Origin of the sequence: Paraburkholderia tuberum STM678 (genome assembly GCF_902833905.1) — a bacterium.
Taxonomy (GTDB): domain Bacteria; phylum Pseudomonadota; class Gammaproteobacteria; order Burkholderiales; family Burkholderiaceae; genus Paraburkholderia; species Paraburkholderia tuberum.
On sequence record NZ_CADFGP010000007.1, the window covers coordinates 172231 to 227932 of the forward strand.

Genomic DNA, 55702 nt, shown 5'->3' on the forward strand with positions numbered 1-55702 from the left:
CTTGCGCGGCGACGTACGGCAGCCGCAGCCGCAACCGGGCGACGACGATCGCCGCGACGAATGCGACGAGGTACATCAAGCCATACCAGCGCACGGCGAGCGGCCCCAGATGGATGGCGACAGGGTCGAAATTGGGGTGAATGAGCATCGTGTAGTTATGGGCAGTTCAGGTTCGAAAGCAGTTTTTACAGGGAATCAGAAGCGGGATCTAGACACGCGACGCGACGCTCGCCGCATGCGCGCGCACGATGTCAATGAAGCCCGCCAGCACCGGGCTGACCTCGTCGCTGCGCCAGACGAGGCCCGTCTCGATCGCGGGCACCGACTCGGACAGCGGCCGGTACACGACGCCCGTGCGCCGCAGGTTACGCAACGATTGCGGCACCAGCGCGACGCCCATGCCGGCCGACACGAGACTCACGATGGTCTGCATCTGGATCGCCTCCTGGCCGATCCGTGGCGCGAGGCCCGCAACGCCGTAGCAATCCATAATGATGTCATAAAAGCCTGGCGCGAGACGCCTTGGGAAGATCACGAGCGGCGCGTCGGCGACATCGCGCAGGCTGACGGGCATGTCGAGCCATTCGGCGGCGGGGTCTTCGGCGGCGCTGCCCTTGCCGTTTGCGTTCACGCTGCCCCGCAAGCCTTGCGCCATCTCCGTCGACATCGCGATCACGAGCGGCTCGCGCGCGATCGGCAGCCACGACAGCTGCGCCGCATGCCGCGACGGCAGCGGCGCGATCACCAGACCCGCGTCGATACGCCCGGCCACCAGTTCCTCGACCTGCACGTCGCTGGTCGCCTCGGTCAGTTCGAGCCGCACGCGCGGATGCCGCGCGCCGAAATCGCGCAGCAGCAGCGGCAGTAGGCCGTAATCCGCAGTCGACACGAACGCGAGCGACAGCACGCCCGCCTCGCCGCGCGCGAGGCTCTGCGCGAGCGGCCTGAGCCCTTCCGCGGCCGCGAGCAGCCGCTGCACCTCCGGCAACAGATCGGCGCCGACCGCCGTCAACTCGACCGAGCGCTTGGTACGCGCGAACAGCTCGACGCCGAGCGTCTCCTCGAGCGCGCGGATCGCCTGCGACAGCGGCGGCTGCGTCATCGACAGACGCGCGGCCGCGCGCCCGAAGTGCTTTTCCTCGGCGACGGTGACGAAATAGCGCAACTGGCGCAGGTCGGGGATCGTCGGCAGCATGATTGATATATTTTACGACCTGAACAACCGCGAATAATACACACGACGCGTGTCACGCAAAACCGCCGGTTTGCACGGTCTGGCGGAACTACACTGAACGGATGCGCGCGCGCACGCCGCCGCGCGCTTTCATCAGAACAGCCAGACTGGAGCTCCCCATGGCCTACAACCGTCGTTCGAAGAACATCACGCAAGGCATCGCGCGTTCACCGAATCGCTCGATGTACTACGCGCTCGGCTACCAGAAGGAGGATTTCGACAAACCGATGATCGGCGTCGCCAACGGCCACTCGACGATTACGCCGTGCAACGCCGGCCTGCAGCGTCTCGCCGACGCGGCCGTCACCGCGATCAGGCGCGCCGACGCGAACCCGCAGACCTTCGGCACGCCGACGATCTCGGACGGCATGTCGATGGGCACCGAGGGCATGAAGTACTCGCTCGTGTCGCGCGAGGTGATCGCCGATTGCATCGAGACCTGCGTGCAAGGGCAATGGATGGACGGCGTGGTCGTGATCGGCGGCTGCGACAAGAACATGCCGGGCGGCATGATCGGCCTCGCGCGCATGAACGTGCCGGGCATCTACGTGTACGGCGGCACGATCCGGCCGGGCAACTGGAAAGGCACCGATCTGACGATCGTGTCGTCGTTCGAGGCGGTCGGCGAATTCACGGCGGGCCGCATGTCGCAGGAGGATTTCGAGGGCATCGAGAAAAATGCGTGTCCGTCGACCGGTTCGTGCGGCGGCATGTACACGGCCAATACGATGAGCTCGTCGTTCGAGGCGCTCGGCATGTCGCTCATGTATTCGTCGACGATGGCGAATCCCGACCAGGAGAAGGTCGACTCGGCCGCCGAATCGGCGCGTGTGCTCGTCGAAGCCGTCAAGAAGGATCTGAAGCCGCGCGACATCATCACGAAGCAGTCGATCGAAAACGCGGTTGCCTTGATCATGGCGACCGGCGGCTCGACCAACGCGGTGCTGCACTACCTGGCGATCGCGCACGCGGCCGAGATCGAATGGACGATCGAGGACTTCGAGCGCATGCGCAAAAAAGTGCCGGTGATCTGCAACCTGAAGCCGTCGGGGCAGTACGTCGCCACCGATCTGCACAAGGCGGGCGGCATTCCGCAGGTGCTGAAGATCCTGCTCGACGCCGGGCTTCTGCACGGCGATTGCATGACGATCACCGGCAAAACGATCGCCGAGGAGTTGAAGGACGTACCAGCCAAGCCGCGCAGCGATCAGCAGGTGATCTTCCCGATCGACAAGGCGCTCTACGCCGAAGGCCATCTCGCGATCCTGAAGGGCAATCTGGCCGAAGACGGCGCGGTCGCCAAGATCACCGGGCTCAAGAACCCCGTCATCACGGGCCCGGCGCGCGTGTTCGACGACGAGCAGAGCGCGCTCGAAGCGATCCTCGCCGACAGGATCGTCGCCGGCGACGTCGTCGTGCTGCGCTATCTTGGCCCGAAGGGCGGCCCCGGCATGCCGGAAATGCTCGCGCCGACCTCGGCGATCATCGGCAAGGGGCTCGGCGAATCGGTCGGGCTCATCACCGACGGCCGCTTCTCGGGCGGCACCTGGGGCATGGTGGTTGGGCACGTCGCGCCGGAGGCGTTCGTCGGCGGCACGATCGCGCTCGTGCAGGAAGGCGATTCGATCACGATCGACGCGCACCAGCTGCTGCTGCAACTGAACATCGACGATGCCGAGCTGCAGCGCCGCCGCGCCGCATGGCAGGCGCCGAAGCCGCGCTACACACGCGGCGTGATGGCCAAGTATTTCGCGCTCGCGCAGCCGGCGAATCGAGGGGCAGTGACGGGGTAATGACCACGGCCGGCGTGGCCCGCCCCGACAGGGATAACCCGCCGCCACGTTACGCGAAAACGCAAGGGGCGCACGAAAATCCGTGCGCCCCTTTGCTCTTATAATGCGTGCACCACGAGCCGGGCATCTGCACTGGCGGAGACCATAATGAAATCGATGTCGTACGCGGCCGTGGCAGCCACTGTTGCGCTCGCCGCCGCATTGAGCGCCGCCAGTCCCGCAGCCCGTGCCGAAACAGCCGGGCTCGCGCTCGCCCAGCAGAAGAACTGCATGAGCTGCCACTCGGTCACTCGCCCGTTCATGGGGCCGGCGCTGCACGACGTTGCTATCCGTTATGCGGGACGCGAAGACGCCGCGACCTATCTGAAGCGCAAGATCCTCGATGGCGGCACCGGCGTATGGGGAACCGTGCCGATGCCCGCGAACACGCAACTGACGCCCGATCAGGCGGCCACGCTGGCGGCTTGGGTGCTGACGCTCAAATAACGGCGCTCTCAGGTCACCGCGGCGTCAACGCGAGCGCCGCGCGATTTCTTCTTCCACCGCTTCACGTACCCAATCGGTCATCTCGGCTTCGAGCGTCTGCGCGACCTCGCGCGTGATCTGACTCACGAGCAGACTCGTTTGCTGCTGCACTGCATCACGGCAGCGCGCCTCGATGATGCCGCGCCCCTCGCCCGTCAGAAAACGCTGGAAGCGTCCGTGCAAACGTGCGGCGAGCGCGTCGGCATCGAGCGTGGGCTGAGCGGGAGCGCCTTCGTGCGCGCCTTCATGGTCGATATCCGGCGGCACGGTCGCGCCGGCTTCGAGCGGTATGAAGGGCTCGGTACGATCGAACACGCCGGGCGACACCTCCACGTCCTCACGCAAGTCATCATGCAAGTCGTCATGCCCATGTCGCACATGAATGCCGTGATGCGGCCGTGCGTGTTTTCTCGGGTGCGTGTGATCAGCCACGTGCGGCTGATGAAGCTCGGTCTGCGCGAGAGGCTCATGCTCCGCCGCATGCGGGGCTTCTCGCGTCGGCATCGGCTCCGGCACGAGCACGGGCTCCGGCGAACTCAGTTGCTCGGGCGTGGGCACCGGTTGGGGCGCGAGTACCGGCTCGGGCGCCAGCGTCGGGTCGGCTCGATGCGCGGGCGGTGGCACGAACGCGGGCTCCGTGCGGGAAGCGGCCTCGGGCACCGCCGCCGGTTGCGCGACCGCTGGGCTTGCGGGCTCGGCGCCCGGCTGGGATGCAGGCGCGGCGGCATCGGTCGACGCCTCGCGCGTCTCGCGCGCGCGGCCCGGCACGAGGACCTCGTTCAGGACCGGAATCGAATTGTCGTGGGGATCGGACACGTGCGCTCTCCGTGTTTGAGTCGAAGCCAGGGCAGGCGGTCCGCATGCCGCGTTCCTCGCGGCCATGACGCGCAGCGCAACGAACTAGCCGCCCTGCTTGTAGTTGTTCAAAGCATAGCCGCGATCGCGATAGAAGCGATAGCGCTCGCGGCCCGCAGCGAGTTCCTCGTGTGCGTTACCGACCACTTCGAGCAATCTTTCGAAGCGCGCGAACTGCGCCGGAACCGTTGCGCCCAGATTGAGCAGCACCTGATGATGCGGCACGTCGTCGAGATTCGTGGCCAGCACGACGGGCGTGTCGGCGGCAAGCGGCGTGCCTGCCATGCAGTGCGGCACGAAGTCGAGCGGCGAGAAGGTCCACAGCATTTCGTCGAAGGCGCGCAGGCGCGCGGGCTCGGCCAGCACGACGAGCGGCTGGCCCGCCAGATACGCCTTGCGCACGAGGCGACACGCGTACAGCAGCGAATCGCCGACGTTCGAGTGAAAGTCGATTCTCGTCATCGGCCGCTCCGCCCCGCTTGCCGCGCGCCGTGCGCGCGCTTACCGCACCGCGTCATTGGCCGGCGCGGTCGATCAGGAACTGCGCGAGCAGCGGCACCGGACGGCCCGTCGCGCCCTTCGCGGTGCCGCTCTTCCACGCGGTGCCGGCGATGTCGAGATGCGCCCACGGGTACGAATCCGTGAAACGCGACAGGAAGCACGCGGCCGTCACGCTGCCCGCCGGACGCCCGCCGATATTCGCGACGTCCGCGAAGTTCGACTTCAGCTGGTCCTGGTACTCGTCGTCGAGCGGCAGGCGCCATGCCGGGTCGGCCGCTTCGCGCGACGCGTCGAGCAGTTCGCCCGCGAGCGCGTCGTCCTTCGAGAACAGGCCGCTGTTGTGATGGCCGAGCGCGATGATGCAGGCGCCCGTCAGCGTCGCGATGTCGATGACCGCGGCCGGCTTGAAGCGCTCCGCGTAGGTGAGCGCGTCGCACAGAATCAGGCGGCCCTCGGCGTCGGTGTTCAGCACCTCGATCGTGAGGCCCTTCATGCTGGTGACGATGTCGCCCGGCTTGGTGGCCGTGCCCGACGGCATGTTCTCGACGGCCGGAATGATGCCGACCACGTTGATCTTCAGGCCCATCTCGGCGACCGCGCGCAGCGTGCCGAGCACCGAGCCCGCGCCGCACATGTCGTACTTCATCTCGTCCATGTCCTCGCCCGGCTTCAGCGAGATGCCGCCCGTGTCGAACGTGACGCCCTTGCCGACCAGCACGACCGGCGCGGCCTTCGCGGCGGCGCCCTGGTACTGCAGCACGATGAACTGCGCCGGCTCGACCGCGCCCGCGGTGACCGACAGGAACGAGCCCATCTTCAGCGCTTCACACTGTTTCTCGCCGAGCACCTCGACCTTCAGCTTCCAGTCTTTCGCGAGCTTCTTCGCGGTGTTCGCCAGATAGGTCGGCGTGCAGACGTTGCTCGGCAGATTGCCGAGCTCGCGCGTCAGGTCCATGCCGTTGGCGAGCGCGGCGCCCTGCCTGGCGGCGAGCTTGGCGGCCTTCTCGTCACCGGTGTTGACGCTGAACACGATGCGCTTCAACGCGCGCGGCGTGTTCTCCGGCTTGCTCTTCATTTGCGTGAAGCGGTAGGTCAGCTCGCGCAGCGCGAGGATCGCGGCGCGCACGCACCAGTCGGCCGTGCGTTCGAGCACCGGCAGTTGCGCGAGCGTGAACGTGACCTGCACGATCTTCGTGCCGAGCAGCGCGCGCCATGCGGCGCGGACCGCCTCGCCGTAGGCTTTCTGACTGAAAGCGTCCTGTTTGCCGAGCCCGACGAGCAGCACGCGCGACGCGCCGATGCCCGACACCTCGTGCAGGAACAGCGTGGTGCCCGCCTTGCCGTCCATGTCGCCTGCCTTGATGACGCGCGTGAGCAGGCCCTTGGTGGCCGCGTCGATCTCCAGCGCGGCGCCCGACAGCGTTTGCGACTCGAACACACCGATCACGATGCAATCGGATTTCCCCGTCAGGAAACCGTTCGTCGAGCCTTTGGTCCAATCACAGGCTTTTATGCTAAAGTCCATCGCGCTTGTCCTCGGATAAAATCTGGGCTTAAGATGAAAGCCGCAATTATCCGCTATTTTTCCCGCGGCGGCTGCACCGGAGGCGTGACGGGAACGAACACCCGCGCGTCGCCGTGAGCGCCCCCTCTCGTCATCAACAATGATCTTTGAACGCTCCCTCCAGCGCGAGCTCGCGTACACGGCTGGCGCCGTGTTCATGGTTCTCCTCACGCTCGTGCTGACGACGATGATGATCCGCATCGTCGGCTTCGCGGCCTCGGGCGAGGTCGACCCGCGCGACGTGCTGGTCCTGATCGGCCTCACCGTGATCGGCTATCTGGCCATCATGCTCGTCGCGACGCTGTTCGTGTCGATCCTGTTCGTGCTCACGCGCTGGTACAAGGACTCCGAGATGGTCGTGTGGCTGTCCTCGGGCGTCAGTCTCACGCAATTCATCAAGCCGATCGGCATTTTCGCCACGCCGATCATCATCCTGATCATGTTCTTCGTGTTCGTCGGCTGGCCGTGGTCGAACCAGCAGAGCAAGCTGATCCGGGCGCGCTTCCAGCAGCGCGACGAAGTCTCGCTGCTCGCGCCGGGGCAGTTCCGCGAATCGCCGACCACGCATCGCGTGTTCTTCATCGAGAAGATGTCGCCCGACCAGGGGCATGTGGAAAACGTGTTCGTGACGAGCACCGAGGGCGGCAAGGTCAACGTCGTGGTGTCGAAGAACGGCCACATCGAGACGCACAAGAACGGCGACCGCTTCGTCGTGCTGGAAAACGGCCGCCGCTACGACGGCGAACCGGGCCACCCCGATTTCCGCATCATGGAGTTCGAGCGCTACGGCGTGAAGATCCAGAGCCAGCCGGTCGTCAATACGCCGACCACCACCGGCTTGCCGACGCTCACGCTGCTGCGCAATCCCACTAAAGAGAACCTCGCCGAATTCGCGTGGCGCGCGGGTCTTCCGTTGATCGCGATCAACCTGATGCTGCTCGCCATTCCGCTCGCGCACCAGAACCCGCGGCGCAGCCGCACGATCAACCTCGTGATGGCCGTGTTGATCTACCTCACTTATTCGAATCTGCTGAACGTCGTGCAGGCGTGGATCGAGCAGGGCAAGATGTCGTTCGGCGTCGGGCTCGTGATCCTGCACGTGATCGTGCTCGGGATCGTCGCGTTCATCTTCTGGATGCGGGTGCGCAACCGGCCGCTATTTACGCGCGCCATGTTCAGCCGTTCGCAGGGAGCCTGAGCGATGCGCATTTATGAAAGGTATTTCGCGCGTCAGATCTATCTCACGTTCGTGTTCATCCTGTTTGCATTTTCAGGTCTGTTCTTCTTCTTCGACCTGATCAACGAACTGAACTCGGTCGGCCACGGCAACTACAAGTTTCAGTACGCGGTGCTGCGCGTCGCGCTGCAAACGCCGTCGCGTTTCTACGAAATCATTCCGGTCGCGGCGCTGATCAGCGCGATCTACGTGTTCGCGCAGATGGCGGCGAACTCCGAATACACGATCTTCCGCGTATCAGGCCTCGCGACGAATCAGGCGCTGCGCTCGCTGCTGAAGATCGGCATTCCGCTCGTGATCGTCACCTATCTGATCGGCGAAGTGGTCGGCCCGTATACGGATCAGCTCTCCGAGCGCGTGCGGCTCGAGGCGCTCGGCTCGTCGGTGTCGAGCAACTTCCAGTCGGGAGTGTGGGTCAAGGACACGCTGACCGAGCGCGCCGACGGCGAGCAGGTCACGCGCTTCGTCAACGTCGGCGAACTGAAGCCCGACGCGACGATCAGCAACGTGCGCATCTACGAATTCGATTCGAAGTTCCGCCTGACGAACATTCGCATCGCGAAGAGCGGCCGCTATCAGCCGCCGGGCCACTGGCTGCTGACCGGCGTGACCGATACGCAACTGCTCGACGTGGCCCCCGCTCCGGGTACGCCGGCAGATGCGCTCAATCCGGTCTATCGCGCGAAACAGGTCACGCTGCCCGAGTATTCGCTGCGCTCGGAGCTGACGCCGCAGATCCTGTCGGTGCTGCTGGTGTCGCCGGACCGGATGTCGATGTTCAATCTGTTCCGCTATATCCAGCATCTGACCGAAAACCATCAGGACACGCAGCGCTATGAAATCGCGCTGTGGCGCAAGGTGCTGTATCCGTTCGCGGTGTTCGTGATGCTGGTGCTGTCGCTGCCGTTCGCGTATCTGCATACGCGCGCGGGCGTGGTCGGCGTGAAGGTGTTCGGCGGCATCATGCTCGGCATGAGCTTCCAGCTGTTCAACACGCTGTTCTCGCATATCGGCACGCTCAATACGTGGCCCGCGCCGTTGACCGCGGCGACACCTGGGCTCGTCTACCTGGTGCTGGGGCTCGTCGGGTTGAAGTGGGTCGACCGGCACTAACGCCAGTGCGTTGAGGGGCATCGTCAAGGAGCTGATGCGATGGCTATGCACGGACTGATTCTGTTTGGCCACGGCGCGCGCGATGCGCGCTGGCGCGAGCCGTTCGAACGGCTCGCCGACAAGCTGCGCGCCGCGCGCGCGGCGACGGGCGAAGCTCCTGCGGTTACGCTCGCCTTTCTCGAACTGATGGAGCCCGACCTGCCGACGGCCGTCGCGCAACTCGTCACGCAAGGCTGCGATGCGATCACCGTGGTGCCGGTGTTCTTCGGGCAAGGCGGTCATGTCCGCAAGGATTTGCCCGCGATCGTCGATCATTGCCGCGCCGCGCATCCCGGTGTCGAGATTCGCTGCGCGGTGGCGGTCGGCGAGGATGATTCGGTGCTGGATGCGCTCGCGCAGTATTGCCTGCGGCAGCTCTGATTTTTTCGTTCTGATTGCTCAGATTCGCCGCTCTCGGCTCGGCCCTGCCGAGGATATTCAGGCCGCGACCAGCATCCCATTCGACGAACGCTTCGCCTCGGTCTGCCGCGCCGCGAACGCCTCGCCGATCATCAACAGACTCGGCTGCGACGCATCGACCCAGCGCTGCGCTTCGCCGGCCGCAAGATCTTCCAACGTCAGCGTCAGCATGCGTTCGCGCGGCGTGCTGCACGCCTCGACGATCGCCACGGGCGTCGTCGCGGGCTTGCCAGCATCGATCAGTTGCTGCGCGATTTCGACGCCGCTGTCGCGGCCCATGTAGAACACCAGCGAATCGGCGTTGACCTGCTCGCGGATCTCATCGGAACCTGGCGCGCGGCTGAACGTCGCGAGCGCGACGCTGCGCGACACGCCGCGCAGCGTCAGCGAACGCTTCAGCGTGGCCGCGCTCGCCAGCGCGGCGGTGATACCCGGCACGACTTCATACTCGATGCCCGCGGCTTCGAGCGCGCGCATCTCTTCGTCGGCGCGGCCGAACAGCATCGGATCGCCGCCCTTCAAACGCACGACCACGTCGTGCTCCAAAGCCGCATCGACGATCTGCTTGTTGATGAACTGCTGGGCCGTCGATAGCTGGCCGCAGCGCTTGCCGACCGCAATGCGCTTCGCGCGCGCGGGCGCGTAGTCGAGCATCGCCGGCTCGACCAGCGCGTCGTGCAGCACGACGTCGGCGGCGCCGAGCAGCCGCGCGCCGCGCACCGTAATCAGGTCCGCGGCACCGGGTCCCGCGCCGATCAGATAAACCTTACCCATTGACATCAACCTGTTCGTTGGAGCGTACGCGGCGGCGCGTTGCGCCGCCTGTGTGGGCCGTCCGTCGCCTGCTAGCCTTGCCGTGCTCAGGCGGAAAACGCGCGGATCATGCCGGCGGCGACCGTGTGGTTCGTCGCCTCGTCGATCAGCACGAACGCGCCGGTGCCCTGATGCGAGTCGTACGCGTCGCACACGAGCGGCTTCTGCAAGGTCAGCGCGACACGACCGATATCGTTCATCGCCAGTTCCTTGCGATCGGTCGCCTGCGACAGCGTATGCACGTCGAGCACTTCCTTGATCGCGCCGATCTTGGCGAACACCGTGCTGGTGGTCTGCTTCAGCAGATACTTGCGCTGCGTCGACAGCGGCGTGTCGTCGAACCAGCAGAGGTCCGCTTCGACCTTCTTCGCCGGCTCCGGCGCCGCTTCGCGCAGCACGAAGGTGTCGCCGCGCGACACGTCGACGTCTTCCGCGAGACGGATCGTCACCGTCTGACCGGCGAACGCACGGTCCACCTGCGCGGTGCCGCCGACCACCGGCGCGATGATCTCCGCCACGGTCGCTTCGCGATTGGCCGGCAACACGACGATCGTGTCGCCGAGCTTCACTTCGCCCGATTCGACCCGGCCCATGTAGCCGCGGAAATCGTCGGCCCGGCTGCCGTCCTGGCGCGCGACCCACTGCACTGGAAAGCGCAGCGCCTCGCCGTTCGCGGTTTCGACCGGCAGCGCTTCGAGCACGTCGAGTAGCGGCTCGCCCGCGTACCACGGCATGCGCTCGCTCGCCGTGACGATGTTGTCGCCCTTCAGCGCCGACACCGGCACGAAGCGCACGTCCTGCAGACCGAGGTGACGCGCGAGCTCGACGTAGGCGTCGCGGATCTCGTTGAAGCGCGCTTCGCTGTAGTCGACGAGGTCCATCTTGTTGATCGCGACGATCACGTGCTGCAGACCGAGCAGCTTGACGATCGCGCTATGACGCTTGGTTTGCGGCAGCAGTTGCGCGACGCCGTTTTCGAACGTCACGCGCGTCGCGTCGACGAGAATGATCGCCGCATGCGCGGTCGACGCGCCCGTCACCATGTTGCGCGTGTACTGCTCATGACCCGGCGTATCGGCGATGATGAACTTACGCTTGGCGGTGGCGAAGTAGCGGTAGGCGACATCGATCGTGATGCCCTGCTCGCGCTCGGCTTCGAGGCCGTCGGTCAACAGCGACAGATCGATTTCGTCGCCGACGGTGCGCTTGTTCTTCGCGCGCGACAGCGCCGAGAGCTGGTCGCTCAATACCGCCTTGCTGTCGTACAGCAGGCGGCCGATCAGCGTGCTCTTGCCGTCGTCGACGCTGCCCGCGGTGATGAAACGCAGCACGCCGAGGTCTTCTGGTTGATGAATACTGCTCATGGTTGCTTTGCCTTCGTCGTGTGCTTAGAAATAACCCTGCTTCTTGCGCTGCTCCATCGCCGCTTCCGACACCTGGTCGTCCATCCGCGTCGCGCCGCGTTCCGTGATTTCGGTGACGGCCGTCTCGGCGATGATCTTCTCGATGACGTCCGCGTCGCTTTCGACCGGGCACGTGCAGCTGATGTCGCCGACCGTGCGGAAACGCACGAGCGCCTGTTCGCTCGTTTCACCTTCGCGCATCGGCGTGAGCGGCGTGACCGGCACGAGCAGGCCGTTGCGGCGCACGATCTCGCGCTGGTGCGCGTAGTAGATGGACGGCAGTTCGAGCTGTTCACGCGCGATGTACTGCCACACGTCGAGCTCGGTCCAGTTCGAGATCGGGAACACGCGCATGTGTTCGCCGTTGTGCAGACGCGCGTTGTACAGGCTCCACAGTTCCGGGCGCTGCGCCTTCGGGTCCCACTGGCCGAATTCGTCACGGAACGAGAAGATGCGCTCTTTCGCGCGGGCCTTTTCCTCGTCGCGGCGCGCGCCGCCGATCATCGCGGTGTAACCGTACTGCTCGATGGTTTCGAGCAGCGTCACCGCCTGCGCGGCATTGCGCGAATCCGTTTCGCGACGCAGACGCACGGTGCCGCGCTTGATCGAATCTTCAACATGGCCGACCACCAGTTCCGCGCCGATCTGTTGCGCGCGACGATCGCGGAAGTCGATCACTTCGTCGTAGTTGTGGCCCGTGTCGATATGCACGAGCGGGAACGGTAGCTGCGTTTTGCGGTTCGCACCGAGGCCGAACGCCTTCAGTGCGAGCGCGAGCACCACGACGGAATCCTTGCCGCCCGAAAACAGCAGCGCCGGCTTGCTGCATTCGGCGACCAGTTCGCGCAGGATGTGAATCGACTCGGCTTCGAGCCAATCGAGGTGATCCATCCGGTTGACCGTGTTGGCAAGTGGAGCGTTGACAGTGGAATCGAGCGTGGTGCTCATAGCGGGTCCTTCGTTGGTTCGCCCGGCAAGCGCTGCTCGCACGGGCGAAAATATTCAGATCGGTTTCGGCGGTAGTGCGCCGCAAGCTCGGTACGCGGCGCTCAGGCCGACGCGTTTTCGTTGCGCTCGACCGCAATCGGAGTAATCGCCGTGATATGCAAGCCGCATTCCTTCGTATCGCGCGACTCCCACCACCAGCGCCCCGCCCGGCTGTCTTCGCCGGGGCGGATCGCACGCGTACACGGCTCGCAGCCGATGCTCGGATAACCGCGCGCATGCAGCGGATTGACCGGCACGTCGAACGCACTAAGATAATCCCAGACTTCGGCTTCGGTCCAGTCCGCGAGTGGATTGAACTTGGCGATATTGCGCGCGCCGTCGTGCTCTTCCTCGTGCAGCTCGGCACGCGTGACCGATTGCTCGCGACGCTGCCCGGTCACCCAGGCGCTGACCTCGGCAAGCGCGCGATTGAGCGGCTCGACCTTGCGGATCTCGCAGCAGCGCTTGCGCAGCTCGACGCTTTCATAGAATGCGTTCAGGCCGTGCCCGTTCACATACTGCTCGACCGCAGCCGCCTGCGGATGAAACTGCTCGATGTCGTAGCCGTAGCGCTCTTTCACGCGGTCGAGCATGCCGAGCGTTTCCGCATGCAGACGCCCCGTGTTCAGCGAAAAGATGCCGATCTTCACGCCGCGCGACAGGATCGCATGCGTGAGCAGCATGTCTTCGGCCGCGAGGCTGCTCGCGAGCTTCACGTTCGCGTGACGCGCGGCGATCGAGTCGAGCAGCGCGTCGAGACGCTCGACCTTCGCTGCGAGCTCCGGGCTCAACGATTGCGCGGTGCTCATGCCGGGACCTTGCCGGCGCCAGCCTGCGCGGCACGGCGGCGGAACAGCGGCGACGTGTCCACGGCGCCCTGGTACTGCACGCTAAAGTCGTCGAACGCTTTCAACGCGTCGTTGATGTCCTTGTCGGCGCGCAGTGCATACGCGTCGAAGCCGCAGCGGAACATGAACGTGATCTGGTCGCGCAGCACGTCGCCGATCGCGCGCAGTTCGCCCTTGTAGCCATAGCGCTCGCGCAGCAGACGGCCGATGCTGTAGCCGCGGCCGTCGCGGAACACCGGGAAGTCCACGGCGATCAGCGCGAGCTTGTCGAAGTCGCCGGCGATGTCCGCCGGTTCGTTATCCGGCGCGAGCCATACGCCGATGTCGGCGGCTTGACGCGCGGCCACGAGCGCTTCACGCTCGGCCTGCCACAGCGCCAGCGGCACGATGACCTTGCCGGGCGGCAGTTCGGCCACTGCCGGCAAAGCGCCGTCTTCCGCGGCACGCACGACGCTCCAGTCGTCGTCGACGATCGCGCGGTTCTTGATGATTGAAGCCATCTGTTCAGTATCCTTTCGCGGTTACGCGTGAGCCGGTTGACGCGCGGCGTACACGCGCTCCTTGAACGGCGCGATGCCGATGCGGGTGTACGTATCGATGAAACGCTCGCCTTCCTGGCGGTTTTCCACGAACGTATCGATCACCTTCGTCATCACGTCGGGCATTTCCTCGGCCGAGAACGACGGGCCGATCACGCGGCCAAGGTGAGCGCCGGTCGCGCCGGTGCCCTGCTCGCCGCCGAGCGTCACCTGGTACCACTCGGAGCCGTCCTTGTCGACGCCCAGAATGCCGATGTTGCCGACGTGATGGTGACCGCACGCGTTGATGCAGCCCGAGATGTTCAGCGACACGTCGCCGAGGTCGTACACGTAGTCGAGATCGTTGAAACGTTCCTGGATCGCGAGCGCGATCGGAATCGACTTCGCATTCGCGAGCGAGCAGAAGTCACCGCCCGGGCACGAGATGATGTCGGTCAACAAGCCGATGTTCGGCGTCGCGAAACCCTGCGCCCTGGCCTTTTCCCACAGCGCGAACAGGTCGCGCTTCTTGACGTCGGCGAGGATCAGGTTCTGTTCGTGCGACACGCGGACCTTGCCGAACGAGTATTCGTCGGCCCAGTCGGCGACCGCGTCCATCTGCACGTCCGTCGCGTCGCCCGGCGCAACCGTGGTCGGCTTCAGCGACAGCGTGACCGACGCGTAGCCCGAGACCTTGTGCGGACGCACGTTACGCTCGACCCAGCGCGCGAACGCGCGGTTTTCCAGCAGATGCTTTTCGAACGACGTATCGGTGTCCGGCAGCTTGTCGTAAGCGGGCGGCGCGAAGTATTGCGTCACGCGATCGACTTCGGCCTGCGTGAGCGTCGACGGGCCGTCCTTCAGGTGCTGCCACTCTTCTTCGACCTGCGCGGCGAACTTCTCCGGCGACAGCGCCTTCACCAGAATCTTGATACGCGCCTTGTATATGTTGTCGCGGCGGCCGTAGCGGTTGTACACACGCAACACGGCTTCGCTATAGGTCAGCAGGTGCTGCCACGGCAGATCGCGGCGGATCACCGCGCCGACGATCGGCGTGCGGCCCAGACCACCACCGGCGAGGATGTCGGCCACCAGTTCGCCCTGTTCGTTCTTGCGCAGATACACGCCCATGTCGTGGATCTGCACAGCCGCGCGGTCTTCCTTCGAACCCGACACCGCGATCTTGAACTTGCGCGGCAGCCACGCGAATTCGGGGTGGAACGTCGACCATTGACGCAGGATTTCGGCCCACGGACGCGGATCGACGACTTCGTCGGGCGCGACGCCGGCGAATTGATCGGCGGTGATGTTGCGGATGCAGTTGCCCGAGGTCTGAATGCCGTGCATCTGCACGGCGGCGAGCTTGCGCAGGATTTCCGGCGTTTCTTCGAGCTTGATCCAGTTGTACTGGATGTTCGAACGCGTCGAGAAATGGCCGTAGCCGCGGTCGTGTTCGCGCGCGATCTGCGCGAGCACGCGCATCTGGTCGCTGCGCAAGTTGCCGTACGGAATCGCGATGCGGTGCATGTACGCGTGGCGCTGGTAATACAGACCGTTCTGCAGGCGCAGCGGACGGAATTCCTCTTCGCTCAATTCGCCCGACAAGCGGCGGCGAACCTGATCGGCGTACTGCGCGACCCGTTCATCGACGATGGTCTGGTCGTACTGATCGTATTGGTACATTCGGGGGCCCCAATTTTTCGAAACTTGCGTGACACGCGACCGTCCGGATCGGCCGCGGCTTGAATACCGGCTTTGTCAGCTATCGCAAGCGAGCGTTTAGACCCATCGCTCATTTGCTTATAACAAATACAGATATCCATATTGAAAAAGATGGACAGATCGTAATAAACTCGCCTTATATTTCAAACGACTAAAAAATTCTTTTTATATGCGGCGAGGTTATATATGAACCTGCACCAATTCCGCTTCGTCCGCGAGGCTGTGCGGCAGAACTTCAACCTCACCGAAGCGGCCAAGTCGTTGTTTACCAGCCAGCCGGGCGTCTCGAAGGCGATCATCGAGCTGGAGGACGAACTTGGCGTCGAAATCTTCACCCGCCACGGCAAGCGCGTGCGCTCGCTGACCGAGCCGGGCCGCATCATATTGCAATCGATCGAAAAAATCCTGCAGGAAGTGGAAAGCCTGAGGCGGGTCGGCAAGGACTTCGCGGCGCAGGACCAGGGCAATCTGACGATCGCCGCGACCCACACGCAGGCGCGCTACTCGCTGCCCGCGGCGATCGCGGAGTTCAAGAAGCGCTTTCCGAAGGTTCACCTTTCAATTCTGCAAGGCAGCCCGACCCAGGTCGCCGAAATGGTGCTGCACGACCAGGCCGACCTCGCGATCGCGACCGAGGCGATCTCGAACTACAAGGATCTGGTGTCGCTGCCCTGCTTCCAGTGGCACCACGTCGCGGTGATGCAGTCCGACCATCCGCTGCTCGAGCGCAAGCTGCTGTCGCTCGACGACCTGACCCAGTACCCGCTGATTACGTACGACAACGCGTTCGCCGGCCGCACCAAGATCAACGAAGCGTTCCGCCTGCGCGGGCTGCACCCGGACATCGTGCTCGAGGCGATCGACGCCGACGTGATCAAGACCTACGTCGAGCTGGGCCTCGGCGTCGGCATCATGGCCGACATCGCGTTCAACGCCGAGCGCGACCGCCATTTGCGCGCGATGCCGGTCGGCCATCTGTTCGGCAGCAACGTGACGCGCGTCGCGCTGAAACAGGGCGCGTATCTGCGCAGCTACGTGTACACGCTCGTCGAGCTGCTGTCGCCGAGCCTGAACCGCAAGCTGATCGAGCAGGCGCTGACGGGCGAACACGAAACCTATGAGCTTTGAACCGCTTCCATACCGCTCTCTCGCTACGGAGACCTTCCGATGAAGTTGCATAACAATAAAGTACGCAACACCCTGCGCGGCCTCGCGGCCGCGGCGCTGCTCGTCGCCGGCGCGGCGCACGCCGACCTGAAAGTCGGCATCGACCTGTCGAACACGGGGCCGGCCGCCGTCATCGGCATCACGAGCAAGAACGCGATGCTGATGTGGCCGCAGACGATCGCCGGCCAGAAAGCCGACTACATCTTCCTCGACGACGCGTCCGACCCCGGCAACGCCGTGCGCAACATCCGCAAGCTGATCAACGAGGACCACGTCGACGTGGTCGTCGGCCCGAACATCACGCCGGCCGCGATGGCCGCGCTCGATCCGGTCGCCGACAGCCAGACGCCGATGATCACGCTGATCGGCTCGGCCATCGTCGTCGAGCCGCAGGAAGGCAAAAAAATCTGGGCCTACAAGATGGCGCAGACCGATAGCGCGATGGCCGACGTGATGACGCGCTACATGTCGAACCACGGCGTGAAGACGGTCGGTTTTATCGGTTTCGCGGATGGCTACGGCGAAAGCTGGCTCAACGAGTTCAGCAAGTTCGCTGCGCTGCGCCATATCCAGCTGGTCGCGACCGAGCGCTACAACCGCACCGACGCGAGCGTGACCGGCCAGATCCTGAAGCTGATGGCCGCGAAGCCCGACGCGATCCTGATCGCCGGCGCGGGCACCCCAACGGTACTGCCGCAGCGCACGCTGATCGAGCGCGGCTACAAGGGCCCGATCTATCAGACGCATGGCATCGCGACGCCGGAGTTCATCAAGCTCGGCGGTAAAGACGTGGAAGGCACGCTGTTCCCGACGCAACCGGTCGTCGTCGCGCGCACGCTGCCGGCCGATCATCCGTCGAAGAAGGCGGCGCTCGCGTTCGTCGACGCGTACGAGGCGAAGTACGGCCCCGGCAGCGTCACGCAGTTCGCGGGCGACGCGGCCGGCGTGTACCCGCGCCTGCAGGACGCCGTCGCGCGCGCGTTGAAGACCGCGCAGCCGGGTACGCCGGCGTTTCGCGTCGCATTGCGCGACGAGCTCGAACACGCGCATGAGCTGGTGGTGCCGAACGGGGTCGTCAATACGAGCCCGAAGGATCACGTCGGCCTCGATCAGCGGGCGAGCGTGATGGGCACCATCAAGAACGGCAAGTTTGTTTACCTGAGCCAGTAATCTGGCATCGGGGCGCCGATCAGGCGCCCCTGACGGCGGCTTCGCGAATGTGGAAGCCGCCGTTCGTTCAGCGGGCACCCCATCCGCTTTCATTCGCCTTTCGGCAGAACTTCCCTCACAGCGCGTCCGCACGATCGGCCACACCGCACCAGCGAACGCCTACACTGCATGGATCCGCTTCTCCGTTGGCGCATTGCACGCGTGCGACGCATGCTGCGTCACGGTCGACGCGTTGCCCGTCCGGCAGACCTGATCACGCGAACGCTGCCGGAGCACAACATCCGCACGGGAGCCATGATGGCCACCGCTTCGATCGCAGAGAACGCCAGCGCTGGCATCGTCACCGTTGCAAGCACCCATGCGGGCGACGCGACCGCCGAGCGTCTTCAAACCTTGATTCTGGAGCGAGGGCTGACGGTTTTCGCGTGCATCGATTTCAGCGGTGACGCTGGGCGCGAGGGACTGGCGATGCCGTTCAGCCGGCTCCTGATCTTCGGCAATCCCAAAGCCGGTACACCGCTGATGCAACTCGCGCCGACCGCCGCGCTCGATCTTCCTTTGAAGGTGCTCGTCTGGGAGGACGCGGACGGCCGTGCGTGGCTATCGTTCAACTCGACGGCCTATCTTCGTGAGCGGCATGGTCTGCCGGACGACTTGATGAAGCCGGTGAGCGGTGTGGCCGCCCTCGTCGATGCGGCCGCGCGATAACGCGTCGAACCAAGGAGACCGCCATGTCCATGCACGCTCTGATCCTCAGCCAATACAACGGCCCGCTCGAATACACGCCGCTGCCCCGCCCGGAACCCGCTGCCGGCCAGGTCCTGGTGCGCGTCGCCGCGAGCGGCCTCAATCCGCTCGACATCAAGATTCGCGCGGGCGAGGCCGCGCACGCGCAACACCCGTTGCCGCTCGTCCTCGGCATCGACCTCGCGGGCACGGTGGAGGCGCTCGGCGATGGCGTCGGCGGGTTCGCTGTCGGCGACAACGTGTATGGCATGACCGGCGGCGTCGGCGGCATCCAGGGGTCACTCGCCGAGTATGCTGCGGTCGATGCCGCCCTGCTCGCCCATGCGCCGCGCAATCTGTCGATGCGCGAGGCCGCCGCGTTGCCGCTCGCGTTCATCACGTCGTATGCGGGTATCGTCGATCGCGCGCATCTGCAAGGCGGAACCAAGGTGCTGGTCCAGGGTGGCGCCGGAGGGGTCGGCCACATCGCCGTGCAACTGGCGCGCGCGCTCGGCGCCGACGTCTATGCAACCGCGAGCGCACACAATGCCGAGCTGGTGCGGCGGCTCGGCGCGACACCTATCGACTACCGCGCGCAGACGGTCGAACAGTATGTGGCGAGTTTGACCGATGGCGAAGGCTTCGATCTGGTCGTCGATACGGTAGGGGGGGCCTCGCTCGATGCGTCGTTTTCCGCGGTCCGGCATTTTGGGCACGTGGTCAGTGCGCTTGGCTGGGGGACGCATGCGCTTGCGCCGCTGTCGTTTCGTGAAGCCAGCTATTCAGGAATCTTCACGCTGTATCCGTTGCTGACCGGTCGATATCGCGCGCACCTCGGCGAGATGATGCGCGAAGCGACGCGGCTCGTGGAAAGCGGCGCGCTCGCGCCCGTGGTCGATCAGACACGGTTCGATTTGCGCAGCGCGGACGAGGCCTATCAGCTCGTTGCCAGTGGGACTGGACGTGTGAAGGTGGTGGTCGACGTGGATACCGCGCAACGCTGACCCGGTCACGAACAACCCGTCGAAATCAGCGCCGTCACCCGACTCAGGTATGCTGGGCCCTTTGTAACCGCTTCCGTTCAAGGGGAGACCATGCGGCGCGTTGTATTCAATCAGAAAGGTGGCGTAGGCAAATCGACCATCGTCTGCAACCTGGCGGCCATCAGCGCGAGCGAAGGGCTGCGCACGCTGGTGATCGACCTCGACGCTCAGGCGAATTCGACCCAGTACCTGCTCGGCGCCCAGGCGAGCGAGGTCAACCCCACTGTCGCGGGCTTCTTCGAAACCGCGCTCGGCTTCAGCTTCAAACCCGTGGAAGCGACCTCGTTCATCCATCCGACGCGCTTCGAGAATCTCGACGTGATGCCCGCCCATCCCGACCTCGACACGCTGCACGGCAAGCTCGAATCGCGCTACAAGATCTACAAGCTGCGCGACGCGCTGAACGAACTCGACATGTACGACGCGATTTACATCGACACGCCGCCCGCGCTGAACTTCTACACGCGCTCGGCGCTGATCGCCGTCGAGCGTTGTCTGATTCCGTTCGACTGCGACGACTTCTCGCGTCGCGCGCTCTACACGCTGCTCGAAAACGTCAAGGAGATCCAGCAGGATCACAACGACGCGCTGCAGGTGGAGGGCATCGTCATCAACCAGTTCCAGCCTCGCGCGAGCCTGCCGCAAAAGCTCGTCGACGAACTGATCGGCGAAGGCTTGCCGGTGCTGGGGTCGCGCTTGTCATCGTCGGTGAAGATCCGTGAGTCGCATCAGCTGGCGACACCCGTCATTCATCTCGATCCGGGGCATAAGCTCGCGCAGGAGTATCGGGCGTTGCATCGGGAGTTGAGCGAGTAAGGCGGAGCGCGGCGCCGAAGCGCGAGCGCGAGCCACCCTTCTCCGCTGTCGCTGAGCGGGTCGTGGTTCATCGCGTGTTTTTCGTCCGTAGTCCCCAACCGCATACCGTCGGCAAAATTGTTAAAGTAACGCTCTCGTCAATCAGCCGCCGCAGTCCCCATCATGCGCACCACCCGAGCCATCCACGCCGTCGAGCGCCTGAAAACGCGCAGCGGCAACCCGCGCTTCGCCGCGATCAGTCTGTCGGGCGGCCTGTTCTACCTGGTCGACAAATCGAGCGGAGCCGACAAGAAAGTGTCCGACCCGCTGACGCTCGACGACTTCGTCAAGTTCGTCGACGCCTACGGCCCGCAGAAGCCGCGCAAGGCCAGCAAGCTCGATATCGCGTTCGAAGCGCAGATCAAGAAAAGCAAGGGCGGTTGACGCTTCGGCAGCTTCGTCGATCTGGCGTTTTGTTGCAACGCTTCACGCCCCTTCCATCTGCACCCACCGCCCATCCGCCGCACTGCTTTTCAGCACCGCCTCGATAAACCGCAAACCGTCGACGCCATCATCGACCGTCGTCAACAGCAGGCTCTCGGCTGGTGGCGCGCGACCATCGTTCAACGCGTCGATCTGCAACGCCGCATCCTGGTACAACTGCGCGAACGCTTCCAGATAGCCTTCCGGATGCCCGGCCGGCACGCGCGTCGCATGCGCGGCAACCTGACTATTCACCCGAGCGCGCGTCAATCGTTCGGCAGCGCCGCCCAACGGCGTGAACCACAAGGCGTTCGGCTCCTCCTGATCGAACGCGAGTCCCGCCTTCGTGCCATACACGCGCAAGCGCAGCGCGTTCTCCGCGCCGCACGCCACCTGGCTCGCCCACAACATGCCGCGCGCGCCGTTCGCATAACGCAGCATCGCCTGCACGTGATCGTCGACACGACGCCCCGGTACGAACGTGTGCAACTCGGCCGACAGCGCGCGCGGCATCATCCCCGTCACGAAAGCGGCCAGTTGATACGCGTGCGTGCCGATATCGCCGAGGCACCCGGCCGGCCCCGCCAACGCCGGATCGGTGCGCCAGCTTGCCTGCCTGTTCGCGCCGCCTGTTTCGACCGGCTCGGCGAGCCAGTCCTGCGCATACTCGACCTGCACGACGCGAATCTCGCCCAGTTCGCCACGTTCGACCAGCTCGCGCGCATGCCGCACGAGCGGGTAGCCCGAATAGGTATGCGTCAACGCAAACAGCCGCTTTTTTGACTGCGCGAGCTTTGCGAGCGCTTCACCTTCGGCGAGCGAAACCGCGAGCGGCTTGTCGCAGATCACGTGGATGCCGGCTTCGAGAAACGCCGTCGCGACCGGCGCGTGCAGATGATTCGGCGTGACGATCGCGACCGCGTCGATGCCGTCCTCGCGCGCGGCCTCGGCGCGCGCCATCTCGCGCCAATCCGCGTAGCTGCGCGCGATGCCCGCTTCGACGGCGCTCGCCCGCGCGCGCCCGGAATCGGACGACAATGCGCCCGCCACCAGTTCGAAACGATCGTCGAGCCGCGCGGCGATCCGATGCACGGCGCCGATGAACGCGCCCTGCCCGCCGCCGACCATCCCCAGCCTGAGCCTTCTACGCTGCATTGTTTGCGCTCCCATGTGTTGCGTCGGCTGTCACCGCCCGGCCGTCAGATGCCGAGCACGCTTTTTAACTGCGCGGTATCGACACCGCTTCCCGCGAAGTCATCGAACGCACGCTCGGCCACGTGGATGATGTGCCGGCGAATGAACGCCGCGCCTTCGCGCGCGCCGTCGTGCGGATGCTTCAATGCGCATTCCCATTCGAGCACGGCCCAGCCCGGAAAATCGAACTGCGCCATCTTCGAGAAGATCGCGCCGAAGTCGATCTGCCCATCGCCGAGCGAGCGAAACCGCCCCGCGCGTTCGACCCAGCCGCTGTAGCCGCCGTACACGCCCTGCTTGCCGGTCGGACGAAACTCCGCGTCCTTCACATGAAACGCCTTGATGCGCTCGTGGTAGATATCGATGAACGCGAGATAGTCGAGCTGTTGCAGCACGAAGTGGCTCGGGTCGTACAGGATGTTCGCGCGCGGATGCTGATCGACCGCCGCGAGAAAGCGCTCGAACGTCACGCCGTCGTGCAGGTCTTCGCCCGGATGCAGTTCGTAGCAGACATCGACGCCAGCCGCGTCGAACGCATCGAGAATCGGCGTCCAGCGGCGCGCGAGCTCTTCGAACGCGGCTTCGACGAGACCGGCCGGCCGCTGCGGCCACGGGTACAGATACGGCCACGCGAGCGCGCCCGAAAACGACACGTGCGTGCTCAGGCCCAAACGACGCGACGCCTGCGCCGCGAGCTTCATCTGCGCGATCGCCCATTCGGTGCGCGCCGCCGGATTGCCGCGCACCTGCGGCGCGGCGAAGCCGTCGAACAGCGTGTCGTAAGACGGATGCACGGCGACCAGTTGCCCTTGCAGATGGGTCGATAGTTCGGTGATCGCGACGCCCGCGTTGTCGACGCTCTCGCGCAGTTCGTCGCAATACGCGTCGCTCGCGGCCGCCTTGTCGAGATCGATCAGGCGCGGGTCGCACGGCACCTGGATGCCCTTGAAGCCGAGACCCGCGGCCCAATCCGCGAGATGCGCGAGGTTGTCGAACGGCACGTCGTCGCCCACGAACTGCGCGAGAAAAATCGCCGGCCCTTTGATGGTTTTCATCGTACGGTTCCTCGAACTTTGCGCGCGGGCCGCGCCCGCGCGTGCTAGACGATGCTCGGCGCGCCGCTCAGAACGGCGAGTCGGGGAAATAGAACTGCTGGGCGTTTTCCTTCGTGATCAGCACCGACGGAATGATCGTGGTGGCCGGCAGCTTGTCGCCCTTCAGCCGCGCTTCGGCCGTCAGCTTGATCGCGTCGTAGATGAATTTCGGCGAGTACGACACGTCGGCCTTGATCATCGGCGCGCCGTCCATCACGTTCTTCACCATGCCCTTCGAGCCCGCGCCGCCGAACACGATCTTGATGTCGTTGCGCTTCGCCTGATCGATCGCCTTCAGCACGCCGACCGCCATGTCGTCGTCGGCGGCCCATACGGCGTCGATGTGCTTGAAGCGCGTCAGGTAGTCCTGCATCACCTTGAACGCGTCGTCGCGATTCCAGTTCGCGTACCTGGCGTCGAGAATCTTGATGTCCGGATAGTTTTTCATCACGCCGGTGAAGGCGGTCCAGCGCTCGTTGTCGAGCGTGGTCGGAATGCCGCGCAGCGCGACGACGTTGCCCTTGCCGTCGAGTGCCTTCGCCAGGTACTCGGCCGGAATCTTGCCGAACGCGGTGTTGTCGCCGGCCACGTAGGCGTCCTGCGCGCTCGTGTTCGTCAGGCCGCGATCGACCACCGTCACGTACACGCCTTTCTTCTTCACCTGCTCGACCGGCTGTGTCAGCGTCGCCGATTCGTACGGGAAGATCACGAGCGCGTTGATCTTGTTGACCGTCACGAGATCCTGCAACTGGTTCGCCTGCTCGGGCGCGTTGGCGGCCGTTTTCACGATCACTTTCAGATCGGGATGCGCCTTCTCGAGATCCGCCTTCGCCTTGTTCGCCCACCAGACGATGCCGCCGGTGAAGCCGTGATCGGCCGTCGGAATCGCGACGCCCAGCGTGACCTTGTCGTCGGCGCGCGCCGCGCCGCTCGTGCCCAGTATCCCCAACGCCAGCACGCCGGCGCCGATCGCTCGAATGACTTGCTTCATGGTGTGTGTCTCCAATCATGAGGCGTTCGCTCGCCTCGATTTTTCGGACCTGCCGTTGGTTTACCGCGCCTGCTTTGCTACGCCTGCTTCGCTGCGATTTATTCAGCGCGCTTTGTTCACTGCGCTCGCGCCGCTGGAAGTGCGCGGCTAGCGCCGCCCACGCTGCACGAACGCGACGAAAATAATCACGACGCCCTGCACCGCCGCGTTCAGATACACGCTGATGATGCTGGTCAGGTTCAGAATGTTCGCGATCACCGACAGCAGGATCGCGCCGATCACGGTGCCGATCACGCGTCCCTCGCCGCCCTTGAGCGCGGTGCCGCCGACCACCACCGACGCAATCGCTTCGAGCTCCCACAACAGGCCCGTGGTCGGCGTGGCGGAGCCGAGGCGCGGCACGTAGAGCACGGTGGCCACGCCCACGCAAATCCCCAGCAGCACATAAGTGACGATCTTCACCGTATCGACGCGAATCGCCGCATAACGCGCGACCTGTTCGTTCGAGCCGATCGCCTGCACGTGCCGGCCGAACGCGGTGCGATTGAGGATCAGCGCGCCGCCGGCCGCGACCACGAGAAACACCCAGATCGGCACCGGCACGCCGAACAGGCTCGCGTAATAGACGGGACCGTAGAGGTCCGATAGCGAATCATTGAGCGTCAGCGCGCCGCCATCGGCCAGCCATGTCAGCACCGCGCGAAAAATCCCGAGCGTGCCCAGGGTGACGATGAACGGCTCGATGCGCCCTTTGGTGATCAACAGCCCATGCGCGCAGCCGAACAGCGCGCCGAGCACGAACGCCGCGACGATGCCGATCGTCACGATCACGAGCGGCGGCAACGCATGACCGGCGGCGCCCGCCGCGAGCCCGTTCATCAGCCAGATCATGATGCCCGCGATCAGCGCGGCCATCGAGCCGACCGACAGATCGATGCCGCCCGAGATGATCACGAAGGTCATGCCGACCGCGATGATGCCGATGAACGACGTGCGCGTGAGCACGTTCATCAGGTTGTCGAGCGTCGCGAAGTCGCGATTGAGCAGCGTGCCGACGATGCACAGCAAGATCAGCCCGGCGAGCGGCCCGAGCGTATAGAGCCGCTGCGCGACGCGCAGCGCGCGCCGTGATTGCACGGCTTCAGTGGGTGCCGGTCGCATGAGCGATCAACTCCTGTTCAGTCAGATGCTCGAGCGTCAGCGTCGCTTGCAGATGTCCCGCGCGCATGACGGCGACGCGATGGCACAAGCCGATCAGCTCGACCAGTTCGGATGAAATGACGATCACCGCGCGGCCCTGCGCGGCGAGACGATGAATCAGGAAGTAGATGTCGCGTTTCGCGCCGACGTCGACGCCGCGCGTCGGCTCGTCGAGCACGATCACGTTCGGGTCGGGCTGCAGGAACTTCGCAAGCGCGAGCTTCTGCTGGTTGCCGCCCGACAGCATGCGCGCGCGGCTCGACAGGTCGCCGGTACGAATGCCGAATTCGCCGACGGCCTTCTGCAAGGCCGCGCGCCCCGCTTTCATGTCGAGCAGCGGATGCGCGTAGCGTTCGAGCGTCATCAGCGTGACGTTGTCCTGCAGGCTCAGGTCGACGTGCAGACCCTTGCCCTTACGGTCCTCGCTCAGATACGTGAGACCGTGGCGCATCGCGTCGCGCGGGTTCTTCAGATCGACTGCCCGGCCGGCGATTTCAATCGTGCCGCCCGTGCGTTTGCGCAAGCCGATGATCGCCTCGAACGCCTCGGTGCGGCCCGCGCCGACGAGGCCCGCGAAGCCGAGCACTTCGCCCGCGCGCACCTCGAAGCTCAGATCCTCGACCCAGTCGGGCACCGTCAGGCCGTTCACACGCAACGCGATCGGCGTGTCGGCGGGCACCGTCTGCTTGTCGGGGAACATGTCGGACACGTCGCGCCCGACCATCAGGTTCGCCATCTGCTGACGCGCGAGCCCCGCGGTTTCACCGCGCGCGACGAAGCGGCCATCGCGCATCACGATCACTTCGTCGGTGATGCGCTCCACTTCATCGAGCTTGTGCGAGATGTAGACGATCGTCACGCCATCGGCCTTGAGCTTCAGCATCAGCGCGAAGAGCCGTTCGGTCTCGGCGGGTGTCAGGGTCGCAGTCGGCTCGTCCATGATCAGGAGACGCGCACGGCGCGACAGCGCCTTCGCGATCTCGACCATCTGCTTTTCCGCGACGATCAGCTCGCGCACCTTCGTGTCCGGCGCGCGCTCGAGCCCGACCTGCGCGAGATAGCGCGCGGCGTCGCTGCGCATCGCGGCATCGTCGACTAACCAGCCGCGGCGCTTCTCGTGACCGAGGTACATGTTCTGCGCGATCGTCAGATGCTCGGCGAGGTTGAACTCCTGGTGGATCAACACGATGCCCTGCGCCTCGGCGTCGCGTGAGCCGGCGAAGCGCTGCGCGTGGCCGTCGACCAGCACGCTGCCTGACGTTGCCGTTTCATAGCCGGCGAGGATTTTCATCAGCGTCGACTTGCCCGCGCCGTTCTCGCCGAGCAGACCGTAGATGCGGCCGGGTGCGAGTTCGAAGCTCACGCCGTGCAGCACGCGCACGGGCCCGAAGTCCTTGCGGATGTCGTCGAAACGGATCGCGAGGCTCATGGCTCACGCACTCCCACGGATCACGAGGCGATGCGGCAGCAGCACGCCCGGCACGTTGGCCTGCGGATTCGCGAGGCGTTGCAGCAACAGACGCGCGGCGGTCTCGCCGAGCTCGCGCATCGGCTGCGCGATCGTCGTGAGCGGCGGATCGATCTGCGCGGCGAGCGAGATGTCGTCGAAGCCGGCCACGGCGACGTCGTCGGGCACGCGCTTGCCGACGCTGCGCAAGCCGTGGATCACGCCGATCGCGAGCGTGTCCGACACCGCGAAAATCGCGCTCGGCGCGTCGGGCTGCAGCATCAAGCCAGCCGCGGCCGAGGCACCCGCCTCGTAATCGAGGCTGTTCAGATTCATGCGCCAGCGCGGGTCGGGCGCGATGCCCGCGTCGCTCAATGCGTCGAGGTAGCCCTGCTGACGCTGGCGCGCATACAGATAGTCGATGTCGGAATTGATCAAGCCGATGCGCCGGTGGCCGCGCGTGAGCAGGTGGCGCACCGCGTCGCCGGCCGCGCGGTAGTTGTCGATGCCGACGTAGGGCACGCCCATCTGCGGATCGAACTCGCAGCACGCGACCCACGGCAGCGCCTGCGACGCTTCGCCGAGCGCCTGCTGGATCGTCGCCGGATCGAGGCAGATCGCGCCGTCCGCGCGGCGCCGCCGCAGCATGTCGAAGTAGCTGCGCTCACGCCCCGGGTCCGCGCCGGTGTCGCATAGCAGCATGAAATAGCCGTGCCGACGCGCGACGCTGTCGATACCGCGCACGATCTCCGCGTAAAACGGATTGCCGAAGTCCGGCACCATCGTCAGCAGCAGGCGGCTTTCGGCGGTGCGCAGATTGCGCGCAAGTTCGTTGACGCGGTAGCCGCTCGCGTCGATCGCGGCGAGCACCCTGTCGCGGGTAGCGGGCCGCACGTTCTCGTGGCCGTTCAGCACGCGCGACACCGTCGCGACCGACACGCCCGCCTGCTCGGCCACGCCGGCGATCGACGGGCCGTCGGCCGCGCGCGGCGAGCGCCTCTGCGGCTGAGGTTGCGGTTGACTGCTCGCGCCGGACACCACGGCCGGCGACGATCGGGACGGCGTTCGGGACACACGACCTCGCAGCAAAAATGTAATCGATTACATTTTGTGGCGATGGCGACGCGAATCGCAAGGACGGATCGCTAGGGATTAACACGGGGGCCGCCCGGCCTGGCGCTTGCCCGCGAGCGGCCGGCGCGAGTCCGCCATTTGATACAATCCCGCCGTTCCCCTGACGCGGCTTGCGATGCGAATGCCTTGCTCCGAAGCCGCGGCCGCCGGCAATCCGCCGGGGCCGGGTCAGGACAAAAGTCTGCGGCAGCCGCCGCCCGCTCGCCAAACCAAAACCGCCGAATCCACCATGAACATCGAGCAAGCGCGTTTCAACATGATCGAACAGCAGATCCGCCCCTGGGAAGTGCTCGACCAGGACGTGCTGAATCTGCTGTCGATCGTCAAACGTGAGAATTTCGTCCCCGCCGCTTACCGCGACCTGGCTTTTGCGGACTTCGAAGTGCCGCTGCCGGCCGGCCAGCACATGCTGGCGCCGCGCGTCGAGGCGCGCGTGCTGCAGGAACTCGCGGTGAAGAAGCACGAAAGCGTGCTGGAAATCGGCGCGGGCTCGGGTTACATGGCGGCGCTGCTCGCGCATCGCGCGCAACACGTGTTGAGCGTCGACATCGAACCGGAGCTGGCCGAGTTCGCGAAGAGCAACCTGATCGCCAACGGCGTGCTGAACGTCGAAGTCGCGACCGGCGACGCCGCGCGCGGCTGGACCGGCGCGGCACCGTACGACGTGATCTGCGTGTCGGGCGGTCTGCCGGTGCTGCCGCAGGAAATCCTCGAACAGCTGAAGGTCGGCGGCCGTCTCGCGGCGTTCGTCGGCAGCGCGCCGGTGATGAAGGCGCAAATCATCACGCGCATCGACGAGAAGCAATACCGCATCTCCGACGTGTTCGAAACCTATGTCGAGCCACTCGCCAACGCAGTGCAGCCGGCGCGGTTCAGGTTCTAAGCGGCTCTTTTTCGCTGCGCTTCGCGCTGTATTATTGATCTGGACGGGCGGCGAGTAAGCCGCCGTCCCACGAACTGGATGTCTCGCTGATGCAAAACCTGACCGCTCCCGCACTCGCCGAATGGCTCGCCGATACCTCGCGCCCCGCACCCGTGCTGCTCGACGTACGCGAGCCGTGGGAACTGCAAACGGCGTCGATCGCCGGCATCGTGTCGATTCCGATGCGCGAGATTCCCGCGCGCAGCGAAGAACTCGATGACGACGCGCAGATCGTCTGCATCTGCCATCACGGTGCGCGCAGCGCGCAGGTCGCGATGTTCCTCGAATCGCGCGGACACACCAACGTGTTCAATCTGCAAGGCGGGATCGACGCGTGGTCGCGTCAGGTCGATCCGTCGGTTCCGACTTACTGAGATTCGGCGCGAAGGTAGCGCGTTGAAGCGGCGCAAGGGCTGACGGTCCTTGCGCCGTTTGTCTTTGGTGCTGCGCACGCTCGCTAGAGCAGCCAAAATTTTGGGCCATCGCCCATGTACGGACAACCTGTCGCACGGTGATTATCTGATCGCTGCCGATCCGGGCAGCGACTTCATATAGATCGTCGACAATACCTATGTCCTTGTCCGTGTTTGAGATGCACTCCGTGGAGCTGCGCTGTCAGAGGCCCTTGGGTGCTTGTTATGTAATCTGTGCCATGAACCCGACAGCGATGGATGGTGGGTCATCAGTGCGCTTTTCGCTGAAGTGCGGCGGGGCTCCCTACTTGCCGTTAAAGGTCGTCGTGCTGACCTGTTTCCGCCACCCCACCACACGCCGTTGAGGAGTCTCGCGGCGAGGGCAGTCGATCTCCCGAACGGCGAACCGATGCTGTGCGGCCGGTACGACCGAGGCGCCCGGCAAGCCCGGAAGTTCGCCGCACCCGCGGCCATGCCTGGAGGCAGCGGCGACGACGGCCTGCTCGACGCGGCGCTCGCCGTGGTCGATGCGCTCGCAGGCAAGGGCGAGGCCTCAACGCTGCTTGATGACGCGCAGCCCTTCGAGTACACACCTGATGCTGTCAACGGCGACTCCTTTGATATCGCCAAAACACCCAATGAAGGCGAACCCGGTACGTGGTATACCAACCCTGGTAGCGGGCAAATGCGCATGTTTGGAGACGACGGCAAACGTGTCGTTGACTTCGACTTTGATCACGATCACGGTCAGGGCGTACCTCATGCCCACAACTGGGCAATCGATCCGCTTAGCGGGAAACTCAGGCGCGGCCCCGGCCTACCGTTTTCGTTGCTCCCCTAATCGACGGAGATGAAATGGAAAAGTCAAATTACGCAAACGTGCGGGATCTCCAGAATCTCCCCAGCTTCCACGACGCGGAGCTCTTTCGGATTGAGCACCGTCGCGATGAGAGCGAGTTGGAGCTTGGATTTAAGCGTGTCAATGGTGAAATGGAGGTTCTGCTTTTCAAGCAGGTGATTTCACTACGGATGCTGGACTTCGCAGAGCAAAATGTTGTCTCGCGCGTATTGCTGTCGCCGAAGCATTCATTTTCTGTCAGCGATGTGAGGACAATTATCGGATGGATCCGTAGTTGGACCGACTCCAAACCCGCGCTTGTATCTCAGGAGCAGGCAGAAAACATCACTCAGGACATACTGACAGGAAAGGCGACTCTATTCGCACTTGATCCCTCATGCGGAGCTGAAGTAGCCGTTCTGTGCGAGTCGGTTTGGCTACGGCAACACGATTAGTCAGCGTACAAGTATTAACCGCCTATGCACCACAGCCAAACTTCAGCATCAGACGCGAGCGCGGACGCCGGAGCATAAGCATCTTTCCTGATAACCGGAGATGCCGTATCACCGGAATTCTGGACCGAGTACTTTCAGATATCCCCCGACACAACCATCGTCAAAGGAAAGTCATTTACTCTCCGTTCCGGAAAGTCCAGTAAGGCTATGGGGAAAACAGGTCTCTGGGAGCTAAGCAGCGAATCGACCGTGCAAAGCGATTTGCTGGAGCCGCATTTGCGGTATCTCATTGCTCGGCGTGGTATGCCCCGCGAAGAAGCATTGTCGATTTCCCTGGCCTGCGCCCGTTCGCTCATGTCGGGCCTCCTTGTGCCGCATCACTGGTCGTCCGATGTACCCAGAGCGCACGACATGCACAAAGACGCGGCGCCCCGATCCCGCCCATGCACCGCCGATGCCCAGCGCGCGCCAGCGGCGCTTCGCTGGCGGCGAAGTGCGCTTCGTCGCGGCGCGACACGCACCTGAACGAGGCGCGGCGCGCGCGACTGCACCAGTTTCGCGCCGCGGCATCGATGGCTCGACGCGCCGCCCTCGCGCCGATAGCCGCGCCGCAACGGGCATCGCACGCGCATCGCACCGAATGTGTCACATGGCATGTGCCTTGCAGAAGACAAGTGGCTAGTCGTGCGACCTCAGCCAGGCTGGCTGAAATCGACGCTCATAAACAGTGACCATCAATGACAAGGGGAAAGCACATGAAACGTCGCAGTCTGTTGAAGTTCGGCTCCATGTCCGGCGCGCTCGCGCTCGCGGGCCGTGTGCCGTTCGCGCACGCGGAGTCCGATAGCGGCCCGATCAAGGTGGGCATCCTGCATTCGCTGTCCGGCACGATGGCGATCTCCGAAACGTCGCTGAAAGACACCGCGTTGATGACGATCGCCGACATCAACAAGAACGGCGGTGTGATGGGCCGTCAGATCCAGCCGGTGGTCGTCGACCCGGCGTCGAACTGGCCGCTGTTCGCCGAGAAGGCGCGCCAGCTTCTGACGCAGGACAAGTGCGCGGTGGTGTTCGGCTGCTGGACCTCGGTGTCGCGCAAGTCGGTGCTGCCGGTGTTCGAGGAACTGAACGGCCTGCTGTTCTATCCGGTGCAGTACGAAGGCGAGGAAATGTCGCGCAACGTGTTCTATACGGGCGCCGCGCCGAACCAGCAGGCGATTCCCGCGACCGAATACCTGATGAGCGCCGAAGGCGGCGGCGCGAAGCGCTTCTTCCTGCTCGGCACCGACTATGTGTATCCGCGCACGACCAACAAGATCCTGCGCGCGTTCCTCAAATCGAAGGGCGTGCAGGAAGCCGACATTCAGGAAGTCTATACACCGTTCGGACACAGCGACTATCAGACCATCGTCGCGAACATCAAGACCTTCTCGCAAGGCGGCAAGACCGCGGTGATTTCGACCGTGAACGGCGATTCGAACGTGCCGTTCTACAAGGAGCTCGGCAACCAGGGGCTGAAGGCGTCGGATGTGCCGGTCGTCGCGTTCTCGGTCGGCGAAGAGGAGCTGCGCGGCATCGATACGAAGCCGCTCGTCGGCAATCTCGCGGCCTGGAACTACTTCATGTCGTTGCGCAACCCGACCAACGAGAAGTTCAAGAAGCAATGGGCCACGTGGGTCAAGGACAACAACCTGCCGGGCGGCACGAAGCGCGTGACCAACGATCCGATGGAAGCGACCTTCGTCGGCATGCATATGTGGAAGCAGGCGGTCGAGAAAGCAAAGAGCACCGAGGTCGACAAGGTGCGCGTCGCGATGGTCGGCCAGACTTTCGCCGCACCGTCGGGCTTCACGCTGGAGATGGACGGCAACCACCATCTGCACAAGCCGGTGATGATCGGCGAGGTACGCGCGGATGGCCAGTTCAACGTCGTGTGGCACACCAAGGGACCGATTCGCGCGCAACCGTGGAGCCCGTTCATCGCCGGCAATGCTGGCAAGCCGGATGTGGTCAGCTCGATTCCGGCGTTCCTGCGGCGCTCGCGCGTCGCATGACGTGTCGGCTTGAGCCTCGTTGCGGCTCGCGGCGGCGGTGTGGCGCGCGGGTCACCGCGCGGGTATCGCCGCTCCGGTCGCGACGCGCGACCTGCGTGCCGACGCGCGCGCGGCTCGCGCGTGACCCAGACGCGCTGCGCTTCGCGCCGCCGCCGCGCGTTCGCTGTGTCGCGCGGCGTGACCGCGCACGCCAATGCGCGGCAACGTCCCGCTGAAGCGGCGGCGACGTCTGACGCGACGCCCTCGCGCGCTCGAGCGGCTCATCGATTCAACCCAGTGCAAAAGGCCATCATGGCGTTTTCATTTCCGACTTCCGTACGACGACGCGGCGCGACGCTCCTGGTGCCGCTCGCGGTCCTTCTCGCCGCCGCGCCGGGCGCCGCATTCGCGCTGACCCCGGCCGACGTCGCGCCGCTCGCGGGCGACGACTTCGAGGCGAAGTCCGCCGCGATCGACAAGCTGATCTCGACGCACGATGCCGCGTCACTCGCGGTGCTCAAGGCGCTCGCCGACGACAACGCGCTCGCCACCGACGCAGGCGCGGTACTGCTGCAGGACGGCGACGCCACCCGCGATGCCGTCACCGGCCAGCCCGTCGCCGCGAGCGACGCGCAACCGGTCACGCTGAACAACCTGCTGCGCTCGAAAGTGGCGGGCGCGCTGTCGGGTCTGCAACTCGCCTCGCCCGACCAGGCGACACGCGCAGCCGCCGTCGATGCGCTGCTGCAAAACCCCGATCCGTCGATCAAGCCACTCGTCGACGCGGCGCGCGCAAAAGAAACCGATCCCGCTCTGAAGAAACGTCTCGACACGCTGTGGGCGATGAGCGCATTGCACGACCCGGATCCGGCCAAGCGCCTCGATGCGGTGCAACTGGTCGCCGCGCGCCACGACCTCGACATGAACGAACTGCTGCGCCCGCTGGTCGCGAAGAAAACCGACGGCACGTTTGCCGAAGCCGACGAACGCGTGCGCGCGGCCGCGCAAAGCGGCATCGATGAGCTCGACGCGATCCAGCGCCGCAGCCAGATCGCGGGCACGCTGTTCGCGGGGCTGTCGCTCGGCAGCGTGCTGCTGCTCGCCGCGCTCGGCCTCGCCATCACATATGGCCTGATCGGCGTGATCAACATGGCGCACGGCGAATTCCTGATGATCGGCGCGTACGCGACCTATGTCGTGCAGAACCTCGTTCAGCGCTTCGCACCCAATGCGTTCGACTGGTATCCGCTGCTTGCGATACCGGCCTCGTTCGTCGCGGCGGCGCTGGTTGGCATCGTGCTCGAACGGCTCGTGCTGAAGCACCTGTACGGCCGCCCGCTCGAAACGCTGCTGACCACCTTCGGCGTGAGCCTGATCCTGATTCAGGCCACCCGCATGCTGTTCGGCGCGCAGAACGTCCAGGTCGTCAATCCGTCGTGGATGAGCGGCGGCGTCACCGTGCTGCCGAATCTGATCCTGCCGTACAACCGGCTCGCGATTCTCGCGTTCTCGCTGATCGTCGTCGCGATCGCGTGGGCCGTGCTCACGCGCACGCGGCTGGGTCTGTTCGTGCGCGCGGTCACGCAGCACCGTCGCATGGCCGCGTGCGTCGGCGTGAAGACCGCGCGCGTCGATTCGTATGCGTTCGCGTTCGGCGCGGGCATCGCGGGGCTCGGCGGCTGCGCGCTGTCGCAGATCGGCAATGTCGGGCCGGACCTCGGCCAGAGCTACATCATCGATTCGTTCATGGCGGTCGTGCTCGGCGGCGTCGGCCAGCTCGCGGGCACCGTGCTCGGCGGCTTCGGGCTGGGACTCGTCAGCAAGGCGATCGAACCGTTCTGGGGCGCGGTGCTCGCGAAGATCGCGGTGCTCGTGCTGATCGTGCTGTTCATCCAGAAGCGTCCGCAGGGCATGTTCGCCTTGAAGGGCCGTAGCGCGGAGGCATGAGATGACATCGGCTACTTCATCGGCAGACCCCGCTTCCGCTTCGTCGTCGCGCGCCGGTGCCGCCGGCGCTGGCGGCGCGCGCGAGTCCAACACCGGCTTCGCGCTCGGCCTGCCACCGCGGCCCGCGCTGTTGTCGCGTCGCGCGTGGCTCGCGCTGATCGCGCTGATGATCGTGTTCGGCCTCGGCGTGCCGTTCGCCGCGCTGGTGATTCCGGAGACGAGCGCCTTGCATCTGTCCGCGTATGCGATGACGCTGACCGGCAAGTTCATGTGCTATGCGATCGCCGCGCTCGCACTCGATCTGGTGTGGGGCTACTGCGGCATCCTGAGTTTGGGTCACGCTTTGTTCTTCGCGCTCGGCGGCTACGCGATCGGCATGTACCTGATGCGCGCGATCGGCCACGACGGCAAGTACGGCAGCGATCTGCCCGACTTCATGGTGTTTCTCGACTGGCACCAGTTGCCGTGGTACTGGCAGGGCACGCAACATCTCGGCTACGCGCTCTTGCTCGTCGTGCTGGTACCCGCCGTGCTCGCGTGGGTGTTCGGCTTCTTCACGTTCCGCTCGCGCGTGAAGGGTGTCTATCTGTCGATCATCACGCAGGCCATGACCTTCGCCGCGATGCTGCTGTTCTTTCGCAACGAGACGGGCTTCGGCGGCAATAACGGCTTTACCGACTTCAAGCGCATCGGCGGATTTCCGATCACGCATCAGGGCACGCGCGCCGCCTTGCTGCTCATTACGTTCGCGGTGCTGATCGCCGCGTTCATCGGCGCGCGCGCGATCGTCACGTCGAAGCTCGGCCGCGTGGTGAGCGCGGTGCGCGACGGCGAAACGCGGCTGATGTTCCTCGGCTACAGCCCGCTCGCGTACAAGCTGTTCGTGTGGACCGTGTCGGCGGTGCTGTGCGGCATCGCGGGCGCGTTGTACGTGCCGCAGGTCGGCATCATCAATCCGGGCGAGATGTCGCCGGGCAACTCGATCGAAATGGCGATCTGGGTGGCGGTCGGCGGACGCGGCACGCTGATCGGCCCCATCATCGGCGCGTTCGCCGTGAACGGTGCGAAGAGTTTCTTCACGGCGAACTTCCCCGAATACTGGCTGTTCTTTCTCGGCCTGATCTTCGTGCTGGTGCCGCTGCTGCTGCCGAACGGCATCATGGGGCTGGCCGATCTGCTGACGCGTAAAAGGAACCGCTGATGAACGAAAACCCGATGGTTCCCGATCTGGATTTGCCCGAAGCACCACCGGAACGCTCGCTGAGCGGCGTCGCGAGCATGGGACACGCGGTCGTGCCCGGCGAGATCGACGTATCGCACGGCACGATCCTCTACCTCGAAGACGTGACGGTCAGCTTCGACGGCTTTCGCGCGCTGAACGCGCTGTCGCTCGCGATCGACGCGGGCGAACTGCGCTGCATCATCGGCCCGAACGGCGCGGGCAAGACGACGATGATGGACGTGATCACGGGCAAGACCGCGCCCGATCACGGCAAGGTGTTTCTCGGCCAGTCGATCGATCTCACGCGCATGAACGAACCGGCGATCGTGCGCGCCGGCATCGGCCGCAAGTTCCAGAAGCCGACCGTGTTCGAGCAGCATCCGGTGTGGGAAAACCTCGAACTCGCGATGAAGACCGACAAGGGCTGGTGGGCGTCGCTGCGCGCGCGGCTCGATGGCGACGCGCAGGCCCGCATCGAGGAAACGCTCGCGCTGATCGGGCTGGAAAGCGAAGCGCGAAGGCTCGCCGGCGAGCTATCGCACGGCCAGAAGCAGCGCCTCGAAATCGGCATGCTGCTGATGCAGCAACCGGCGCTGCTGCTGCTCGACGAACCCGCGGCCGGCATGACCGATGACGAAACGATGCAACTCGCCGAATTGCTCAACCACCTGCGCGGCACCTGCTCGATGATGGTCGTCGAGCACGACATGGAGTTCGTCGCGGCGCTCGCGGGCGACACAGGCAAGGTGACGGTGATGGCCGAAGGCCGCGTGCTCGCGCACGGCACGCTCGACGAAGTCAAGCGCGACGAGACGGTGATCGAGTCTTATCTAGGCCGCTGATTGCTGCTGGAAGCGGCACCGCATCGTCAACCCGACAGGACGACTGAACCATGCTCGAAGTAGACCGACTGAACCAATACTACGGCGGCAGCCATATTCTGCGCGACGTGAAGCTCACGGTGCCCGACGGCAAGCTGACGGTGCTGCTCGGGCGCAACGGCGTCGGCAAGACCACGCTGCTGCGCTGCCTGATGGGCGTCGTGCCCGCGAAAAGCGGCGCGATCGCATGGCGCGGCGAACAGTTGATGAAACTGCCGACCCATGCCCGCGTCGCTCAGGGGCTCGCCTACGTGCCGCAGGGCCGCGATATCTTTCCGCGCCTCACCGTCGAGGAAAATCTGCTGGTGGGCGCCGCGAGCAGAAAGGCGCCGAAGAAAATCCCCGAGCGCATCTACGAGCTTTTCCCGGTACTGAAGGACATGCGCAACCGGCGCGGCGGCGATCTCTCCGGCGGTCAGCAGCAACAGCTCGCGATCGGCCGCGCGCTGATGAGCGAGCCGCAACTGCTGATCCTCGATGAGCCGACCGAGGGCATCCAGCCGTCGATCATTCAGGACATCGGCCGCACGCTGCGGCAGCTCGTCGAGGACATGGGCATGACCGTGCTGCTGGTCGAGCAGTACTACGACTTCGCCAAAGCGATCGCCGATCGTTACTGGGTGATGAGTCGCGGCGAGATCGTCGCGGGCGGCGAGGGGGCGAACATGGATGCGGATGGGGTAAGGGGATTGATTGCCGTGTAAGCGAGCTCAAGTTATCCGCCGCGCAACCGTTACACAGGCTAGGCAACGCCGCAACGGTTCGACGAGGTGGACACCATGGACGACAACAAGCAGGTCAGACGCGAGTTTTACAGAAACCCAGCCTCCTATTGCAGGGTGATGAACGTCGTGTCGGCGGTCACTTTCGGTCTATTCGAAGTGGACAGCGGCGGTACGGTCGGCATGCTGTCGGTGCGCTGGGAGAAGCTCGGCAACGAACTCGCGCCGCAGTTGCACGCGTATTACGACAGCTGGCACGTGCTCGCGTCGTTCCCCGACGTTCTCGCGAGAATGGCCGGGACGACCGGGCCGTCGTGTTCGCCGGAAGCTTTCTGTCAGCTATTGCTCGACTGCGGATTCATCAATCGCGCGGAACGGGGCGTGGACGATCACGCCGAGCCGACACCCGTACCCTAGACGCCGCCGCGATACGGCCTGGGTCGGCGACACAACATCGATATAGAGGGAGAAAAGCATGTCCGTGACGGTTCACGTCGAATATCAGTATTGCCAACATGGCAAGAAAGCCATCCAGACAGGCAGCGACTCGTTGACCGTCCAGGAAAACACCCCCCGCGCGATCCTTGCGTTGCTGCGACTGTTGCATCCGCAGTGGGAGGGCATCAAGGTGCTGTCGATGACCGAAGCCTCGCCCGAGGGTACCGCGTCGTAGCCTCTGCCGCGGCTTGCGCGCTTCGACACGCGTGCTATCCTCGTCGCACGCCGATTCCCCATCCATCCGCATGTCGCTTCACGAAAACCACGCCACGCTCGCCGCCGCGCACACGCCCTGGCGCGCGCGGCTCGAACTCGGCTTCGTCGGCGGCGACGCTCGCACGACGCTCGCGCACCGGCTGCACGACGGACCCCTGCGCGTGCAACGGCCGCTCTATCCGGAAGGCCCGGCGATCTGTCACGCGGTGATCGTGCATCCGCCCGGCGGCGTCGCGGGTGGCGATCAGCTCGACATCGACATCACGCTCGCCGCGCAAACGCATGCGGTGCTGACGACGCCGGGCGCAACCAAGTGGTACAAGTCGAACGGCCGCGCGGCGCGGCAGCGCATCGCGCTGCGTGTCGGTGAGCACGCGAAGCTCGACTGGCTGCCGCAGAACAACATCGTGTTCGATCACGCGAACGCGCACCTCGATTTTTCGCTGACGCTCGCCGACGGCGCGAGCGCAATCGGCTGGGACGCGACCCAGCTCGGACGTCAGGCGGCCGGCGAACGCTGGTCGGCGGGTAGCTTGCGCGCGGTGTCGCGCATCGTCGGCGCGAATGGCGAGCTGCTGTGGTTCGAACGCGCGAGCCTCACCGCCGACGATCCGCTGCGCGACGCGCCGCAGGGGCTCGCCGGCTTTCCGGCCTACGGCACGCTGTGGGCCGTAGGCGCCGCTTGCGACGACGCGCTCGCCGAATCGCTGAGCGCGCAACTGCCGTTCGACGACACGTTGCGAGCAGCCGCCTCGTGCATAACGAACGGCGTGCTGCTCGTGCGCGCGGTGTCGCGCTCGATGGAAACACTGCAGCACGCGCTCACGCGCTGTTGGCTGCAATTGCGGCCGGTCGTGCATGGTGTCGCGGCGGTGCCGTTGCGGATCTGGTCGACCTGACAGCGGCTTCCCGCTTTCGTCTTCATCACGCTCTTTGCGCACCAAGGCGGCGCACGCGCACGCCCCAACCCTGTGCGCGAACTGGCGTAGCACGCCGCCACGCCACGCCGCAGAGGGATGGCACACAGCTTGCATTGCACTCGCCACTTCGCGGCCGACCACGCTGAAGCCAGCGACGACCCGACACCCACGACACCACCACTGCTCACGCCCATGACCCGCACTCTCTCCCGCTCCGCGCGCCGCGCCTTGCTGGCCGCATTGCTCGCCTTGCCCATCGTCGCCGATCTCGCGTTTCATGCGGGCCCCGCGCACGCCGACACGCTCGACAACATCGCCAAGGCCGGCGTGCTGAAGGTCGCCGTGCCCGAGGACTATCCGCCGTTCGGCTCGGTCGGCCCCGACATGAAGCCGCAGGGCTATGACATCGACACGGCCGCGCTGCTCGCCAAAGCGATGAACGTGAAGCTCGAACTCGTGCCGGTCAACAGCGCGAACCGCATTCCGTATCTGCAAACGGGCAAGGTCGACCTCGTGATCTCGTCGCTCGGCAAAACGCCCGAGCGCGAGAAGGTGATCGACTTTTCGAGCGCGTACGCGCCGTACTACCAGGGCGTGTTCGGTCCCGCCGACATCAAGGTGAGCGGTCCCGCCGATCTCACCGGCAAGACCGTCGGCGCGACGCGCGGCGCGCTCGAGGAAATCGGTCTCACGCAGATGGCGCCGAACGCGACGATCAAGCGCTTCGAGGACAACAACGCGACGATCGCCGCGTTCCTGTCCGGCCAGGTGCAGTTGATCGCGGCCGGCAACATCGTCGCGGCCGCGATCCTGGCGAAGAATCCGCCGCGCCGTCCGGAGCCGAAGTTCGTGATCAAGAACTCGCCGTGCTTCGTCGGCATGAACAAGAATGAGCCGCGCCTGCAACAGAAGGTCGATGCCGCGATCGCCCAGGCCAAACACGACGGCACGCTCGGTGCGATGTCGAAGAAGTGGTTTGGCGCACCGCTGCCCGCCGACCTGTAATTCTGCAAACGCGGTGGCACGCGCGGTCGCAAACGTAGTTGTAAGCGCGCCGTTAGCCGGACTTGATACCGTGACCGGATGATCGCGCGACGCCAGGCCCCCGTCGCCGCGACGCGACCACGACGCCGCCACGACACATCAAACGCCGAGACCCACACCCGATGAAGCTGACACCTCGCGAGAAGGACAAGCTGCTGATCTTCACCGCCGCGCTGCTCGCCGAACGGCGCCGCGCGCGCGGCCTCAAGCTGAACTATCCGGAGGCGGTCGCCTTCATCACCGCCGCGCTGATGGAAGCCGCGCGCGACGGCAAGAGCGTCGCCGAGGTGATGCACTACGGCACCACGCTGCTCACGCGCGCCGACGTGATGGAGGGCGTGCCCGAGATGATCCCCGACATCCAGGTCGAAGCGACGTTTCCCGACGGCACCAAGCTCGTCACCGTCCATCACCCGATTCCCTGAACTCCTCTTCGTCAAGGCAGGCCCCATGATTCCCGGCGAACTCCTCATCGACGACGGCGAGCACGAACTGAACGCGGGCCGCGCGACGGTCACGGTGGTCGTGTCGAATACCGGCGACCGTCCCGTGCAGATCGGCTCGCATTACCATTTCTACGAGGTGAACGACGCGCTGTCGTTCGATCGCGAAGCGGCGCGCGGCTTTCGCCTGAACATCGCGGCGGGCACCGCGGTGCGCTTCGAGCCCGGTCAGGAGCGCACGGTCGAACTCGTCGCGCTGGCCGGCGAGCGCATTGTCTACGGCTTCAACGGCAAGGTGATGGGCAAGCTGTGATGCGCTGCCCGCGCCCTGGCGTTTCGACCGCCCTGCTCCGCCTTGCCTGTCGCTCGCTTGTAGCTCATTCCGGACCCACACCATGACACTACGCATTGGCCGCCGCGCATACGCGGAGATGTTCGGCCCCACCACCGGCGACCGCGTGCGCCTCGCCGACACCGAACTGCTGATCGAGATCGAGCGCGACTTCACGACCTACGGCGAAGAGGTCAAGTTCGGCGGCGGCAAGGTGATTCGCGACGGCATGGGCCAGTCGCAGCGCGTGCATGCCGAGGTCGTCGATACCGTCGTGACGAACGCGGTGATCCTCGATCACTGGGGCGTCGTGAAGGCCGACATCGGCATCAAGGACGGCCGCATCGCGGCGATCGGCAAGGCCGGCAATCCCGACATCCAGCCGAATGTGACGATCGCGATTGGAGCCGCCACCGAAGTGATCGCGGGCGAAGGGCTGATCGTGACCGCGGGCGGCATCGATACGCACATCCACTTCATCAGCCCGCAGCAGATCGAGGAAGCGCTCGCGAGCGGCGTGACGACGATGCTCGGCGGCGGCACCGGCCCCGCGACCGGCACGAATGCGACCACCTGCACGCCGGGGCCGTGGCATCTCGAACGCATGCTGCAAGCGGCCGACGGCTATCCGATGAACCTCGGCTTTCTCGGCAAGGGCAACGTGAGCCAGCCGGCACCGCTGACCGAACAGATCGCCGCGGGCGCGATCGGTTTGAAGCTGCACGAAGACTGGGGCACGACGCCCGCGGCGATCGACAACTGCCTTGGCGTCGCCGACGATACCGACACGCAGGTCGCGATCCACACCGATACGCTAAACGAAGCGGGCTTCGTCGAAGCGACCGTCGCCGCGTTCAAGGGCCGCACGATCCACACGTATCACACCGAAGGCGCGGGCGGCGGCCACGCCCCGGACATCATCAAGGTGTGCGGCGAAGCGAACGTGCTGCCGTCGTCGACGAATCCGACGCGGCCCTACACGGTCAACACGCTCGACGAGCATCTCGACATGCTGATGGTGTGCCATCACCTCGATCCGTCGATTGCCGAAGACATCGCGTTCGCCGAATCGCGGATTCGCCGCGAGACGATCGCCGCCGAGGACATCCTGCACGATCTCGGCGCGCTGTCGATGCTTTCTTCGGACTCGCAGGCGATGGGCCGCGTCGGCGAAGTGATCATCCGCACGTGGCAGACCGCGCACAAGATGAAGGTGCAACGCGGCGCGCTGCCCGAGGACAACGCGCGCCACGACAATTTCCGCGCGAAACGCTATGTCGCGAAGTACACGATCAATCCGGCGATCACGCACGGCATCGCGCATGAAGTCGGTTCGATCGAACCGGGCAAGTGGGCCGACCTCGTGTTCTGGGAGCCGGCGTTCTTTGGCATCAAGCCGTCGCTGATCCTGAAGGGCGGCATGATCGCGATGGCGCAGATGGGCGATCCGAATGCATCGATTCCGACGCCGCAGCCCGTGCACTATCGCGAGATGTTCGCGACGCGCGGCGGAGCGCTGGGCCGCACGTCGCTGACCTTCGTGTCGCAACTCGCCGCCGATGCGAAGGTGGCCGAACGCTATGGTTTGCACAAGCGCATCGTCGCGGTGAAAAACTGCCGCAACGTGACGAAGGCCGACATGATTCACAACGCGTGGCGCCCGAACATCAGCGTCGATCCGGAAACCTATCAGGTGATCGCCGACGGCCAGTTGCTGACCTGCGATCCGGCCACCGTGCTGCCGATGGCGCAACGCTATTTCCTGTTCTGATCATGCGTACACTGAACAAACTTCTCGCGCCGCATCTGAAGATCGCGCCGGTACTCGTCAAGCGTGCGCCGACCTTGACGCTCGCGTTCGATGAACGTCGCAAGAGCCGTCTCGCCGCGACGCTCGATGACGGCGAGGAAATCGCATTGCTGTTGCCGCGCGGCACCGTGCTGCGCGATGGCAACGTGCTCGTCGCCGATGATGGCGGGCTCGTGCGTGTCGTTGCGGCTGATGAAGCCGTGCTTGTCGTACGCGCATCGGACGCGTTGACGTTGACGCGCGCCGCCTATCACCTCGGTAATCGTCATACGCCGGTCGAAGTGGGCGCCGATTATCTGAAGCTCGAATACGATCCGGTGCTCGCCGACATGCTCGAGCGCATCGGCGCCACGGTCGAGCGGGTGTCGCTGCCGTTTCAGCCTGAAGCCGGGGCGTATGGCGGTGGACATAAGCATGGGCACGACGAGACGTTCGCCGAGGACTATGCGATCGCGCAGCAGGTGTTTGGTGAGCATCATGGGCATGAGCATGCTCATGCCCATGAGGGCTCTTCGCACTCGCACGATCACGACCATGACCACGTGCACGACGAATCGTGCGGACATGGACACCACCCGCATCGTCATGCGCATCGCTGAATTCACCGCGCTGCTGCATCTCGCGTCGCCAGCACTGCCGATTGGCGCGTTCAGCTATTCGCAGGGTCTCGAAGCGGCGATTGAAGTGCAGCTCATCATCGATGCCGACTCCGCGCGCATATGGATCGAACGCGGCCTGACCGACGTGCTCGCGCGCGGCGAGTTGCCGTTCCTCGCGCAGCAGATTGAACGCTGGCGCACGCACGACGCCGTTGAACTTGCCGACGCCAACGCCGAATTCCTCGCGAGTCGCGAGTCCGCCGAACTGCGCCGCGAAACGGAGCAGATGGGCTGGTCGCTGCGACAGCTGTGTGTGTCGCTCGAATGGGGCGACGTGGCGAGGCGCGAAACGCTCGCGTCGCTGACGCCGCTCGCGCAGCCGAGCGCGTTCGCATTCGCCGCTCACGCGCACAATGCTCCGGTCGATGCCGCGCTCGCCGCCTATGCGTTTAGCTGGGTCGAGAACCAGGCCGCCGCCGCGTTGAAGGCGGTGCCGCTCGGCCAGCTCGCGGGGCAACGCATCATCGTCGCGCTGCGTGAGCCGATCGAGGCGGCCGTCGCGCGCGCGCTCGCGACCTCGCGTGACGACCTCAACACGTTCGCGCCGCAGCTCGGCATTCTGTCGGCGCGCCACGAGTCGCAGTATTCGCGGCTCTTCCGCTCGTAGCACGATTCCCACGATCCATCATGAACGCATCTCATCATTCCGCTTCCCATACCGCGAGCCAGATCCGCACGAAGAAGCTGCCGCCGCTGCGCGTGGGCGTCGGCGGCCCGGTTGGCTCGGGCAAGACCACGCTGCTCGAAATGCTGTGCAAGGCGATGCGCGGCCAGTACGACCTCGTCGCGATCACGAACGACATCTATACGAAAGAGGATCAGCGTCTGCTGACCGTCGCGGGCGCGCTGCCGGCCGAGCGCATCATGGGCGTCGAGACGGGCGGCTGCCCGCACACCGCGATCCGCGAGGACGCATCGATCAACCTCGAAGCGGTCGACCGCATGCTCACGCGTTTTCCGGATGCGGACATCGTGTTCATCGAATCGGGCGGCGACAACCTCGCGGCGACCTTCAGCCCGGAGCTGTCGGACCTGACGATCTACGTGATCGACGTCGCGGGCGGCGAGAAGATTCCGCGCAAGGGCGGACCTGGGATCACGAAGTCGGATCTGCTCGTGATCAACAAGACGGATCTGGCGCCGCTGGTGGGCGCGAACCTCGACGTGATGGCATCGGACGCGAGGAAGATGCGCGGCGAGCGGCCGTTTGTGATGTGTAATCTGAAGGCGCTCGAGGGCCTCGACGACGTGGTGAAGTTTATTGAAAAGAAGGGATTGTTGAAGGTGTAAGCAAGTGACGCTTCACTCGCCGGGATGGCATTCGCGCAGGACACACCTCCGCAGGAAGAGGAAGCGGTCGACGCCGTAGCGCCGACACAAGCCCAATAAGCGACGAGTCGGTCGCGAAGCAGCAATAACACTCGGACGGTTCATATCACATAAGCAAGCGTTAGCCACAAAGTGCGTGGCGCTTGCGGCTTGAATAATTCGCTCGGCGCGGTCGTCACCGGCGTTCCGAGACTACTCCGGCAACAACGCCGCCAACACATCCACCGTCCTCGCCGTCGCCCCGCGATGCCTCGCCGCAAACGCGGCAGCCGCACCGCCCATCGCGAGCCGCCGCGACTTGTCGCCGAACAGCTCGCGCAGCGCGCGCGCCAGATCGGCCGGGTCCTGCACCTGCACGGCGGCACCGGCCGCGACCGCATCGGCGGTGGCTTGTGTGAAGTTGAACACGTGCGGCCCGATCAGCACCGGCACGCCGACCGCGCACGCTTCGATCAGGTTCTGTCCGCCAAGCGGCAACAGACTGCCGCCGATAAACGCAAGATCCGACGCCGCGTAGTAAGCGCCCAACTCGCCCATCGAATCGCCGAGCAGCACGTTCATCTCGCGAGGCAGCGGCGCCACGCCATCGTCAGCGGTGCGCGCCGCCGACGCGACCTTCGCATCGGGCGCCCAACTCGATCGGCGTTCGAGCCGCAACCCCGCTTTCTCGACGAGCGCCGCGACTTCATTGAAGCGCTGCGGATGACGCGGCACCAGAATCAGCAGCGCATCGTCGATGCCGAGCGCCGCGAACGCCTCGAGCACGAGCGCTTCTTCGCCCTCGCGCGTGCTCGCCGCGACCCACACGGGCCGCGTGCCGATCGCCGCGCGCCACGCGTGGCCGCGTGCCGCGAGTTCGGGCGGCGTGCTCATGTCGAACTTCAGATTGCCGAGCACCGCGACATTGCGCGCGCCGAGCGAGGTCAACCGCTCGGCATCGGACGGACTCTGCGCGAGCACGCGCGCGAAGCCGCCGAACACGTCCTTCGTCGCACCGCCGAATTTCGCCGCGCGCTTGAACGAACGCGCCGACATCCGCGCGTTGGTCAGCACGAGCGGCACGTCGGCGCGACGGCACTCGTCGATCAGGGTGGGCCACACCTCGGTTTCCATCACGAGACCGAGCGACGGCCGCCACACGCGCAAGAAGCGCCGTACCGCATGCGGCATGTCGTACGGTAGATAACTGCGCAACACGCGGTCGCCGAAAATCTCGATGCCGGTCGCGCGGCCGCTCGGCGTCATGTGCGTAAGCAGAATGTGCGCGTCGGGGCGCGCCTTCGTCAGCGCATCGATCAGCGGCTGCGCGGCGCGCGTCTCGCCGACCGACACCGCATGCACCCAGATCAACGGCGCGCTGTCCTCCAACAGGCGCCCGCGCGAATAACCGAAGCGCTCGCCGATATGCTCGCGATAACCGCGCTCCTTACGCGAACGGATCAACAGACGCAGCACCGCAAGCGGCGCGATGAGCCACCAGAGCGCGCGATAGATCGCCCTTAGCATCGGCGCCCCGCGTGATTCGGAAAGCGCAGCGCGCTCACGCGCGCGATGCGGGCCGGCATCTGCCCGGCCCTCGAATCGAGCGCCGCGCTCAAACCAGCGCCCTGCCCTTCAGGCGCTCGAGAATGCCGAGCGGCGCGCATTCCGGCTGCGCCATCGCCTTCACTGGCAGGAAGAAAGTCTGCTCCAGCATGAACTGGCCGGACATCACCGCATGCGAGGTCTGGTCGGAGAAGCACACCCACACGCTGCCCGGTGGAAACGGCATGGTCTGTTGCGGGCTCGTCTTCTGATAGTCGAGGTCGGCCTTCATGCCGTCGTGCAGACTGAGCATCAGATGATCGTATTCGCTGCGCAGCGATTTGGTCACGTGCAGCAGGTTCAGCAGCCACGCGGAGCCGGGCATCTGCGGCTTGATACGCGGCAGGAAGCGCTGCGCCATGTCCTCGAACGGCTCGCCGACGCGCCATACGCGCGGCACGCCATGGGGATTGACGTTGGTGAACACGCGCAGGATGCGCTCGCCGTAATTCGGCCGCGACGGAAACGCGTCGACGTGCAGACGGCTATCGTCCTTGCGCCACGAGGTTTCGCGTGTCTCGACCTGATGCAGCCGCAGGCTCGTCGGCGCGACCCGCAGCTTGCCGCTGTACTCGGGAAAGAGCCCGTCGACGAGCGTGCGCGCATTCGCCTGATAACGCGCGATCAACGCGCGCACCGCCGATTGCGTGACCGCATCGCCGGCCACGCCATGCAGCGCGCCGCCGTTCGGTTCGAGGCTGATGTTCTTGCGGTTCGGATCGGCGAGCGCCGGGTCGAGCAGCGCCTGCTCGCCACCCTCGATCGCGAAGCGCAGGTTCGGGAAGTACAGCACCTTGCCGCGCTCGACGCCGGCGAGCAGCGTCTCTCGAGGCACGGACAGGTTGCAGCCGTGCCAGTCGGCGTTCGCTACTTCGATGATCTGGGTTTCGTTCATGGTCGCCCTTTGGAACGGAGGGTGCGCAAGGCGAAGCGCACCGACAGGATGCAGCAGGTGCTGATGCCGGCCGGCCCGGGTTACAACAGCCCGAAGCCGGCAAGCACCGACTTCACCTGCTGCAGCGTAGGCGGCTGCCCCGCCGCGCCGAGATTGACGACGTTCGGCGACCAGTAGCCGCCGGTGCGCCACGCGGTCGAGAAATTGTACAACTCGACCGTGGGCCGCTTCAGCGCCGCCGCGATATGGACCAGACCTGTGTCAACCCCGACCGTCGCGGCGGCGCCATCGATCAGCCCCACCACCGCCGGCAGCGACAGCTTCGGCGGCACGATCGCGGCCGCGCCGAACTCCTTCGCGAGCCGCTCGCTGGTCGCGCGCTCGGCGTCGCTGCCCCACGGCAGCACGATCGACGCGCCGCGCCGCACCAGCGCCTGCCCGAGTTCGATCCACGCGGCATCGGGCCACTGCTTGTCGGCGCGCGAAGTCGCGTGCACGAACACCACGTACGGCACCGGCAGATTCAGATTCGCCTGCGACAGCGCGAGCGCGGCACGGCCCGTGTCGAGACCGAAGTCGATGTCGTCGGTGGGTTGCGGCGGCGGATCGTTCAGCGCCGCAGCCACCAGTTGACGCGTGCGTTCGACCACGTGCGTGCGCGGCGCGATCGGCACGCGCCGCCCGTAGAAAAAGCGCACCGGCCATTCGTAGCCGGCGCCTTCGGTACGGTTGCCGAGGCCGACGAGCGGTCCGCGCGCCATGTTCGCGAGCCACGCGGTCTTGATGAGGCCCTGGCAGTCGATCACCAGATCGTAGTGCTCGGCGGCGAGCGCGCGGCGAAACGCGCCGATCTCGCGCCAGTTGTCGACGGACAGGATGCGCTTGCGCCAGCGCCGCAGCGACACCGGAATCGCGCGCCGCACGCCGGCCACGAGTTCCACGAGCCCGACGAAGCTTTCCTCGACGAGCCAGTCGATCTGCGCGTCGGGATGGCGGCGCCGGATGTCGGCGATCACGGGCATGTTGTGAACGACGTCGCCCAGCGACGACACCCTCACGATCAGTATCTTTTGCGCGCTCAAGAGTGAGAAAACCGGCTATCCGGCTCGAAGATGCGTTGAAAGGACCGCAATTCTAGCGCGCCGTCCATGAAAGACATGAAAAACGCGGCGCGGTAAGGCAACCCGCGCCGCGTTCGGTATTGGCGACGCTTCGAGCCGTCTTAACGAACCTCGAAGCGCAGCGCCACTTCAGCCGTCAGAACGGCAGTTTCGCATCGGCCTTCTCCGCGAGAATCACGCGGCGGAAGTCGTCCTGGATGCGTTTGAGCGCCGCGTCGTTGTCGGCCTCGAAACGCATCACCACGACCGGCGTCGTGTTCGACGAACGCGCGAGGCCGAAGCCGTCCGGATACTCGACGCGCAGACCGTCGATCTTCACGACGTTGTCCGCGCCGGTGAACTTCGCGTTCTGCTGCATACGCGCGATCAGCTCGAAGTTCTCGCCTTCCTCGAGTTTCAGCTGCAGCTCGGGCGTGGAGTGCGAGTTCGGCAGCGAGTTCAGCAGCTTGCTCGGGTCGGCGACACGCGTGAGGATCTCGAGCAGACGCGCCCCCGTGTACAGGCCGTCGTCGAAACCATACCAGCGGTCCTTGAAGAACACGTGGCCGCTCATTTCGCCAGCCAGCGGCGCGCCGGTTTCGCGCAGCTTCGCCTTCACGAGCGAGTGGCCGGTCTTCCACATCAGCGGCTCGCCGCCCTTGTCCTTGACCCACTTCGCGAGATTGCGCGTGCACTTCACGTCGTAAATGATCTGCGCGCCCTTGTTGCGCGACAGCACTTCTTCGGCGAACAGCATCAGCTGACGGTCCGGGTAGATGATCTGGCCGTCTTTGGTGACGACGCCGAGGCGGTCGCCGTCGCCGTCGAACGCGAAGCCGATTTCCGCATCCGTTTCCTTCAGCGCGCGAATCACGTCTTCGAGGTTCTCCGGGTGCGCCGGGTCCGGGTGGTGATTCGGGAAGTTGCCGTCGACTTCAGTGAACAGTTCGACGAGTTCGCAGCCGAGCTTCCTGAACAGCTTCGGCGCGAGCTCGCCGGCCACGCCGTTGCCGGTATCGACGACGATCTTGATCGGACGCGCGAGCTTCACGTCGCTCGCGATGCGCTCGAGATACGCGTCGGCGATGTCGTACTCGGCGTAGCTGCCGCTGCCGTCGGCGAAGTTCTCGTCGACGATGCGCTGATGCAGCGCGAGAATCTGCTCGCCGTAAATGGCCGCGCCGCGCAGCACCATCTTGAAGCCGTTGTAGTCCGGCGGATTATGGCTACCCGTCACGACGATGCACGAGTCGACGCGGCGCTCGCCGCCCGCCAGTTTCAACGGTACGCTCGCCGCGAAGTAGCCGACCGGCGTGGGCACCATGCCCACGTTCACGACATCGACGCCGGCCGCACGCAGGCCGTCGGACAGCGCCCCGATCAGCTCGGGGCCCGACAGGCGTCCGTCGCGCGCGACCACGACCGCGTCGCCGCCCTGCGCGCGCACTTCGCTGCCGAATGCGCGACCGATGGAACGCGCGGCGTCGGCGTCGAGCGTCTTGCCAATGACGCCACGAATGTCATACGCCTTGAAAATGGATTTGGAGATCATGTTGGCTCACTTGCGTGCAATGGAAAATTTTGACCTGCGCACCGACCTCGACCGGTAACAATCGCCGGTTAAAACGCGGTAAAAATTCGCGTTAAAAACCACGGTAATACTCACGTTAAAAACACCTGTTACCGCGCCTCGATGCGCCCTTGCCGGAAGCGGTCCGGTTCCAACTTATAATTGCGTTTTTCTGACCAGCCTGAATACCGCCATTCTAATGCTTAGACGCCCTCCATTTGTAAAGTTGCCGTGGCTGCCGGCCGGGTGGGCGAATGCGCATAGCGCCGCATGCATGGCCGTGCGAGGCGGCTTGACCGACGCGCAGCGGCGAGCGGCCAACGGATGCTGACGGTCAAGCGCTTCGCCAATCCCGACGTCACCCGAGCGTTTACGAACATCGTCTGGCTGGGTCTCGAGCGGCTCACGCAGATCGGCGTCGCAATCGTGATCAGCGGCATGCTCGCGCGTTACTTCGGGCCCGAAACGTTCGGCAAATGGCAGTACGCGAATACGCTGCTGCTGGTGCTGTCGCCGATCACCTGGGTCTGCGGCGCGGAAATCCTCGTACCGACCATCGTCAACCGGCCGCCCGGACAACTCGGTACCGTCCTCGGCAGCGCGTTCGCGTTGCGCATCTCCGTCTCGGCCGTTGCGCTGCTGCTTACGTGGCTCGGCATTGCGCTGCACTTCTTCGAACCGCTCGTCGGTGCGATGCTCGCCGGCCTCGCGGTGACGATGCTGTTTCGCGAGCCGTTCGTCGGCGTGATCAACGCGTGGCTGCAAAGCATGACCTACAGCAAGCCGCAATTGCTGACCAGCATGAGCACCGCGGTGATCAAGGCGGCTCTCGTCTATCTGCTGGTGCGCGCGACGGCCGCGCCCGCGCGTTTCGGCTGGCTGTGGGCGCTCGAATCGGCGGCGATCGGCGCGGTGCTGTTGCTCTACTTCATGCGCCGGCATGGCGGCAAGCTGGGCTGGCATGTCGAACGTTCGCTCTTCAGGCACTTCGCGAGCGCGGGCACCGTGTTCTGGCTCGGGCTCATCTGTATGTATCTATTTCTGAAACTGGACCGGCTGATGCTCGAGCGCGCGATTTCGTTCGCCGACCTCGGTCGCTACTCGGCCGCCCAGCAGTTGAATGAAAACTGGATCACGCTCGCGCTGATGCTCGCGCAAACCATTGCGCCCGCATTCGTCTACCGCGTGCAAGGCATCGCGCAACTGCGCCGCAACATGTGGCGGCTCACCGCGCTGACCGCCGTGCTGATGGTGTGCGGCGCGTTCGTGCTCGATCTGCTCGCGGGCTTCATCATCCGCCGTGTGTTCGGGCCGGACTTCGAAGGCGCGATCGAAATCTTCCGCTGGGCCGTGTGGCTGTCGGTGCCCGCCGGCGTCGAGGCGATCGGCAATCTGGTCGTACTCAAATATCAGGCCAAGTTCGTATTGCTCGCCAAGTGGCTGCTCGCGCTCGCCGTCGCGTTCGCGGTCAATCTGCTGGCGATCCCGCGGCTCGGCGCGTATGGCGCGCTCGTCGGCCTCGCGGCCGGCTATCTGGCGGCCGCCTCGGTCAATCTCTATTACATCCGTTTCAAATTGCGCCCATGACGAACTCATCCGCCACCGCGCAAACCACGCTCGACGACGTCGCGGTGCTGATACCCGCCTATAACGGTCAGACGGACGTCGATTCTACGCTCGCGTCGTTCGAAGAAAGTGCGCTAGTGCACGTACTGATCGTCGATGACGGCAGCACGCCGCCGATCGTCGCGCCCACGCTGCCGAACCTGAAGATCGAAGTGCTGCGCATGGCGCAGAACGGCGGTATCGAGCGTGCGCTGCAAACCGGCGTCGACGCGCTCGCGCGGCGCGGCTTTCGCTATGCGGCGCGCATCGACGCGGGCGATCGCGCGGTGCCACAGCGGCTCGCGAAGCAGCGCGCGTTCATGCAAGCGCATCCGAACGTGGCGGGCCTCGGCATGTGGACCCAGGTCGTCACGCGCACGGGCGAGCCGCTTTTCATGCTGACGCCGCCGGCCGAGCCGAACGTGATCCGGCGCCAGCGCTTTTTCCGCTCGTGCCTCGCGCATCCGTCGATGATGCTGCGTATCGATGCCGTCCGCACAGTCGGCAACTACCGCGCCGCGTATCGTTCGGCGGAGGACCTCGATCTGTTCGTACGTCTGATGGAACGCTATGACTGCGCGAATCTGCCGGAACTGGGCCTTTTCTATGAGCTGAACGAAGGCGGCATCAGCGCGACGAAACGGCGCCGGCAGATCGGTTCGACGCTGCGTTTGCAGTTGCGCTACTTCAACGTGGCCAATCCGTACGACTGGTTGGGCCTCGCGAAGAATCTGTTGCATCTGATGCTGCCTTATCGCACGTTACAGCGGGTCAAGCGCGCGCTGCTCACGCCGCGCGCGAACCGTTGAGTCGCGCCGCGTGTGAGCGCTGTCGTTGCCGCTGTCGCTGTCGCTTCATTCGCTGAGGTTCGCGCCGCATCGTAGGGCGCTGTCTTCGTATCAATGGTCCACACTTCATTCAACGCCCGGCATTTCTTCGCATGAAGCCCTCTTTCAAGTCGACGCCCGCGCTACGCATTACACTCGTTTGCAACACGGCCTGGGCAATCTATACCTATCGGCAAGGGCTGATCCGCACGCTGATCGGGCGCGGCGTCGACGTGACGGTGCTCGCGCCGCGCGACCGCACGTTCGAGTTGCTCGCCGCGATGGGCTGCCGTTGCATCGAGCTGCCGATGGCGTCGAAAGGCACGAGTCCGGGCGAAGATCTGCGCACGCTCGTCGCGCTGTATCGGCAGTACAGGACCATCCGTCCGCATGTCGTGTTTCACTACACGATCAAGCCGAACATCTACGGCTCGATCGCGGCGAAGCTGGCTGGCGTGCAGTCGGTGGCGGTCACCACCGGGCTCGGCTACGTGTTCATCCAGCACAGCCGCGCCGCGCAGATCGCCAAAAGGCTGTATCGTTTTGCGTTCCGCTTTCCGCGTGAAGTGTGGTTCCTGAATCGCGACGATCAGGCCGCGTTCATCGACGGCAAGCTGCTCGTGCATCCGGAGCGCGCGCGGCTGTTGCACGGCGAGGGCGTCGATCTCGAGCAGTTCGCGTTCACGCCGCTGCGCGAGCGCGCGGAGTTTCGCTTCGTGCTGATCGGGCGGCTGCTGTGGGACAAAGGCGTCGGCGAATACGTCGAGGCCGCGCGGCAATTGCGCGCGCGCTATCGCCACGCGCGCTTTCAGCTGCTCGGGCCGGTCGGCGTCGACAATCCGAGCGCGATCACGCGCGAGGAAGTCGCCGCGTGGGAACAGGAAGGCGTGATCGAATATCTGGGCGAGGCGCACGACGTGCGGCCGTTCATCGCCGATGCCGATTGCGTGGTGCTGCCGTCGTATCGCGAAGGCGTGCCGCGCACGCTGATGGAAGCGTCGGCGATGGGCCGGCCGATCGTCGCGACCGACGTGCCCGGCTGCCGCGAGGTGGTGGCCGACGGCGTCAACGGCTTGTTGTGCGAAGCGCGCAATGCGCAGAGCCTTGCCGCGAGTCTCGCGCGCATGCTCGACATGAGCGGCGCGGAGCGGCGCGCGATGGCGGAACGCGGCCGGCAGAAAGTCGCGACCGAATTCGACGAACGCATGGTCGTCGAAACCTATAAAGACCTGGTGCAAAAAATCACGGGTGTTTTACTTTAATGGGAGCAACAGCATGACCATGAAGGGCACGATTCTGGTAACGGGCGGCGCGGGTTTCATCGGCTCGCACACCTGCGTCGAACTGCTGAACGGCGGCTACGACGTCGCGGTGATCGACAACCTCGTGAACAGCAAGCGCGAAGCGGTGCGGCGCGTCGAGAAAATCACCGGCCGTGCGGTGAGCTTCTACGACGACGACGCGCGCGACGCAGCCGCGCTGCAGCGGATTTTCGATGTGCATCCGATCACCGGCGCGATCCATTTCGCGGCGCTGAAAGCGGTCGGCGAGTCGGTCGCGAAGCCGATCGAGTACTACGCGAACAACGTCGGCAGCCTGCTGACGCTACTCGGCGTGATGCGCGATCGCAACGTCAAGCAGTTCGTGTTCAGTTCGTCGGCAACGGTGTACGGCGTGCCGAAGAGCTCGCCTATCGACGAATCGTTCCCGCTGTCGGCGACCAATCCGTATGGTCAATCGAAGCTGATCGCCGAGCAGATCCTGCGCGATCTCGAAGTGTCGGACCCATCGTGGCGCATCGCGACGCTGCGCTACTTCAATCCGGTCGGCGCGCATGAAAGTGGCCTGATCGGCGAAGATCCGGCCGGCATTCCGAACAACCTGATGCCGTACGTCGCCCAGGTCGCGGTCGGCAAGCTCGACCGCCTGCGCGTGTTCGGCGGCGACTACGAGACGCCCGACGGCACCGGCGTGCGTGACTACATCCACGTGGTCGATCTCGCGCGCGGGCATCTCGCCGCACTCGATGCGCTCGTCGAGCGCGATGCGAGCTTCGTCGTCAATCTCGGCACGGGCCAGGGCTATAGCGTGCTCGACGTGGTGCGCTCGTTCGAGAAGGCGTCGGGGCGGCCGGTGCCGTACGAGATCGTCGCGCGCCGCCCGGGCGACGTCGCGCAGTGTTTCGCGGACCCGAGCGCGGCCGAGAAAATCATCGGCTGGCGCGCGCAGTTCGGCATCGAGCGCATGTGCGCGGACCACTGGCGCTGGCAGTCGACGAATCCGCAGGGGTTTGCATAAAGCGCTTCGGCACCAGCGCATCCCGTTAAAAAAGTGGCGGCGGCATTCGCGTAGCGCGGATGCCGCCGCCGTTTGCTTTGGCGCTCACCTCGTCAGAACGGTGAGCGCCGTGGCTGCTGAACGCGTTACGCCGTTGCCCCTTCCAGCTGGAACACCGCGACCGCATCACGCAACGCCATCGCATGCTCTTCCAGCGACTTCGCCGCGGCCGCCGCCTGCTCGACGAGCGCCGCGTTGTGCTGCGTGACCTCGTCGATCTGCGACACCGCCTTGTTGACCTGCTCGATACCGTCGCTCTGTTCGAGCGCCGACGCCTCGATCTCGCTCATCACGCCGGTCACGCGCTCGACGGCCTTCTGCGCTTCCTGAATCGTCTTCTGCGCATCCGACACCAGCGAGGCCCCCTCCTCGACCTTCGCCGCCGACTCGCCGATCAGCTCCTTGATCTCCTTGGCCGCCGCGCCCGAGCGCTGCGCGAGGCTGCGCACTTCCGAGGCGACCACCGCGAAGCCGCGTCCCTGCTCGCCCGCGCGCGCAGCTTCGACGGCCGCGTTCAACGCGAGAATGTTGGTCTGAAACGCAATCCCCTCGATCATGCCGATGATCTCCGTGACCTTGCGCGACGACTCGCTGATGCCGTCCATCGTCTCGGTCACGCGCGACACCACCTTGCCGCCGCGCGTGACCGTATCGAGCGCGCCGTGCGCGAGGCGGTTCGCCTGCCTGGCGTTGTCGGCGTTCTGTTTCACGGTCGCCGACAGCTGCTCCATGCTCGCCGCGGTCTGCTGCAGCGCGGCCGCCTGCTGCTCGGTGCGCGCCGACAGATCGGCATTGCCCGAGGCGATCTCGTTCGCGCCCTGCGTGATCGCGCTCGTGCTGCCGCGCACCTTGCCGACCGTTTCGACGAGGCCGTCGCGCATCCTCGTCAGCGCGCCGAGCAGCTGGCCCATCTCGTTGCGCGATTTCACCTTGATCGCGACGCTCAGGTCGCCGGCCGCGATGCGCTCGAAGTGCTTGACCGTCGCGTTGACCGGCTTGATCAGCGCCGACGACAACGCGACCCGAGCGCCCACCGCGATCACGAGCGCGATCACCGCGATCGCGCCGAACAGCACTGTCGCGAG

The 55702-nt window shown here is 65.2% G+C and carries 56 protein-coding genes (2 of these 56 running past the window's edge); 34 read left to right on the plus strand and 22 right to left on the minus strand.

The window, feature by feature from the left end:
* Both lgt and HWY30_RS08300 read right to left on the minus strand, forming a co-directional pair.
* Positions 1–148, minus strand: partial view of a prolipoprotein diacylglyceryl transferase gene (lgt, locus tag HWY30_RS08295; RefSeq protein WP_090803416.1) — the beginning only. Its footprint begins 758 nt before the window's first position; 148 of the gene's 906 nt are visible here — the first part of the coding sequence; the start codon lies at positions 146–148; its stop codon lies off the left edge, out of view.
* A 60-nt stretch (positions 149–208) separates the two neighbouring features.
* Positions 209–1195 (minus strand): LysR family transcriptional regulator, encoded by a 987-nt coding sequence (locus tag HWY30_RS08300; protein ID WP_090803415.1) that lies wholly within the window; start codon positions 1193–1195, stop codon positions 209–211.
* Between the two features lie 158 nt (positions 1196–1353).
* On the opposite strand from HWY30_RS08300, the gene ilvD reads away from it, so the two are divergent.
* Both ilvD and HWY30_RS08310 read left to right on the plus strand, forming a co-directional pair.
* A complete protein-coding gene (gene ilvD / locus HWY30_RS08305) occupies positions 1354–3027 on the plus strand; it encodes a dihydroxy-acid dehydratase (protein ID WP_090803414.1) in 1674 nt (557 codons plus the stop codon).
* 147 nt (positions 3028–3174) lie between these two features.
* Positions 3175–3513 (plus strand): c-type cytochrome, encoded by a 339-nt coding sequence (locus HWY30_RS08310; protein ID WP_090803412.1) that lies wholly within the window; start codon positions 3175–3177, stop codon positions 3511–3513.
* 24 nt (positions 3514–3537) lie between these two features.
* Here HWY30_RS08310 and HWY30_RS08315 read toward each other — a convergent pair whose 3' ends face one another.
* The 3 genes from HWY30_RS08315 to HWY30_RS08325 form a co-directional block, all read right to left on the minus strand.
* A complete protein-coding gene (locus HWY30_RS08315; RefSeq protein ID WP_090803411.1) occupies positions 3538–4368 on the minus strand; it encodes a DUF2486 family protein in 831 nt (276 codons plus the stop codon).
* An 84-nt stretch (positions 4369–4452) separates the two neighbouring features.
* A complete protein-coding gene (locus HWY30_RS08320) occupies positions 4453–4869 on the minus strand; it encodes a DNA polymerase III subunit chi (protein WP_018419682.1) in 417 nt (138 codons plus the stop codon).
* Positions 4870–4921: 52 nt separating this feature from the next.
* Entirely contained in the window at positions 4922–6433 is a 1512-nt protein-coding gene (locus tag HWY30_RS08325) for a leucyl aminopeptidase (protein WP_090803409.1), read from the minus strand.
* A gap of 139 nt (positions 6434–6572) precedes the next feature.
* Between HWY30_RS08325 and lptF the strand changes: the two genes are divergently transcribed.
* The 3 genes from lptF to HWY30_RS08340 are packed head-to-tail and all read left to right on the plus strand — an operon-like array spanning position 6573 to position 9242.
* Complete coding sequence (gene lptF / locus HWY30_RS08330) at positions 6573–7670, plus strand: LPS export ABC transporter permease LptF (protein WP_090803407.1); 1098 nt, start codon at positions 6573–6575, stop codon at positions 7668–7670.
* A gap of 3 nt (positions 7671–7673) precedes the next feature.
* Complete coding sequence (gene lptG / locus HWY30_RS08335) at positions 7674–8822, plus strand: LPS export ABC transporter permease LptG (protein WP_090803406.1); 1149 nt, start codon at positions 7674–7676, stop codon at positions 8820–8822.
* Between the two features lie 39 nt (positions 8823–8861).
* Positions 8862–9242 carry a sirohydrochlorin chelatase gene (locus tag HWY30_RS08340; RefSeq protein WP_018419678.1) on the plus strand — a complete coding sequence of 127 codons (381 nt, stop codon included), beginning with the start codon at positions 8862–8864 and terminating at the stop codon, positions 9240–9242.
* 57 nt (positions 9243–9299) lie between these two features.
* On the opposite strand, the gene cobA is transcribed toward HWY30_RS08340, so the two are convergent.
* The 6 genes from cobA to HWY30_RS08370 all read right to left on the minus strand — a co-directional run bounded on the left by cobA (position 9300) and on the right by HWY30_RS08370 (position 15533).
* The gene (gene cobA / locus HWY30_RS08345; RefSeq protein ID WP_090803404.1) at positions 9300–10055 is read right to left on the minus strand and encodes a uroporphyrinogen-III C-methyltransferase; all 756 of its coding nucleotides are present in this window, start codon (positions 10053–10055) and stop codon (positions 9300–9302) included.
* Positions 10056–10141: 86 nt separating this feature from the next.
* Entirely contained in the window at positions 10142–11458 is a 1317-nt protein-coding gene (locus tag HWY30_RS08350; RefSeq protein ID WP_090803403.1) for a sulfate adenylyltransferase subunit 1, read from the minus strand.
* Between the two features lie 24 nt (positions 11459–11482).
* Entirely contained in the window at positions 11483–12445 is a 963-nt protein-coding gene (gene cysD / locus HWY30_RS08355; RefSeq protein ID WP_090803401.1) for a sulfate adenylyltransferase subunit CysD, read from the minus strand.
* A gap of 101 nt (positions 12446–12546) precedes the next feature.
* Positions 12547–13293, minus strand: coding sequence for a phosphoadenylyl-sulfate reductase (locus HWY30_RS08360; protein WP_090803400.1), 747 nt, complete (start codon positions 13291–13293; stop codon positions 12547–12549).
* Entirely contained in the window at positions 13290–13832 is a 543-nt protein-coding gene (locus HWY30_RS08365; RefSeq protein WP_090803398.1) for a DUF934 domain-containing protein, read from the minus strand. The genes HWY30_RS08360 and HWY30_RS08365 overlap by 4 nt, the downstream gene beginning before the upstream one ends.
* Positions 13833–13853: 21 nt before the next feature.
* Entirely contained in the window at positions 13854–15533 is a 1680-nt protein-coding gene (locus tag HWY30_RS08370) for a nitrite/sulfite reductase (RefSeq protein ID WP_090803397.1), read from the minus strand.
* A 225-nt stretch (positions 15534–15758) separates the two neighbouring features.
* Between HWY30_RS08370 and HWY30_RS08375 the strand changes: the two genes are divergently transcribed.
* From HWY30_RS08375 to HWY30_RS08400, 6 genes are all read left to right on the plus strand, one after another.
* The gene (locus HWY30_RS08375; RefSeq protein ID WP_090803395.1) at positions 15759–16700 is read left to right on the plus strand and encodes a CysB family HTH-type transcriptional regulator; all 942 of its coding nucleotides are present in this window, start codon (positions 15759–15761) and stop codon (positions 16698–16700) included.
* Between the two features lie 39 nt (positions 16701–16739).
* Entirely contained in the window at positions 16740–17909 is a 1170-nt protein-coding gene (locus HWY30_RS08380; protein WP_090803394.1) for an ABC transporter substrate-binding protein, read from the plus strand.
* 168 nt (positions 17910–18077) lie between these two features.
* On the plus strand, positions 18078–18617 hold the full coding sequence (locus HWY30_RS08385; protein WP_244144828.1) for a DUF302 domain-containing protein: 540 nt from the start codon (positions 18078–18080) through the stop codon (positions 18615–18617).
* A 23-nt stretch (positions 18618–18640) separates the two neighbouring features.
* Positions 18641–19639, plus strand: coding sequence for a zinc-dependent alcohol dehydrogenase family protein (locus tag HWY30_RS08390; protein WP_090803392.1), 999 nt, complete (start codon positions 18641–18643; stop codon positions 19637–19639).
* 90 nt (positions 19640–19729) lie between these two features.
* On the plus strand, positions 19730–20494 hold the full coding sequence (locus tag HWY30_RS08395; RefSeq protein ID WP_090803391.1) for a ParA family protein: 765 nt from the start codon (positions 19730–19732) through the stop codon (positions 20492–20494).
* Between the two features lie 162 nt (positions 20495–20656).
* Positions 20657–20917, plus strand: a complete 261-nt coding sequence (locus tag HWY30_RS08400) for a hypothetical protein (RefSeq protein ID WP_090803389.1) — start codon at positions 20657–20659, stop codon at positions 20915–20917.
* Between the two features lie 42 nt (positions 20918–20959).
* Here the strand turns inward: HWY30_RS08400 and HWY30_RS08405 are convergent, their stop codons facing one another.
* The 6 genes from HWY30_RS08405 to HWY30_RS08430 all read right to left on the minus strand — a co-directional run bounded on the left by HWY30_RS08405 (position 20960) and on the right by HWY30_RS08430 (position 27956).
* The gene (locus tag HWY30_RS08405) at positions 20960–22111 is read right to left on the minus strand and encodes a Gfo/Idh/MocA family protein (protein WP_090803388.1); all 1152 of its coding nucleotides are present in this window, start codon (positions 22109–22111) and stop codon (positions 20960–20962) included.
* Positions 22112–22155: 44 nt separating this feature from the next.
* Entirely contained in the window at positions 22156–23205 is a 1050-nt protein-coding gene (locus HWY30_RS08410; protein WP_090803386.1) for a sugar phosphate isomerase/epimerase family protein, read from the minus strand.
* A gap of 67 nt (positions 23206–23272) precedes the next feature.
* Positions 23273–24235 (minus strand): substrate-binding domain-containing protein, encoded by a 963-nt coding sequence (locus HWY30_RS08415; RefSeq protein ID WP_090803384.1) that lies wholly within the window; start codon positions 24233–24235, stop codon positions 23273–23275.
* 147 nt (positions 24236–24382) lie between these two features.
* The gene (locus HWY30_RS08420) at positions 24383–25396 is read right to left on the minus strand and encodes an ABC transporter permease (protein WP_090803383.1); all 1014 of its coding nucleotides are present in this window, start codon (positions 25394–25396) and stop codon (positions 24383–24385) included.
* On the minus strand, positions 25377–26864 hold the full coding sequence (locus HWY30_RS08425) for a sugar ABC transporter ATP-binding protein (RefSeq protein WP_090803381.1): 1488 nt from the start codon (positions 26862–26864) through the stop codon (positions 25377–25379). Before HWY30_RS08425 ends, HWY30_RS08420 begins: the two co-directional genes overlap by 20 nt.
* A 3-nt stretch (positions 26865–26867) precedes the next feature.
* Entirely contained in the window at positions 26868–27956 is a 1089-nt protein-coding gene (locus HWY30_RS08430) for a LacI family DNA-binding transcriptional regulator (protein WP_090803380.1), read from the minus strand.
* Positions 27957–28245: 289 nt separating this feature from the next.
* Between HWY30_RS08430 and HWY30_RS08435 the strand changes: the two genes are divergently transcribed.
* The 19 genes from HWY30_RS08435 (at position 28246) to ureG (ending at position 44660) form a co-directional block, all read left to right on the plus strand.
* Entirely contained in the window at positions 28246–28899 is a 654-nt protein-coding gene (locus HWY30_RS08435) for a protein-L-isoaspartate O-methyltransferase family protein (RefSeq protein ID WP_090805605.1), read from the plus strand.
* 89 nt (positions 28900–28988) lie between these two features.
* Positions 28989–29312, plus strand: coding sequence for a rhodanese-like domain-containing protein (locus HWY30_RS08440; RefSeq protein ID WP_018419659.1), 324 nt, complete (start codon positions 28989–28991; stop codon positions 29310–29312).
* 511 nt (positions 29313–29823) lie between these two features.
* A complete protein-coding gene (locus HWY30_RS08445) occupies positions 29824–30192 on the plus strand; it encodes a hypothetical protein (protein WP_176078865.1) in 369 nt (122 codons plus the stop codon).
* A gap of 14 nt (positions 30193–30206) precedes the next feature.
* Positions 30207–30644, plus strand: coding sequence for a hypothetical protein (locus tag HWY30_RS08450; protein WP_090803378.1), 438 nt, complete (start codon positions 30207–30209; stop codon positions 30642–30644).
* A gap of 755 nt (positions 30645–31399) precedes the next feature.
* A complete protein-coding gene (gene urtA, locus HWY30_RS08460) occupies positions 31400–32698 on the plus strand; it encodes an urea ABC transporter substrate-binding protein (protein WP_090803376.1) in 1299 nt (432 codons plus the stop codon).
* Positions 32699–32989: 291 nt separating this feature from the next.
* Complete coding sequence (urtB, locus tag HWY30_RS08465; RefSeq protein ID WP_090803375.1) at positions 32990–34624, plus strand: urea ABC transporter permease subunit UrtB; 1635 nt, start codon at positions 32990–32992, stop codon at positions 34622–34624.
* A 1-nt stretch (position 34625) separates the two neighbouring features.
* Positions 34626–35825, plus strand: coding sequence for an urea ABC transporter permease subunit UrtC (gene urtC / locus HWY30_RS08470; protein ID WP_090803373.1), 1200 nt, complete (start codon positions 34626–34628; stop codon positions 35823–35825).
* Complete coding sequence (gene urtD / locus HWY30_RS08475) at positions 35825–36688, plus strand: urea ABC transporter ATP-binding protein UrtD (protein ID WP_090803371.1); 864 nt, start codon at positions 35825–35827, stop codon at positions 36686–36688. Before urtC ends, urtD begins: the two co-directional genes overlap by 1 nt.
* Positions 36689–36738: 50 nt before the next feature.
* Positions 36739–37431 carry an urea ABC transporter ATP-binding subunit UrtE gene (gene urtE / locus HWY30_RS08480; protein ID WP_018419653.1) on the plus strand — a complete coding sequence of 231 codons (693 nt, stop codon included), beginning with the start codon at positions 36739–36741 and terminating at the stop codon, positions 37429–37431.
* A 75-nt stretch (positions 37432–37506) separates the two neighbouring features.
* Complete coding sequence (locus HWY30_RS08485; RefSeq protein ID WP_244144829.1) at positions 37507–37866, plus strand: hypothetical protein; 360 nt, start codon at positions 37507–37509, stop codon at positions 37864–37866.
* A 58-nt stretch (positions 37867–37924) separates the two neighbouring features.
* Complete coding sequence (locus HWY30_RS08490) at positions 37925–38122, plus strand: hypothetical protein (RefSeq protein ID WP_090803368.1); 198 nt, start codon at positions 37925–37927, stop codon at positions 38120–38122.
* Between the two features lie 70 nt (positions 38123–38192).
* Positions 38193–39062 (plus strand): urease accessory protein UreD, encoded by an 870-nt coding sequence (locus HWY30_RS08495; RefSeq protein ID WP_090803366.1) that lies wholly within the window; start codon positions 38193–38195, stop codon positions 39060–39062.
* A gap of 213 nt (positions 39063–39275) precedes the next feature.
* Positions 39276–40088: a transporter substrate-binding domain-containing protein gene (locus HWY30_RS08500; protein ID WP_090803364.1), complete on the plus strand. Its 813-nt coding sequence runs from the start codon at positions 39276–39278 to the stop codon at positions 40086–40088.
* Between the two features lie 161 nt (positions 40089–40249).
* Complete coding sequence (ureA, locus tag HWY30_RS08505) at positions 40250–40552, plus strand: urease subunit gamma (RefSeq protein ID WP_008923043.1); 303 nt, start codon at positions 40250–40252, stop codon at positions 40550–40552.
* A 25-nt stretch (positions 40553–40577) separates the two neighbouring features.
* On the plus strand, positions 40578–40883 hold the full coding sequence (locus HWY30_RS08510) for an urease subunit beta (protein WP_018419648.1): 306 nt from the start codon (positions 40578–40580) through the stop codon (positions 40881–40883).
* Positions 40884–40965: 82 nt separating this feature from the next.
* On the plus strand, positions 40966–42672 hold the full coding sequence (ureC, locus tag HWY30_RS08515; RefSeq protein WP_090803362.1) for an urease subunit alpha: 1707 nt from the start codon (positions 40966–40968) through the stop codon (positions 42670–42672).
* A 2-nt stretch (positions 42673–42674) separates the two neighbouring features.
* Positions 42675–43310 carry an urease accessory protein UreE gene (gene ureE, locus HWY30_RS08520; protein ID WP_090803361.1) on the plus strand — a complete coding sequence of 212 codons (636 nt, stop codon included), beginning with the start codon at positions 42675–42677 and terminating at the stop codon, positions 43308–43310.
* A complete protein-coding gene (locus HWY30_RS08525) occupies positions 43297–43977 on the plus strand; it encodes an urease accessory protein UreF (protein WP_090805603.1) in 681 nt (226 codons plus the stop codon). The genes ureE and HWY30_RS08525 overlap by 14 nt, the downstream gene beginning before the upstream one ends.
* Positions 43978–43997: 20 nt before the next feature.
* Positions 43998–44660: an urease accessory protein UreG gene (ureG, locus tag HWY30_RS08530; protein ID WP_090803359.1), complete on the plus strand. Its 663-nt coding sequence runs from the start codon at positions 43998–44000 to the stop codon at positions 44658–44660.
* Positions 44661–44891: 231 nt separating this feature from the next.
* On the opposite strand, the gene waaA is transcribed toward ureG, so the two are convergent.
* The 4 genes from waaA to HWY30_RS08550 form a co-directional block, all read right to left on the minus strand.
* Positions 44892–46205, minus strand: coding sequence for a lipid IV(A) 3-deoxy-D-manno-octulosonic acid transferase (waaA, locus tag HWY30_RS08535; RefSeq protein WP_090803358.1), 1314 nt, complete (start codon positions 46203–46205; stop codon positions 44892–44894).
* 88 nt (positions 46206–46293) lie between these two features.
* Complete coding sequence (kdoO, locus tag HWY30_RS08540; RefSeq protein WP_090803357.1) at positions 46294–47178, minus strand: Kdo hydroxylase KdoO; 885 nt, start codon at positions 47176–47178, stop codon at positions 46294–46296.
* Between the two features lie 80 nt (positions 47179–47258).
* Positions 47259–48260 carry a lipopolysaccharide heptosyltransferase I gene (gene waaC / locus HWY30_RS08545; protein ID WP_090803356.1) on the minus strand — a complete coding sequence of 334 codons (1002 nt, stop codon included), beginning with the start codon at positions 48258–48260 and terminating at the stop codon, positions 47259–47261.
* 175 nt (positions 48261–48435) lie between these two features.
* Positions 48436–49830: a phosphomannomutase/phosphoglucomutase gene (locus HWY30_RS08550; RefSeq protein ID WP_090803354.1), complete on the minus strand. Its 1395-nt coding sequence runs from the start codon at positions 49828–49830 to the stop codon at positions 48436–48438.
* Positions 49831–50172: 342 nt separating this feature from the next.
* Between HWY30_RS08550 and HWY30_RS08555 the strand changes: the two genes are divergently transcribed.
* The 4 genes from HWY30_RS08555 (at position 50173) to galE (ending at position 54578) form a co-directional block, all read left to right on the plus strand.
* Positions 50173–51435: an oligosaccharide flippase family protein gene (locus tag HWY30_RS08555; RefSeq protein WP_090803353.1), complete on the plus strand. Its 1263-nt coding sequence runs from the start codon at positions 50173–50175 to the stop codon at positions 51433–51435.
* Positions 51432–52262, plus strand: a complete 831-nt coding sequence (locus tag HWY30_RS08560) for a glycosyltransferase (protein WP_090803351.1) — start codon at positions 51432–51434, stop codon at positions 52260–52262. The genes HWY30_RS08555 and HWY30_RS08560 overlap by 4 nt, the downstream gene beginning before the upstream one ends.
* A 131-nt stretch (positions 52263–52393) precedes the next feature.
* Positions 52394–53542, plus strand: a complete 1149-nt coding sequence (locus tag HWY30_RS08565) for a glycosyltransferase family 4 protein (RefSeq protein ID WP_090803349.1) — start codon at positions 52394–52396, stop codon at positions 53540–53542.
* A gap of 13 nt (positions 53543–53555) precedes the next feature.
* On the plus strand, positions 53556–54578 hold the full coding sequence (gene galE, locus HWY30_RS08570) for a UDP-glucose 4-epimerase GalE (protein ID WP_090803348.1): 1023 nt from the start codon (positions 53556–53558) through the stop codon (positions 54576–54578).
* A gap of 125 nt (positions 54579–54703) precedes the next feature.
* On the opposite strand, the gene HWY30_RS08575 is transcribed toward galE, so the two are convergent.
* Positions 54704–55702: the 3' portion of a methyl-accepting chemotaxis protein gene (locus tag HWY30_RS08575; RefSeq protein ID WP_090803346.1), read on the minus strand. The gene runs 561 nt beyond the window's last position; 999 of the gene's 1560 nt are visible here — the last part of the coding sequence; its start codon lies beyond the right edge, outside the window; its stop codon occupies positions 54704–54706.

What these genes read in the sequence shown, in the direction of transcription:
- HWY30_RS08300 (WP_090803415.1), bottom strand. Translation starts at nt 1,195, where the DNA reads ATGCTGCCGACGATCCCCGACCTGCGCCAGTTGCGCTATTTCGTCACC.
- ilvD (WP_090803414.1), top strand. Translation starts at nt 1,354, where the DNA reads ATGGCCTACAACCGTCGTTCGAAGAACATCACGCAAGGCATCGCGCGT.
- HWY30_RS08310 (WP_090803412.1), top strand. Translation starts at nt 3,175, where the DNA reads ATGAAATCGATGTCGTACGCGGCCGTGGCAGCCACTGTTGCGCTCGCC.
- HWY30_RS08320 (WP_018419682.1), bottom strand. Translation starts at nt 4,869, where the DNA reads ATGACGAGAATCGACTTTCACTCGAACGTCGGCGATTCGCTGCTGTAC.
- HWY30_RS08325 (WP_090803409.1), bottom strand. Translation starts at nt 6,433, where the DNA reads ATGGACTTTAGCATAAAAGCCTGTGATTGGACCAAAGGCTCGACGAAC.
- lptF (WP_090803407.1), top strand. Translation starts at nt 6,573, where the DNA reads ATGATCTTTGAACGCTCCCTCCAGCGCGAGCTCGCGTACACGGCTGGC.
- lptG (WP_090803406.1), top strand. Translation starts at nt 7,674, where the DNA reads ATGCGCATTTATGAAAGGTATTTCGCGCGTCAGATCTATCTCACGTTC.
- HWY30_RS08340 (WP_018419678.1), top strand. Translation starts at nt 8,862, where the DNA reads ATGGCTATGCACGGACTGATTCTGTTTGGCCACGGCGCGCGCGATGCG.
- cobA (WP_090803404.1), bottom strand. Translation starts at nt 10,055, where the DNA reads ATGGGTAAGGTTTATCTGATCGGCGCGGGACCCGGTGCCGCGGACCTG.
- HWY30_RS08350 (WP_090803403.1), bottom strand. Translation starts at nt 11,458, where the DNA reads ATGAGCAGTATTCATCAACCAGAAGACCTCGGCGTGCTGCGTTTCATC.
- cysD (WP_090803401.1), bottom strand. Translation starts at nt 12,445, where the DNA reads ATGAGCACCACGCTCGATTCCACTGTCAACGCTCCACTTGCCAACACG.
- HWY30_RS08360 (WP_090803400.1), bottom strand. Translation starts at nt 13,293, where the DNA reads ATGAGCACCGCGCAATCGTTGAGCCCGGAGCTCGCAGCGAAGGTCGAG.
- HWY30_RS08365 (WP_090803398.1), bottom strand. Translation starts at nt 13,832, where the DNA reads ATGGCTTCAATCATCAAGAACCGCGCGATCGTCGACGACGACTGGAGC.
- HWY30_RS08370 (WP_090803397.1), bottom strand. Translation starts at nt 15,533, where the DNA reads ATGTACCAATACGATCAGTACGACCAGACCATCGTCGATGAACGGGTC.
- HWY30_RS08375 (WP_090803395.1), top strand. Translation starts at nt 15,759, where the DNA reads ATGAACCTGCACCAATTCCGCTTCGTCCGCGAGGCTGTGCGGCAGAAC.
- HWY30_RS08380 (WP_090803394.1), top strand. Translation starts at nt 16,740, where the DNA reads ATGAAGTTGCATAACAATAAAGTACGCAACACCCTGCGCGGCCTCGCG.
- HWY30_RS08385 (WP_244144828.1), top strand. Translation starts at nt 18,078, where the DNA reads ATGGATCCGCTTCTCCGTTGGCGCATTGCACGCGTGCGACGCATGCTG.
- HWY30_RS08390 (WP_090803392.1), top strand. Translation starts at nt 18,641, where the DNA reads ATGTCCATGCACGCTCTGATCCTCAGCCAATACAACGGCCCGCTCGAA.
- HWY30_RS08395 (WP_090803391.1), top strand. Translation starts at nt 19,730, where the DNA reads ATGCGGCGCGTTGTATTCAATCAGAAAGGTGGCGTAGGCAAATCGACC.
- HWY30_RS08400 (WP_090803389.1), top strand. Translation starts at nt 20,657, where the DNA reads ATGCGCACCACCCGAGCCATCCACGCCGTCGAGCGCCTGAAAACGCGC.
- HWY30_RS08405 (WP_090803388.1), bottom strand. Translation starts at nt 22,111, where the DNA reads ATGCAGCGTAGAAGGCTCAGGCTGGGGATGGTCGGCGGCGGGCAGGGC.
- HWY30_RS08410 (WP_090803386.1), bottom strand. Translation starts at nt 23,205, where the DNA reads ATGAAAACCATCAAAGGGCCGGCGATTTTTCTCGCGCAGTTCGTGGGC.
- HWY30_RS08415 (WP_090803384.1), bottom strand. Translation starts at nt 24,235, where the DNA reads ATGAAGCAAGTCATTCGAGCGATCGGCGCCGGCGTGCTGGCGTTGGGG.
- HWY30_RS08420 (WP_090803383.1), bottom strand. Translation starts at nt 25,396, where the DNA reads ATGCGACCGGCACCCACTGAAGCCGTGCAATCACGGCGCGCGCTGCGC.
- HWY30_RS08425 (WP_090803381.1), bottom strand. Translation starts at nt 26,864, where the DNA reads ATGAGCCTCGCGATCCGTTTCGACGACATCCGCAAGGACTTCGGGCCC.
- HWY30_RS08435 (WP_090805605.1), top strand. Translation starts at nt 28,246, where the DNA reads ATGAACATCGAGCAAGCGCGTTTCAACATGATCGAACAGCAGATCCGC.
- HWY30_RS08440 (WP_018419659.1), top strand. Translation starts at nt 28,989, where the DNA reads ATGCAAAACCTGACCGCTCCCGCACTCGCCGAATGGCTCGCCGATACC.
- HWY30_RS08445 (WP_176078865.1), top strand. Translation starts at nt 29,824, where the DNA reads ATGCCTGGAGGCAGCGGCGACGACGGCCTGCTCGACGCGGCGCTCGCC.
- HWY30_RS08450 (WP_090803378.1), top strand. Translation starts at nt 30,207, where the DNA reads ATGGAAAAGTCAAATTACGCAAACGTGCGGGATCTCCAGAATCTCCCC.
- urtA (WP_090803376.1), top strand. Translation starts at nt 31,400, where the DNA reads ATGAAACGTCGCAGTCTGTTGAAGTTCGGCTCCATGTCCGGCGCGCTC.
- urtB (WP_090803375.1), top strand. Translation starts at nt 32,990, where the DNA reads ATGGCGTTTTCATTTCCGACTTCCGTACGACGACGCGGCGCGACGCTC.
- urtC (WP_090803373.1), top strand. Translation starts at nt 34,626, where the DNA reads ATGACATCGGCTACTTCATCGGCAGACCCCGCTTCCGCTTCGTCGTCG.
- urtD (WP_090803371.1), top strand. Translation starts at nt 35,825, where the DNA reads ATGAACGAAAACCCGATGGTTCCCGATCTGGATTTGCCCGAAGCACCA.
- urtE (WP_018419653.1), top strand. Translation starts at nt 36,739, where the DNA reads ATGCTCGAAGTAGACCGACTGAACCAATACTACGGCGGCAGCCATATT.
- HWY30_RS08485 (WP_244144829.1), top strand. Translation starts at nt 37,507, where the DNA reads ATGGACGACAACAAGCAGGTCAGACGCGAGTTTTACAGAAACCCAGCC.
- HWY30_RS08490 (WP_090803368.1), top strand. Translation starts at nt 37,925, where the DNA reads ATGTCCGTGACGGTTCACGTCGAATATCAGTATTGCCAACATGGCAAG.
- HWY30_RS08495 (WP_090803366.1), top strand. Translation starts at nt 38,193, where the DNA reads ATGTCGCTTCACGAAAACCACGCCACGCTCGCCGCCGCGCACACGCCC.
- HWY30_RS08500 (WP_090803364.1), top strand. Translation starts at nt 39,276, where the DNA reads ATGACCCGCACTCTCTCCCGCTCCGCGCGCCGCGCCTTGCTGGCCGCA.
- ureA (WP_008923043.1), top strand. Translation starts at nt 40,250, where the DNA reads ATGAAGCTGACACCTCGCGAGAAGGACAAGCTGCTGATCTTCACCGCC.
- HWY30_RS08510 (WP_018419648.1), top strand. Translation starts at nt 40,578, where the DNA reads ATGATTCCCGGCGAACTCCTCATCGACGACGGCGAGCACGAACTGAAC.
- ureC (WP_090803362.1), top strand. Translation starts at nt 40,966, where the DNA reads ATGACACTACGCATTGGCCGCCGCGCATACGCGGAGATGTTCGGCCCC.
- ureE (WP_090803361.1), top strand. Translation starts at nt 42,675, where the DNA reads ATGCGTACACTGAACAAACTTCTCGCGCCGCATCTGAAGATCGCGCCG.
- HWY30_RS08525 (WP_090805603.1), top strand. Translation starts at nt 43,297, where the DNA reads ATGCGCATCGCTGAATTCACCGCGCTGCTGCATCTCGCGTCGCCAGCA.
- ureG (WP_090803359.1), top strand. Translation starts at nt 43,998, where the DNA reads ATGAACGCATCTCATCATTCCGCTTCCCATACCGCGAGCCAGATCCGC.
- waaA (WP_090803358.1), bottom strand. Translation starts at nt 46,205, where the DNA reads ATGCTAAGGGCGATCTATCGCGCGCTCTGGTGGCTCATCGCGCCGCTT.
- kdoO (WP_090803357.1), bottom strand. Translation starts at nt 47,178, where the DNA reads ATGAACGAAACCCAGATCATCGAAGTAGCGAACGCCGACTGGCACGGC.
- HWY30_RS08550 (WP_090803354.1), bottom strand. Translation starts at nt 49,830, where the DNA reads ATGATCTCCAAATCCATTTTCAAGGCGTATGACATTCGTGGCGTCATT.
- HWY30_RS08555 (WP_090803353.1), top strand. Translation starts at nt 50,173, where the DNA reads ATGCTGACGGTCAAGCGCTTCGCCAATCCCGACGTCACCCGAGCGTTT.
- HWY30_RS08560 (WP_090803351.1), top strand. Translation starts at nt 51,432, where the DNA reads ATGACGAACTCATCCGCCACCGCGCAAACCACGCTCGACGACGTCGCG.
- HWY30_RS08565 (WP_090803349.1), top strand. Translation starts at nt 52,394, where the DNA reads ATGAAGCCCTCTTTCAAGTCGACGCCCGCGCTACGCATTACACTCGTT.
- galE (WP_090803348.1), top strand. Translation starts at nt 53,556, where the DNA reads ATGACCATGAAGGGCACGATTCTGGTAACGGGCGGCGCGGGTTTCATC.